51 protein-coding genes and 1 pseudogene (1 of these 52 running past the window's edge) are annotated in these 57,671 nt (G+C 34.8%); 11 read left to right on the top strand and 41 right to left on the bottom strand.

Annotated elements, in window-relative coordinates; all coding sequences use genetic code 11:
* Positions 1-72: 72 nt before the first annotated feature.
* A complete protein-coding gene (locus tag LZ578_RS00005; RefSeq protein ID WP_235145380.1) occupies positions 73-1,260 on the top strand; it encodes a sugar MFS transporter in 1,188 nt (395 codons plus the stop codon).
* Positions 1,261-1,329: 69 nt separating this feature from the next.
* Here the strand turns inward: LZ578_RS00005 and LZ578_RS00010 are convergent, their stop codons facing one another.
* Positions 1,330-1,938, bottom strand: coding sequence for a nucleoside triphosphate pyrophosphatase (locus LZ578_RS00010; RefSeq protein WP_235145381.1), 609 nt, complete (start codon positions 1,936-1,938; stop codon positions 1,330-1,332).
* A gap of 14 nt (positions 1,939-1,952) precedes the next feature.
* Complete coding sequence (locus LZ578_RS00015; RefSeq protein WP_235145382.1) at positions 1,953-2,219, bottom strand: DUF6718 family protein; 267 nt, start codon at positions 2,217-2,219, stop codon at positions 1,953-1,955.
* A gap of 143 nt (positions 2,220-2,362) precedes the next feature.
* Here LZ578_RS00015 and LZ578_RS00020 point away from each other — a divergent pair, with 143 nt between their 5' ends.
* On the top strand, positions 2,363-2,821 hold the full coding sequence (locus LZ578_RS00020) for a VanZ family protein (protein WP_235145383.1): 459 nt from the start codon (positions 2,363-2,365) through the stop codon (positions 2,819-2,821).
* A gap of 113 nt (positions 2,822-2,934) precedes the next feature.
* Here the strand turns inward: LZ578_RS00020 and LZ578_RS12355 are convergent, their stop codons facing one another.
* From LZ578_RS12355 to LZ578_RS00065, 9 genes are all read right to left on the bottom strand, one after another.
* Positions 2,935-4,470, bottom strand: coding sequence for a heparinase II/III family protein (locus LZ578_RS12355; RefSeq protein WP_255763890.1), 1,536 nt, complete (start codon positions 4,468-4,470; stop codon positions 2,935-2,937).
* Positions 4,467-4,838: a heparinase II/III family protein gene (locus LZ578_RS12360; protein ID WP_255763987.1), complete on the bottom strand. Its 372-nt coding sequence runs from the start codon at positions 4,836-4,838 to the stop codon at positions 4,467-4,469. The genes LZ578_RS12355 and LZ578_RS12360 overlap by 4 nt, the downstream gene beginning before the upstream one ends.
* 208 nt (positions 4,839-5,046) lie before the next feature.
* A complete protein-coding gene (gene fghA / locus LZ578_RS00035) occupies positions 5,047-5,889 on the bottom strand; it encodes an S-formylglutathione hydrolase (protein WP_235145384.1) in 843 nt (280 codons plus the stop codon).
* 33 nt (positions 5,890-5,922) lie between these two features.
* Positions 5,923-7,035 carry an S-(hydroxymethyl)glutathione dehydrogenase/class III alcohol dehydrogenase gene (locus LZ578_RS00040; RefSeq protein WP_235145385.1) on the bottom strand — a complete coding sequence of 371 codons (1,113 nt, stop codon included), beginning with the start codon at positions 7,033-7,035 and terminating at the stop codon, positions 5,923-5,925.
* Positions 7,036-7,226: 191 nt separating this feature from the next.
* Positions 7,227-8,201: an ABC transporter ATP-binding protein gene (locus tag LZ578_RS00045; protein WP_311198580.1), complete on the bottom strand. Its 975-nt coding sequence runs from the start codon at positions 8,199-8,201 to the stop codon at positions 7,227-7,229.
* Positions 8,185-9,270 carry an ABC transporter ATP-binding protein gene (locus LZ578_RS00050; RefSeq protein WP_311198581.1) on the bottom strand — a complete coding sequence of 362 codons (1,086 nt, stop codon included), beginning with the start codon at positions 9,268-9,270 and terminating at the stop codon, positions 8,185-8,187. Before LZ578_RS00050 ends, LZ578_RS00045 begins: the two co-directional genes overlap by 17 nt.
* Positions 9,271-9,273: 3 nt before the next feature.
* Positions 9,274-10,311, bottom strand: a complete 1,038-nt coding sequence (locus LZ578_RS00055) for an ABC transporter permease (protein ID WP_235145386.1) — start codon at positions 10,309-10,311, stop codon at positions 9,274-9,276.
* Complete coding sequence (locus LZ578_RS00060; protein ID WP_235145387.1) at positions 10,304-11,245, bottom strand: ABC transporter permease; 942 nt, start codon at positions 11,243-11,245, stop codon at positions 10,304-10,306. The genes LZ578_RS00055 and LZ578_RS00060 overlap by 8 nt, the downstream gene beginning before the upstream one ends.
* Positions 11,246-11,367: 122 nt before the next feature.
* Complete coding sequence (locus LZ578_RS00065; protein WP_235145388.1) at positions 11,368-13,038, bottom strand: peptide ABC transporter substrate-binding protein; 1,671 nt, start codon at positions 13,036-13,038, stop codon at positions 11,368-11,370.
* 301 nt (positions 13,039-13,339) lie between these two features.
* Between LZ578_RS00065 and LZ578_RS00070 the strand changes: the two genes are divergently transcribed.
* The gene (locus tag LZ578_RS00070) at positions 13,340-13,660 is read left to right on the top strand and encodes a DUF898 domain-containing protein (protein WP_235145389.1); all 321 of its coding nucleotides are present in this window, start codon (positions 13,340-13,342) and stop codon (positions 13,658-13,660) included.
* Between the two features lie 97 nt (positions 13,661-13,757).
* Here the strand turns inward: LZ578_RS00070 and LZ578_RS00075 are convergent, their stop codons facing one another.
* A complete protein-coding gene (locus tag LZ578_RS00075; protein WP_235145390.1) occupies positions 13,758-14,444 on the bottom strand; it encodes a class A sortase in 687 nt (228 codons plus the stop codon).
* A 46-nt stretch (positions 14,445-14,490) separates the two neighbouring features.
* Positions 14,491-14,967 carry an S-ribosylhomocysteine lyase gene (locus tag LZ578_RS00080; RefSeq protein ID WP_235145391.1) on the bottom strand — a complete coding sequence of 159 codons (477 nt, stop codon included), beginning with the start codon at positions 14,965-14,967 and terminating at the stop codon, positions 14,491-14,493.
* 159 nt (positions 14,968-15,126) lie between these two features.
* Here LZ578_RS00080 and LZ578_RS00085 point away from each other — a divergent pair, with 159 nt between their 5' ends.
* Complete coding sequence (locus LZ578_RS00085) at positions 15,127-15,810, top strand: YjjG family noncanonical pyrimidine nucleotidase (protein ID WP_235145392.1); 684 nt, start codon at positions 15,127-15,129, stop codon at positions 15,808-15,810.
* Between the two features lie 224 nt (positions 15,811-16,034).
* Here the strand turns inward: LZ578_RS00085 and LZ578_RS00090 are convergent, their stop codons facing one another.
* Positions 16,035-17,264, bottom strand: coding sequence for an IS110 family transposase (locus tag LZ578_RS00090; RefSeq protein ID WP_235145393.1), 1,230 nt, complete (start codon positions 17,262-17,264; stop codon positions 16,035-16,037).
* Between the two features lie 283 nt (positions 17,265-17,547).
* Positions 17,548-22,380: a bacterial Ig-like domain-containing protein gene (locus tag LZ578_RS00095; RefSeq protein WP_235145394.1), complete on the bottom strand. Its 4,833-nt coding sequence runs from the start codon at positions 22,378-22,380 to the stop codon at positions 17,548-17,550.
* A gap of 298 nt (positions 22,381-22,678) precedes the next feature.
* Between LZ578_RS00095 and LZ578_RS00100 the strand changes: the two genes are divergently transcribed.
* Positions 22,679-23,161, top strand: a complete 483-nt coding sequence (locus LZ578_RS00100) for an LURP-one-related/scramblase family protein (protein WP_235145395.1) — start codon at positions 22,679-22,681, stop codon at positions 23,159-23,161.
* A gap of 69 nt (positions 23,162-23,230) precedes the next feature.
* On the opposite strand, the gene LZ578_RS00105 is transcribed toward LZ578_RS00100, so the two are convergent.
* From LZ578_RS00105 to LZ578_RS00165, 14 genes and pseudogenes are all read right to left on the bottom strand, one after another.
* Positions 23,231-24,340 (bottom strand): glycoside hydrolase family 105 protein, encoded by a 1,110-nt coding sequence (locus LZ578_RS00105; RefSeq protein WP_235145396.1) that lies wholly within the window; start codon positions 24,338-24,340, stop codon positions 23,231-23,233.
* Between the two features lie 114 nt (positions 24,341-24,454).
* A complete protein-coding gene (locus LZ578_RS00110) occupies positions 24,455-25,828 on the bottom strand; it encodes a sugar ABC transporter substrate-binding protein (protein WP_235145397.1) in 1,374 nt (457 codons plus the stop codon).
* A gap of 20 nt (positions 25,829-25,848) precedes the next feature.
* Positions 25,849-26,685, bottom strand: a complete 837-nt coding sequence (locus LZ578_RS00115) for a carbohydrate ABC transporter permease (RefSeq protein WP_235145398.1) — start codon at positions 26,683-26,685, stop codon at positions 25,849-25,851.
* 3 nt (positions 26,686-26,688) lie between these two features.
* Positions 26,689-27,618: a carbohydrate ABC transporter permease gene (locus tag LZ578_RS00120; protein WP_235145399.1), complete on the bottom strand. Its 930-nt coding sequence runs from the start codon at positions 27,616-27,618 to the stop codon at positions 26,689-26,691.
* A gap of 152 nt (positions 27,619-27,770) precedes the next feature.
* Positions 27,771-28,055: a helix-turn-helix transcriptional regulator gene (locus LZ578_RS00125; protein ID WP_235145400.1), complete on the bottom strand. Its 285-nt coding sequence runs from the start codon at positions 28,053-28,055 to the stop codon at positions 27,771-27,773.
* Positions 28,056-28,144: 89 nt separating this feature from the next.
* Positions 28,145-29,278, bottom strand: coding sequence for a response regulator (locus LZ578_RS00130; RefSeq protein WP_235145401.1), 1,134 nt, complete (start codon positions 29,276-29,278; stop codon positions 28,145-28,147).
* Positions 29,271-31,049, bottom strand: coding sequence for a sensor histidine kinase (locus LZ578_RS00135; protein ID WP_235145402.1), 1,779 nt, complete (start codon positions 31,047-31,049; stop codon positions 29,271-29,273). Before LZ578_RS00135 ends, LZ578_RS00130 begins: the two co-directional genes overlap by 8 nt.
* A 74-nt stretch (positions 31,050-31,123) precedes the next feature.
* Complete coding sequence (locus LZ578_RS12645; RefSeq protein WP_396326685.1) at positions 31,124-31,306, bottom strand: MATE family efflux transporter; 183 nt, start codon at positions 31,304-31,306, stop codon at positions 31,124-31,126.
* 107 nt (positions 31,307-31,413) lie between these two features.
* Complete coding sequence (gene uxaC, locus LZ578_RS00140) at positions 31,414-32,820, bottom strand: glucuronate isomerase (protein WP_235145403.1); 1,407 nt, start codon at positions 32,818-32,820, stop codon at positions 31,414-31,416.
* 31 nt (positions 32,821-32,851) lie between these two features.
* Entirely contained in the window at positions 32,852-34,366 is a 1,515-nt protein-coding gene (locus tag LZ578_RS00145; RefSeq protein ID WP_311198627.1) for a tagaturonate epimerase family protein, read from the bottom strand.
* An 18-nt stretch (positions 34,367-34,384) separates the two neighbouring features.
* A pseudogene (locus LZ578_RS00150) lies at positions 34,385-35,958 on the bottom strand (glycoside hydrolase family 43 protein); the annotation flags it as partial.
* Positions 35,959-35,962: 4 nt separating this feature from the next.
* Positions 35,963-36,961 (bottom strand): pectinesterase family protein, encoded by a 999-nt coding sequence (locus LZ578_RS00155; protein WP_235145404.1) that lies wholly within the window; start codon positions 36,959-36,961, stop codon positions 35,963-35,965.
* Complete coding sequence (locus LZ578_RS00160) at positions 36,958-37,848, bottom strand: dienelactone hydrolase family protein (RefSeq protein ID WP_235145405.1); 891 nt, start codon at positions 37,846-37,848, stop codon at positions 36,958-36,960. The genes LZ578_RS00155 and LZ578_RS00160 overlap by 4 nt, the downstream gene beginning before the upstream one ends.
* Positions 37,849-37,879: 31 nt before the next feature.
* Entirely contained in the window at positions 37,880-39,217 is a 1,338-nt protein-coding gene (locus LZ578_RS00165; RefSeq protein ID WP_235146468.1) for a glycoside hydrolase family 28 protein, read from the bottom strand.
* A 357-nt stretch (positions 39,218-39,574) separates the two neighbouring features.
* Here LZ578_RS00165 and LZ578_RS00170 point away from each other — a divergent pair, with 357 nt between their 5' ends.
* Entirely contained in the window at positions 39,575-40,303 is a 729-nt protein-coding gene (locus tag LZ578_RS00170; protein ID WP_235145406.1) for a cache domain-containing protein, read from the top strand.
* 350 nt (positions 40,304-40,653) lie between these two features.
* A complete protein-coding gene (locus tag LZ578_RS00175) occupies positions 40,654-41,832 on the top strand; it encodes a helix-turn-helix transcriptional regulator (protein ID WP_235145407.1) in 1,179 nt (392 codons plus the stop codon).
* A gap of 65 nt (positions 41,833-41,897) precedes the next feature.
* On the opposite strand, the gene LZ578_RS00180 is transcribed toward LZ578_RS00175, so the two are convergent.
* From LZ578_RS00180 to LZ578_RS00200, 5 genes are all read right to left on the bottom strand, one after another.
* Positions 41,898-42,311: a hypothetical protein gene (locus LZ578_RS00180; protein WP_235145408.1), complete on the bottom strand. Its 414-nt coding sequence runs from the start codon at positions 42,309-42,311 to the stop codon at positions 41,898-41,900.
* A 55-nt stretch (positions 42,312-42,366) separates the two neighbouring features.
* Entirely contained in the window at positions 42,367-43,485 is a 1,119-nt protein-coding gene (locus LZ578_RS00185; protein ID WP_235145409.1) for a glycoside hydrolase family 105 protein, read from the bottom strand.
* 158 nt (positions 43,486-43,643) lie between these two features.
* Positions 43,644-45,203, bottom strand: a complete 1,560-nt coding sequence (locus tag LZ578_RS00190) for an extracellular solute-binding protein (protein ID WP_235145410.1) — start codon at positions 45,201-45,203, stop codon at positions 43,644-43,646.
* Positions 45,200-45,850, bottom strand: a complete 651-nt coding sequence (locus tag LZ578_RS00195; RefSeq protein WP_235145411.1) for a YesL family protein — start codon at positions 45,848-45,850, stop codon at positions 45,200-45,202. Before LZ578_RS00195 ends, LZ578_RS00190 begins: the two co-directional genes overlap by 4 nt.
* Positions 45,851-45,874: 24 nt before the next feature.
* On the bottom strand, positions 45,875-46,843 hold the full coding sequence (locus tag LZ578_RS00200; protein WP_396326771.1) for an ABC transporter permease: 969 nt from the start codon (positions 46,841-46,843) through the stop codon (positions 45,875-45,877).
* A gap of 498 nt (positions 46,844-47,341) precedes the next feature.
* On the opposite strand from LZ578_RS00200, the gene LZ578_RS00205 reads away from it, so the two are divergent.
* Complete coding sequence (locus tag LZ578_RS00205; RefSeq protein WP_235146470.1) at positions 47,342-48,229, top strand: carbohydrate ABC transporter permease; 888 nt, start codon at positions 47,342-47,344, stop codon at positions 48,227-48,229.
* 54 nt (positions 48,230-48,283) lie between these two features.
* Here LZ578_RS00205 and LZ578_RS00210 read toward each other — a convergent pair whose 3' ends face one another.
* Genes LZ578_RS00210 through LZ578_RS00220 form a run of 3 tightly spaced genes read right to left on the bottom strand, consistent with a single transcriptional unit; the run spans position 48,284 to position 50,589 of the window.
* The gene (locus LZ578_RS00210; protein ID WP_235145412.1) at positions 48,284-49,126 is read right to left on the bottom strand and encodes a sugar phosphate isomerase/epimerase; all 843 of its coding nucleotides are present in this window, start codon (positions 49,124-49,126) and stop codon (positions 48,284-48,286) included.
* A 16-nt stretch (positions 49,127-49,142) separates the two neighbouring features.
* Complete coding sequence (locus LZ578_RS00215) at positions 49,143-49,829, bottom strand: rhamnogalacturonan acetylesterase (RefSeq protein ID WP_235145413.1); 687 nt, start codon at positions 49,827-49,829, stop codon at positions 49,143-49,145.
* Positions 49,822-50,589 (bottom strand): alpha/beta hydrolase, encoded by a 768-nt coding sequence (locus LZ578_RS00220; protein ID WP_235145414.1) that lies wholly within the window; start codon positions 50,587-50,589, stop codon positions 49,822-49,824. Before LZ578_RS00220 ends, LZ578_RS00215 begins: the two co-directional genes overlap by 8 nt.
* Before the next feature lie 247 nt (positions 50,590-50,836).
* Here LZ578_RS00220 and LZ578_RS00225 point away from each other — a divergent pair, with 247 nt between their 5' ends.
* Positions 50,837-51,748 carry an exonuclease domain-containing protein gene (locus LZ578_RS00225; protein WP_235145415.1) on the top strand — a complete coding sequence of 304 codons (912 nt, stop codon included), beginning with the start codon at positions 50,837-50,839 and terminating at the stop codon, positions 51,746-51,748.
* Between the two features lie 78 nt (positions 51,749-51,826).
* Here LZ578_RS00225 and LZ578_RS00230 read toward each other — a convergent pair whose 3' ends face one another.
* Both LZ578_RS00230 and LZ578_RS00235 read right to left on the bottom strand, forming a co-directional pair.
* Positions 51,827-52,645: an undecaprenyl-diphosphate phosphatase gene (locus tag LZ578_RS00230; protein ID WP_235145416.1), complete on the bottom strand. Its 819-nt coding sequence runs from the start codon at positions 52,643-52,645 to the stop codon at positions 51,827-51,829.
* 166 nt (positions 52,646-52,811) lie between these two features.
* Positions 52,812-54,599 carry a DUF4153 domain-containing protein gene (locus LZ578_RS00235; RefSeq protein WP_235145417.1) on the bottom strand — a complete coding sequence of 596 codons (1,788 nt, stop codon included), beginning with the start codon at positions 54,597-54,599 and terminating at the stop codon, positions 52,812-52,814.
* A 741-nt stretch (positions 54,600-55,340) separates the two neighbouring features.
* Between LZ578_RS00235 and LZ578_RS00240 the strand changes: the two genes are divergently transcribed.
* Positions 55,341-56,174 carry a helix-turn-helix transcriptional regulator gene (locus LZ578_RS00240; RefSeq protein WP_235145418.1) on the top strand — a complete coding sequence of 278 codons (834 nt, stop codon included), beginning with the start codon at positions 55,341-55,343 and terminating at the stop codon, positions 56,172-56,174.
* A 40-nt stretch (positions 56,175-56,214) separates the two neighbouring features.
* Here LZ578_RS00240 and LZ578_RS00245 read toward each other — a convergent pair whose 3' ends face one another.
* Positions 56,215-56,502 carry a DUF488 domain-containing protein gene (locus LZ578_RS00245; RefSeq protein WP_396326773.1) on the bottom strand — a complete coding sequence of 96 codons (288 nt, stop codon included), beginning with the start codon at positions 56,500-56,502 and terminating at the stop codon, positions 56,215-56,217.
* A gap of 113 nt (positions 56,503-56,615) precedes the next feature.
* A complete protein-coding gene (locus LZ578_RS00250) occupies positions 56,616-57,404 on the bottom strand; it encodes an alpha/beta hydrolase family protein (RefSeq protein WP_235145419.1) in 789 nt (262 codons plus the stop codon).
* Between the two features lie 131 nt (positions 57,405-57,535).
* Here LZ578_RS00250 and LZ578_RS00255 point away from each other — a divergent pair, with 131 nt between their 5' ends.
* On the top strand, positions 57,536-57,671 hold the 5' portion of the coding sequence (locus LZ578_RS00255) for a GNAT family N-acetyltransferase (protein ID WP_235145420.1). Its footprint extends 311 nt past the window's final position; 136 of the gene's 447 nt are visible here — the first part of the coding sequence; it begins with the start codon at positions 57,536-57,538; its stop codon lies off the right edge, out of view.

A 57,671-nucleotide genomic window follows, 5' to 3' on the forward strand; every position in this document is an offset into this window, starting at 1 on the left:
TAATGATTGTTGTTTCTTATTTAGAAAACACATTTCTTATCTATCAAATTTAAATGGAGGATTTTATAATTGATGACTGAAAATTTCTTTACACGTTTACAAAAAGATGAAAAATATATTATGAAGTGTTGCTATTATGTATTTGCCGTCAATGGACTTTATGGAATGATTATGGGAAGTTTACTTCCATATATTAGTGATGCTTACAACTTGAGTGATACGATCAGTGGATCTTTAATCTCTTCTCATTACGTTGGAAATCTTCTAGCAAGCTTTATTGCCGGAATCCTTCCTCTTTACTTAGGTCGAAAACGATCTATTATTTTTCTTTCTAGTTTTGTAACTATCGGATTTGCGATGATGATTGTAACTGGAAATCCTCTTCTCCTATTGCTATCCTTTTTCTTCACGGGAGTCAGTCGTGGAAGTATCTCGAACTTTAATAATACAATTGTAAATGAGATTTCTGATAGTAGTCCTGCTGCAATGAGTTTTTTACATAGTGTTTTTGCTATCGGAGCTCTTCTAGCACCTTATTTAGTTATTGTTTCTTCAAACTTCTTTGGCTTAAACGGGTGGCGCGTTGCTGCAGGTGTCATTATCGTATTAACAGCTATTTCTATTCCTCTTTTCTCTCGTATGAAAATGAAAGATCGAGTAGTCGAAAAAGGCTCCGCTACTTCTTATGAATTTATGAAACAAAGTTCATTTTGGATTTCAGCTGGAATTTTATTCTTTTACTTGTGTGGCGAATCAACCATTAACGGTTGGCTTGTAAAATATTTTGTGGATTCAAATATTTTAACAATCGGTTATTCTCAATTTCTAGCTAGTCTATTATGGATGGGAGTACTAATCGGACGCTTGAGTGTTTCTGCAATTGGAGATCGCTTTGCTCGCAGAAAGATTCTATATGTTTTGAGTATCTCTACCACTATTTTCTTCATTATTTTACTTTCTTCAAGAAATCAAACGGTTATTACCATTACTATTCTAGGTTTAGGGTTGTCAATGGCAGGTATTTATCCTACTACCGTGGCAGCTACTGGTAAATTTATAAAAGAATATCCAATGGCTATGGGTGTGCTTTTAGTATTAGGTGGAATTGGTTCTATTGTGATGCCAACTCTAACCGGAGCATTATCCGATCGCTTTGGACTCTTTTATGGAATGGCCGCAATTGGTGTAGCCTTAGGAATGATGATTCTATGCGTATTTCTATATGGGTATAAAGACAAGAATTATACTGAAAAGGTATAAAAAAGAATATTTACAGAAAACCAAAAAAGCTCTACCTATTATAAAAATAGGTAGAGCTTTTTTGGATTTTTATTTATAGAAATTCTGTAAAGTTTGGTTTACATAAGCTACTGGTAACCCTACTACATTCAGATAATCGCCTTCTATTCCTGAAATCCATAAACTAGGCATTTCTTGAATTCCATAACCACCTGCCTTGTCAAAAGGACTCCCACTAGCAATGTAATTTCTTATTTCTTTTTCCATTTGTGGATTCCAATCAAAGAAATGTACCTTTGTTTCCACTGAAAAGTTTTCTTTTTGCTGATCGGTTTGAATACTAACTCCTGTTATCACAGAGTGACTTTTCCCTGCATAAGAACGTAACATTTCAAAAGCTTCTTCTGGGTTATTGGGCTTACCTAAAACTCTATTTTCATGGACCACAATTGTATCCGCTCCGATGATGATCGCATCTTCATTTTTTTGAAGGATAACTTTTGCTTTCTCATTGGCAAGGGTCTTTACTAAACTAGTAGCTTGTTCCAAAAAAGTTTCGTGGGTGGTTTTTTCCATGACCTGACTTTCGATCGCACGTTCTTCTATATCAGCCACTTGAATCGAAAATTCTTTTACACACAAATGGAGAAGTTCTTTTCTTCGAGGTGACTGACTTGCTAAAATTATTCTCTTCGTCATCTGAGTGCCACCTTTTAGCTAATCTTTTCTTCGGTTGTTTTTTTAAATGTATCCTTATCTTCTGTAATTAAAATAGGGGCATATTCTGGCCAGGCTTCTTCTAATTCCATCTCGGCACTGCTACTGACAATTAAAAATTCAGCTTTTCTTTTAAAAATACTTTCTAATTCCGGAATAAAACTTAAAAAATCAGGTACCTGTTCTAAAAGAATAGCCGCACTACCTTTCTTTTTAAATGTTTTTGCAATCAAATACTTTTTTGTTCGTTGGGATTCGATCATACTTCCTCCTTATAATTTTGAATCGTTTAGATTTTTATCTGCTTTCTCTTTTTTCTAGTATATCAGGTTTTAATAGCCTTCGACTAATTGATTGCTGAATGCTATACTTTTAGACAGAATTCTTTTAAGGAGTGTAGCAAACATTGCGAAAAAAACAATTATGGAGTTGGGGAATGGTAGGAATCTGGATGACTATCATTTTTTTATTCTCAGCACAACAGGGAAGTTCCTCTGGTTCACTAAGTACTTCTGTTTTAAATATGGTTTCTTCAACATGGGCCTTTATTTTTCCTAGTCTTCCCTTTGATGAACAATACCTTCATTTATTTATTCGAAAAGGCGCTCACTTTTCTGTCTATTTCATTTTAGGTGGACTCGTTTCTAATGCTTTCCGTACGAGTGGGGTCTCTTTCAAAAAACAAATAGGCTATGCATTTATTTTTAGTACACTTTATGCAGCAAGTGATGAATTTCATCAAAGTTTTGTTCCAGGTAGAGGGCCTAGCATCGTTGATGTCGGAATAGATAGCGTAGGAGCTGCAGTAGGTATTTTCTTTTATCATGGAACCAGAAAAATAATCCTCCCTCTATTAAAAAAATAAAACTTTCTTTTTGAGTGCTCCTTTGTATTTTTTGTTTCTGCACAATAAGCGAATCGAAAATTTAATGTAATAAAACCAGGAAAAATGATATCAAAATCATCTTTCCTGGTTTTTTATTTTATTTTTAAAATATTAATATCTTTTTCATTTATTTGGACTTGATAAATTATTTTATTATCCTCAGTAATTCGGTACATTCCTATTTCTATTTCTTCAATCTGTATATTCGGAGCCGATAAATCTGATCGATAAGGATAAAGAACCGTAATATAATTTTGAGCAATTGAAGCAGAACTGGTGTAAATTATTTTTCGACTTTCTCGATATAAATCATTTATATCAGATAGTTTTCCAATTTCCACCGTTATCTCTTGAAATGGATAGTTAAAAATCTTTACATGTACTTCTTGATCTAGCCCTTCTACCTCCTGTCCCTGTTGTCGGATTTCTTTATAATCTAAGTGAAACGTTCTCGCTAACGTATCCGATTCGTTTCTATTACTTAGCGAATCAATAACCAGTAGGAATTTATGATCCACTAAAGATAAATATCTTTCTACTACAGTAGGCTTATAAGATTCATGATAACCATGGGACGTTATGGAATGTTTTCCTTCTTTTAAAAAATCAAGCTCTCCTTTTTGTTGAGGCCCATATCCCCAGGTACTCCTATACTCAAAGTGGTCTTGATGATTCAACATAACGGTACTATGAGAAGCTGTTGATTTAAATTCTCGTCTTTTTTCTGACTCTTTGTAGCTATATAAACCTGGATCACAAATAATATTTTTATTAAGAGCAATATATTCAAAAGATAATAAATCAATGTGAGCATGTTGATTTTGAATGGGACTTCTGCACGTATGCACAAAACTATGAGCATCTTTCGTCCAATCACTTCTAACAAATGATTGTCCTAATTCTGAATTAAATAGGTGCAGAGGCAAAGCTTCACTTGCAGGTAAAGGCTCTAGAGAATTAAGGTCTTCCATATATTTTTCTATGTTATTTGTATCCCAAATATAACTGAAAGATTTTTCTTTTATTTTTTCAGTAGTCATAAACATATTAAGATGTTTCAGCCAATACAAGTCATCCAATGCTAAATATCCATAAGTAGCTGCCATAATAGATAAATCATTTGCATGGGAATCTCCTATTGGAAAGGACTTACCGGTTGGACGCATAGAATAAAGAGAATAATTTAAATTTTGAATGAAACGTTCTTTATAATCTTCACTAACCGGAATGGAATACTTGTTAGCGAGAATGAGTACCAACCCAAACCAATACATGCAACCATTATGATAAGAAGGACACCCTTCTATCTGCCCTCCTTGATCAGTTAATTGATTTTTACTACATCTCATCAATTCGTCATAGGAAAAAACTTTCCATTCCTCACTTTTATTTATCTCCGGAAATAATAAAGCCGTTTCGAATAATCCTAAGCACTCCATCAAATAATGATTATGATCTGCATTGGGCCATAGTTGAGGAGCAACCTCCCTTATAATCTCTGCTTGTTTGTAGATACTTACTAAATATAATTCCAGAATTTCTTCAGTAAATAAATCTGATGAACTTAAATGTTCAATAAGGAGGGGCCACGTTTTATACAAGCGAATTCCACATTCCAAGACTCTCATCGGATGAATGCTGGAGAAAAATTAATTTCTTTTTTACTATAATCTTCTTCTAGAATTCCAGTCACTTCTATCCAGTTTACTAACTCTTCCAATACTTTTACAGCATATTTCTCTTCTCCTGTGTAAGAAAAAGCCTCTAATAAAGGCTGCCAATGGTCCATTCGGTTTAACTGCCAAAGAAATTCATCATATCCATTCATCACTTGAAACCAATCAGGTGGATTCCCAATAAATTTAGGAACGCCCTCCGTTCCAGGCAACAAAAGGTTTCCTTCTAGAATCTCTTCTGCTTTTGATATTGTTTTAGAAACTAGTTCTGGAAGGTGTTCTTGGATTAAATGTGCTTTTTTGTAGTATTTGAATAGAATTTTAAGCGCTTTCTAACATCAGAAACAGTAACATTTTTTTTAAGGATTTCTTCCATTCTTTTCATAATTTTTCCTTTCTTATGCTTAAATAGATATGATTTATATCCTATTATACTAGAATGAGTATTTTAATAGTAGAATGAAAAACTCCCAGTAGATAGACATTTGTCTAACTACTGGGAGAAATAAGAAAAGATATTTTTCTTTTTTATTTTTTAAGCTGTGCTAAATGGAACTCTAAGTGTTCCTCAATGAATGTCGCAATTGTATAGTAGCTGTGATCATGACCGCTTTGCATTCGAAGCATCAGTGGAACATTTTTTTCTTTCGCAGCTGCGACTAATGTATCTGGTTGTAACTCTTTTTTATAAAATGGATCTGCATCCCCTTGATCAATCAAAATCGGAATTTTTCTACCAGAATACTTTCTCATTAATTCTAGCGCATCCCATTCTGCCCATTTTTCTTTCTGATCACCTAAATAATTTTCAAACGCCTTGATTCCCCAAGGAACTTGGCTTGGATTTACAATAGGCGCAAATGCGGTAATGGAGTTGAATCGTTCTGGATTTCGCAATCCTAAAATTAAAGCACCATGTCCTCCCATGGAATGACCTGAAATAAATTCTGGTCCATTCAAAAGGAATTCTGCTCGAATCAATTCAGTCAATTCTTTTGTAAGATAGTCATACATTTGATAGTGACTAGCCCAAGGTTCTTTAGTAGCATTCAAATAGAATCCTGCTCCTTGACCTAAATCATAATCTTCTGAGTTCGCTACTTCTTCTCCTCGTGGGCTTGTATCCGGCATGACCATTGCAATCCCTAATCGTGAAGCAGCTTGTTGGGCACCTGCTTTGTGGGTAAAGTTATCATCATTACAAGTTAATCCTGACAACCACCATAGTACGGGCATTTCAGAGGCATTTCCTTTATTTGGTAAAAACAAACTAAACGTCATTGGACAACCTAGTATTTCAGAGTTATGACGATATTTATACTGTACTCCATCAAAACTACGATGTTCTTCAAGTAATTCTACTTTTGACATTGCAATTCCTCCTTGTTCCATTTATAAACCTGATTACTTATAAGAAAGAACAGTACGAATTGATTCACCTCTATGTAGTAAATCAAAAGCTTCATTAATCTGTTCAAATGGTAAGTTATGTGTGATGAATGGATCTAGTTGAATCTCCCCACGCATCGCTTGTTGTACCATTCCTGGAAGTTCTGAGCGACCTTTTACTCCACCAAAGGCAGAACCGCGCCAAACTCGACCCGTAACTAATTGGAATGGACGAGTAGAAATTTCTTCTCCTGCTCCCGCTACTCCGATAATAACACTTTCGCCCCAGCCTTTGTGACAGCATTCTAAAGCAGAACGCATTACATTTACATTTCCGATACATTCAAAACTGTAGTCGACGCCTCCGTTTGTCAGCTCCACAATCACTTCTTGAACAGGTCGATCATAATCTTTTGGATTTACAAAATCAGTAGCACCCATTTCACGAGCCATTTCAAATTTGTCTGGGTTCGTATCAACTGCAATAATTCTTCCTGCTTTTTGTTGGACAGCTCCTTGAATAACAGCTAAACCAATCGCACCTAGACCGAATACCGCTATTGTGTCACCTTCTACAACTTTTGCTGCATTCGTAACTGCTCCAATTCCTGTTGTAACACCACAACCTAATAGACAAACTTTATCCAAAGGTGCCTCTTTATCAATTTTTGCTAACGAAATTTCTGCAATCACTGTATATTCGCTAAATGTGCTCGTTCCCATGTAATGATAAATAGGCTCTCCTTTATAAGAAAAACGAGTAGTACCGTCCGGCATTAATCCTTTTCCTTGTGTCTCACGAATCGCTTGGCACAAGTTTGTTTTTCCTGATAAACAATATTCACATTCGCCACATTCTGCTGTATATAGTGGGATGACATGGTCTCCTGGTTCTACGGAAGTAACACCTTCGCCTACTTCCACAACAACGCCACCACCTTCATGTCCTAATACACATGGGAAAATCCCCTCTGGATCTGCACCAGACAAGGTATACGCATCGGTATGACAAAGGGCAGTATCAATAATTTTAACTAATACTTCTCCCTTTTTTGGACCTTCTACATCAATTTCTACTATTTCTAGAGGTTTCCCTGGTTCAAAAGCTACTGCTGCACGTGATTTCATATTATAAACCCCTTTATTTTTTTATTTATTTATCTTTTTTTAAGGATACAATCATTTAAATACTATCACTTTTAAAGAATTCATTCAATTTAATGCACTTTATTATGATAAAGAGGTATTTTATAAAGAAAATAAGCATCGAGCATCCTTTCTGTTTAAAGAAAGACTCGACACTTATTTCTATTAGGCGATTACTTACTAGCGACTTCTAATCCTAGCACATCTTCTTTACTATCATGACTTAACCATTCTTCAATTTCTGCATCTGTTCCAAGAACAGAATGGGTTCCTCCAATTAAATGGGGGGTGCCTTTGTCGTAATCAATCGAATTGGTTTCATAGTCATACGTTAGGGCCGTTCGCTTTTTCTCTAGAACTGGATTTGGGTGAGGAATAGCAGAAATTAATGATTTAGTATAAGGATGAACCGGATTCGAAAAAATTTCTTCTGTTGTTCCAGTTTCAATCATGTGCCCCAAGTGAAGAACCCCAATTCGATCAGATATATAGCGTACCATGGACAAGTCATGAGCAATAAATAGATACGCAATATTAGTTTCTTCTTGAATTTCTTTCATCAAATTGACAATTTGTGCTTGAATAGATACATCCAAAGCACTGATTGCTTCATCTGCGATGATCAAATCCGGATTCATAATAAGCGCACGTGCTATCCCCAGACGCTGTCTTTGTCCACCTGAGAATTGACTTGGAAAACGACCTGCAAATTCACGAGATAATCCTACACGTTCCAAAATTTCCATTACACGCTCTGCACGTTCTTGCTTAGTTCCAGCTTTCCCATGAATATCCAATCCATGAGCGACAATGTCCATCACATTTTTACGTGGATTTAAACTAGCCATTGGATCCTGAAATATCATTTGCATTTTTGTACGTAGCATAGAAGAAGTCGTTTGATCCATTTTTCCTGATATATCTTTACCATTAAATTGAATAGTACCATCTGTGAGATCATGCAAGCGAATAACAGAGCGACCAATGGTAGACTTTCCGCTTCCAGATTCTCCAACGAGTCCGTACGTTTCACCAGGATAAATATCAAAGGAAACGCCATCTACCGCTTTTACGGTGTAGTGACGGTTCATTTTAAAATGCTGTTTCAGATTACTTACAGAGAGGAGTGGTTCATTCTGTAATTCCATACATCTGTTCCTCCTTTCGCATACGTTCAATTCGATCTGTTAACTCTATTGGCAATTGATAATCAGGCGATTCATCTTTTAAAAGCCATGTCGCCGCAGAATGTGTGTCTGACACTTTAAACATGGGCGGTTCTTTTACTTTGTCTATTTGTAAGGCGTAAGCATTTCTTGGATAAAACGGATCTCCCATAACTTCTTTGGTCATATTAGGTGGATTTCCTGGAATAGAATACAACTTACTAGTTTTGGTTTCTAAATCAGGCATGGCTAACAGCAATCCCCATGTATAAGGATGTTGTGGATTATAGAAGATATCATCTGTCGTACCTTTTTCTACAATTTTCCCTGCATACATAACATTGACATAGTCAGCTACTTTAGCAACAACACCCAAATCATGAGTAATGTAGATAACAGCTATATTTGTTTTCCTTTGAATATCTTGAATTAATTCTAATATTTTTGCTTGAATGGTTACGTCTAACGCTGTTGTTGGCTCATCACAAATGAGAACATCTGGATCACATGCTAGCGCTGTTGCGATTACAATCCGTTGGCGCATCCCTCCTGATAAATGATGGGGATAACTTTTCATCCGTTCTTCTGGATTCGTGATTCCAACTAGTTCTAAAAGACGAACTGCTTTTTCATGTGCTTCTTCTTTAGGTGTATTGTAATGCGTGCGCATCCCTTCCATAATTTGATTTCCTATACTCATTGTCGGATCTAATGACGTCATAGGATCTTGGAAGACCATCGCAATTTGTTTTCCATTAATGGTTGTTCGCATTTGTTTTTTCGAAAGGTCTAGCAGGTTTTGACTGATTTCTTTATCTTTTTCTTTGTAATCGTATTGAATAGAGCCACTTTCAATAGTCCCATTTTTACTTAAGATTCCCATAATCGCTTTTACGGTTACAGATTTCCCACTACCGGACTCTCCTACAATTGCTACTGTTTCTCCACGATAAACATCAAGATCTACACCACGAACGGCTCTCAATTTGCCACCTGATGTTTTAAAACTGATTGCTAAATCTCTAATTTTAAGTACTTTATCACGTGACATCTTTTACACCTCTTTCAATGTTGGATCCAATGCATCTCGTAGTCCATCTGCCAATAAGTTAAAACTTAGCATCAATAAGCCAAGGATTAAAACTGGTGGGATAATCATATAAAAATGCGTAGTCAACGATTTAAAATTTTCAGAAATAAGTGAGCCTAATGAAGCCATCGGAACGGGAATCCCTATCCCAACAAAAGCTAAAAATGCTTCTGTAAAGATTGCATTCGGAATAGAAAACATCGACATGATCAGTAATTGTGAGAAAATGTTTGGCAATACTTCTTTAAACATAATGGTGATATCTTTTGCTCCCATTGTACGAGCAGCTAAGACGTACTCACTATCTTTTAATTTCAACATCGAAGCTCTTGCGATTCGACTCATTCCAATCCAACCGGTTATAGCAATAGCTAATGTAATACTTAAAAGTCCTGGTTTTAGGATAATAATCAATAACGTTACAACTACTAAGCTTGGAATTCCATTAATAATTTCCAATACCCGTTGCATAACGGTATCAATCGCACCACCATAATAACCAGAAACCATTCCATAGGTCATCCCAAAAAGAACATCTACAATCACCGCTACTAAAGCAATATATAGGGAGATACGTGTCCCCATCCAAGTACGAGTAAATAAATCTCTTCCTAAAACATCAGTACCAAACCAATGATAGACGTCTTCACCGTCTGCTAATGTTTCATATTTATTAACTACTAATTCGCCTGTTGATGTCTTTAGTGTCTCTGATCCATCAAAAATACCTAGATTTTCTATCAAAGGAATCCGTGGTGCCATACTTTCATGGCCACTTATTTGTTGGTCAAATTCATAGCCAGAAAACAATGGACCTGCGAGCGCCATAAAGGAGATAAAAATAATCATCATAAAACCAAAAACAGAACCTTTATTACGAGCAACACGTTTTAGCATTTGTTTCCAATGAGATTCTTCATGAAAGCTTTCTACTTCAAAGGTTGTACTTACTTCTCCGATAAATGTAAAATCTTTTGGTGTTTCTTGCATTGTATTATCCATTTATATCCTCCTTTGCCAAACGGATTCTTGGGTCAAGGACACCGTACATAATATCCACTACAAGCATGATTCCAACATACATGGCACTATAAACAAATGCTAAAGCCAAAATTACGTTGTAATCATTCGATTGAATCGCTTGGATCATTAACTGACCAATCCCTGGAATAGAAAATATTTTTTCAACAACAAGACTACCTGTCATTAAACTGACTACTAAGGGCCCTAAAATCGTAATGATCGAAATAGATGCATTTCTCAAAGAGTGTTTAAATATTAATTGTAAACCGGATACCCCTTTACTCTCTACAAACTGGATGTAATCCGAATTCATTACTTCGATCATCTCTGTCCTAGTAAATCGAGCTACGGTAGCTGTTACGGTCATACTCAAGGCTATCGCTGGAAGTGCATAGGCCATAAAACCATGATCTTGGTTAAAAAGCATCGGAAACCAACCTAATTTAAAACCAAAATAATAAGAAAGCCCCAAAGCAAAGACATACGAAGGAATCGATACTCCAATTACGGAAAAGACAGTTGCTCCCGTATCCCAAATTGAATTATGCTTCAAAGCAGCAAAGATACCTAAAGCTAGTCCTAAAATCGTTCCTAATAAAATGGAAATCCCTCCAAGAAGTAAAGAGATTGGTAAACGGTTTTTCAATAAAATTGATACCGGTGTATTTTTGGAGATAGTATAGGAATCACCAAAATCACCTGTTAGCATATTTTTTATATAACGAAAGAATTGTACAAAAACAGAATCATTCAAGCCGTATTTCTCTCTCAAAACCATTTGTTGATCAATTGATAGCTTCTCATCATTAAAGGGAGAGCCTGGCATCCATTGCATTAGAATGAATAGGACGAGAATGATTACAAATAAAGTCAAAAAAGATAGAAGGACTCGTTTTCCAATATATTTTTTCATCTAATTTACCCTCTCTAAAAATAATAAATAAAGAAAAAGGCCGCTGATTGCGGCTCCCTATCGGACAGATCCGATATTTTGCCATATCACATGCGTGCCTTTTTCATTATTGGAAGTTTGTCTTATTCAACAGTTGCATTCTTAAATACACGCGGTACTCCAACAGAGTGGAAATCTACTCCGGAGACATTACTCTTAATCATAACGGCACTACCTTTTTGGTAAACAGGCAGAACTGCAGCGTCATCAAGTAAAATTCCTTCCGCTTCTTTTAGTGCTTCCCAACGTGCTTCTTTGTCCAATGACAATTCGCCATTTTGAGAAGAGAAGACAAGTTCATCATATTCAGCATTTGTCCAACTACCATCATTATTAGAGCCACCTGTTACCCACAAGTCTAAGTATGTCATTGGGTCAGCATAGTCTGGTCCCCATCTTGTAAGTCCCATATCATAATCTTTGCTCTTCATACGATCTAATCGTGTTTTCTTAGGCATTTGTTCAATCTCGATTGTGACACCTGGAAGATTTTCTTCGATTTGTGATTTCAACATTTGTGAAACATTGATTGCACTTTCTGTATCTTCTACTAATATGCTAAAAGTAAATTCTTCAGCATCTAGCTCTTCTTTTGCTTCTTCAAACAAAGCAGCAGCGGCTTCTTTATCAAATTCAAGGAACGTTCCTGTAGTTGCACGGAAATCTTTTTCATCTGGTCCATTTGCTAAATCAATCGGTACAACAAAATCAGCTGGTACCGAGCCATCTTTTAGTGCTGTATTCACAATAGCATCTTTATTAATTGATTTTGCCATCGCTTCTCTTAGCTTCGCGTTATCCAAACCATCAACTAACGTATTTGGAGAAACGTACCAAACATAACCATCCTGTGTATTGATAAATTCAGGATCATCTTTAAATAAATCAACTTGTTCTCCTGCTAAAGCAACAACATCTAAATCACCATTTTGGTAAGAAAGCATTGCTTGTTGTGAATCTTTGATAACTTGGAAATTCAATGCATCCAGAGTGACGTTATCAGCATCGTGGTAATCTTCATTTTTAACTAATTTTACAGTTGTAGCAAGTGGCTCATAAGAGTCCATTTTAAAAGCACCATTTGCAATCAACGTTTCTGGAGATGTTCCATAGTCATCGCCCACTTCATCCATAAATGCTTCATTCATCGGGAAGAAAGAAGGGAAAGCCATTAGACTTTCAAAGAAAGGAACTGGATTGGCTAAAGTAACTTCAAGTGTTGTATCATCCACTGCTACTACACCTAATTGATCAGGATCAACCGTTCCATCTAAAACTTCAGATGCATTAACTAGACCGGCAATTCCCATGATATATCCATATTCACTGGCTGTATCTGGATCAGCAAGTCGACGCCAAGCATAAACAAAATCATTTGCCGTTACAGGTTCACCATTTGACCACATTGCTTCTTTTAATTTAAAAGTATACGTTAACCCATCTTCACTAACATCTGTGGATTCAGCAATTGCAGGAACTGGATTTCCATCCGCATCCAGTTGGTATAGTCCATCTAGAATACTTGCAATTACTTGGAAAGATGCACCGTCTGTTGCAAGTTGTGGATCCATAGAAGCAACTTCTACGTCAAATTGGACGTTTAATACTTTTTTATCAGTTGATCCTTGCGTTGTTGAAGACACGTCTGAATTAGTTCCTTCAGTATTTGTATCCGTATCTCCACCACATGCAGCCAAAAGTGTCATAGCTACTAAACTCGTTGCATACAGTTTGATTCTTTTTGTATTTCTCATCTTTTTCCTCCAATTTCTATTCCGTCATTAAGTAACGGTTAGAATTTCATGATGTAAATTAATGAAATTATAACCTTATGTTTTTGTTTCGTCAAGGTGTTTCAAAGAAACTCTTGTCCAATATGACTTTTGTTTATTAATTAAAAATGATAAAACGTTTACAAATCTCATCCTATTGTTATTTACCTAAATTTAATTTTTATATTCTTTTTTCAAAGAAAATAAACAGTAGTTGAATAATCCTAATTCATCCCTTATATTATAAGTAGTTATGGTATGTTTTTAAAAAAGGAGAATGAAAATGGGATCTATTCAAAGAAGAGAGTCATATTTTGATGGTGGATTAGCCAGTTTAATCGTTTGGAGTATTTTAGGAATGATCATCACAACGATTACTTTCGGAATTGCTTATCCATGGGCATTATGTATGGTTTACGGATGGAAAATTAATCACACAGTAGTAGAAGGAAAAAGAATGAAATTCAGAGGTTCTGCGATAGGATTATTTGGTAATTGGATTAAATGGTTATTTTTAACCATTATTACTTTTGGAATCTATGGTTTTTGGGTTTCTATCAAATTAGAGGAGTGGAAAGTACGGAACACTATTTTTGAAGAATAACTATTTTCCTATTATTCTTGCTCTATTTCTTTAAAAAAAGGCCATTAGAAACGTTTTTTCTCAACGTCTCTAACAGCCTTTTTTTATTTCTCCAAATTTATTTATCAAGTTCTAATGCTACAACCATTTCTTCGGTCGCATCTTCTAAAGCAACTGTCTCCACTAGTTCTCCTTGGCAAACCCACCGCATTAAAACATCGTTACTACAGGTTACTAAAGTAATCAGACTTTTATCAGGTACTTCTTCAACCAAATCTACTCGGCTAGGGCTTACACGTTCTAAATAACTAACCTTATAAATAGAAATTTTTTCTAAATCGGTTACGTAAATATAATCTCCAATTTCCATATACTGTACATCGCTAAAAAGCATACCTGGTTGAAGGATATTATGACTAGCTAAAGAATAATTACCTTCTCCAATTTGTTGATCAGCAGTCATCGTTCCTGCTCCTGCATATAAGTTATCATTAGAAAGTCCTTTTAACACTGGTAACCGCAAATCAATAGAAGGAATAGATATTCCACCAATTACAGGTAGATACGTGCGATTACGATATCCTTCCATCACACCATCCCAATCTACTTGTACGGCCTGATCGAAATCAAAGATAGCTGGTTCTTCATTATTTTCACGAATTTCCTCTTTCGTAAAACTAGTCACCTGATTATCTTTTATCGTGTTTTTAATAAGGTAATTTTGAAATGGCTCTTTTAGAAGTAAGAGAATTCCTGCTACAATCATAATGATTGCAATTAAGTTTAGTATTGTTTTCCGTTTCACAGTCCAAACTCCTTTTTATCTATCTATCTGGAGAATGTAGTATGTCTTAAGCTTTTTGGTCACCTAATTCTCTTTCAAATGGATCACGGCTGATTCCTTTTTCCAAAACTTCTCGTACATATTCTTTAGCAGAAAACAAACTATGATCTCGATAATTCCCACATTCTTTAGCAGTGACTGCTGGTACCACTTCTGTTTTTAGAACTTGTTCTAATGTTTTTTCCAAAGCCTGAGCAATCTCTTCTGGTGTAGACTCTTCCCACTTAATACAGTAAAACCCTGTCCGACAACCCATTGGTGAAATATCAATAATTCCCGGTAAATAATCACGCATGTAGGTAGCTAGTAAATGTTCGAGTGTATGCAACGCTCCTGTAGGAAAGGCTTCTTGATTCGGTTGTAAAAACCGCAAATCAATTTTTTGAATGATACTACCCTTTTCATCGTGCTCTACACCTGCAACTCGTACATATGGTGCTTTTACCGCGTTATGATCTAATTGAAAACTTTCTACTTTTGCCATTTTATATAAACCCCTTGTCTTTTTGTACTTGTCTTTCGCATTTTAACAAAAAATAAGGAGAAAAGCCATCACTCTAAACTATAGATGGTAAGTCTTATTTGACAAATCAAAATAGAAAAGAGAAAATGCTACCAGATGAAAAGAGATAGGGGAATAACTATGGGTTATCAAACATTATTATTTGACTTGGATGATACATTACTTGATTTTAAAGCGGCAGAAAAAAATGCACTGACCATTCTTTTAGAAGAAACCGGTGTGGAACCCGTTACAGAAAATATTCAGCAGTACTCTAAAATTAATCAACGCTTTTGGAATCTATATGAAAAAGGAAAAATTGATCGAGATAGATTATTATCCCAGCGTTTTGAAGACTTCTTTGGAATTCACGGACAAAACGTTGATGGTGCTGAAATGGATCGTCGTTTTCGCTCCCATCTAGAAGAAGGACATTTCTTAATAGATGGCTGCGTAGAACTATTAGATGAATTAAAACAATCTTTTGAACTATATGCAGTCACAAATGGCGTTTCTAAGACTCAATACCGTCGCTTAACAGATTCAGGTTTACTACCATACTTTAAAAATATTTTTGTTTCAGAAGATACCGGATATCAAAAACCGATGCCAGAATACTTTGATTATGTTTTCCACCGAATCCCTGCCTTTTCTCACTCAAACGCTTTAATTATCGGAGATTCTTTAACTTCTGATATTACAGGTGGTAATAAAGCAGGAATTGATTCTTGTTGGTTCAATCCAGAGAAACAAGAAAACTTATTAAATATTGAACCTACTTATCAAATTCAACGATTATCTGAATTACATCATATTTTAGGGTAATTTTAAAAATAGACCTATCATCTATTATATATTTTTAAAAAAGGGTTGGGACAAAAGTCCCAGCCCTTTTCCTACGTTTAGTCAAGTGATATCTGCCTAATAATTATCTATCCGTATGAATTTCTTAAACTCTCCCTTGGAGAGTAGGTTTAGGGTTACGCTTGATAGGAAGATAGGCATGCCAAATAAACATCCCTTTTTCTATTTTTTTGTGGGGTGTTGTGTTATATTAAAACTGTTGATGGGCCCTTAGAGGCCGTGTACGCATAGTCGTACTTCGTATGGTTCCTAACCATGGAATGCATACATTTTAGTAGTTTGTTCATGCAGGCTACGACTGCAACCTTATCCTTTTTGGGGATGGGTTGCTTTTTTAATTTGTAGTAATAATCTACGATATGGTTCGGGGCAGCTCTCTGTTGGCGAACCATGTTTCGTACGCAAAAAAACAGTATTTTCCTTCCTTTCGGATTGCCGCGTTTATTGATGTGGTCCTTGCCAATATAGTTTCCTGATTGGTACCTACGGATATCAATGCCCACAAAAGCATTCAGTTGATTGGATGTTTCGAATCGTCGAATGTCCCCCAGTTCTCCAATCAATAAGGCTGAGGACAATTCACCGATTCCTGGGATTGTGATGTATAAATCGTGTTCCGGTAGTTCCCTCGCCATTGCGATCATCTGGCTTTTGAGTGCCTCCTTTTGGAGGAGCAGGTCTTGGAGCTTTTCCGCATAGTAGCTCGTCTTTTGACAGTGAACACTGTTTTCAGCAACGGCTGGATAAGCCTCCTGTGCCAGAACGGTTAATTCTTCCGCCTTCTTGCGGGCCCGGTTTTCGGAGATGTTCTTCCTGGTTGATTTGATGAGCAAGTTTTTGATTTTAGTCGGTGTGGACCGCAAGACCAGATCGGGGTGTGGGAACTGACTGATCACGGTGAGGGCGTAGAGGTTGATTTGGTTCGAAAAGAACTGTTCCAACTCCGGAAATACCAGCTGGAGACAGTTGTGCAAGTGCATACGCGTGCGCTTGATTTCTTCCTCCACCTCTTGGTAGAAGCGGGATAAATCGCGCAGGTCTTGATAGACATCTTCCTGGACCACCTTCGGTGTCCGTCTTTTCCCGGCATGGGTTTGCGCCAACTTATGGGCGTCTTGTTTGTCGGTCTTCCAGCTCCTTAACGTGTCTTCCTCCATCTGTTTCTTGGCTTGGAGTGGGTTTAGTAGGGTATAGGAGAGGTCATTCTTTTGGCAGAAGGCTTCCACTGGTCGGGAATAAACGCCTGTCGCTTCAAAAACCATATCAGGGACTCGCGGCAGGTTCCGGATTTCATTCAGTAAGATGCCAAAACCTGTTCTTGTATGAGCAATGATGCCTTCCCACAAGCAGGTATTGCCTTCATAGATGACAGCGTAACTTTTCTTCATGGAAACATCTAGTGCGACTACAAACATTTTTTTCTCCTCGCTTTCTCGTTTAATTTAAAAGACCTTCACTGATTCATTCCGATTCCCATTTCCTTTACACGGACTCTTGGTCCCACATACTTAAACCTGATTCTGAAATGACAGTGAAGGAGCTCGGTTTTTAATTCGGACTCGGGGTCCTTAGGGCTACGGTCGAGCTTCCTTTCACCACAACTATATCCGAAAAAAAGAAAATAGTAGGCAGGAACCCCCGTCGGGGTTTCTACCTACTAATCTTAGTATGTTTCTTATTTCTTAATCATTCCTTTTATTATTTTTCTACTTCTTTTCTCTTTGAAAAGAATAAAGCCAAAGCACCACCAACTAATAAAAGAGTACCTGCTATTTTTGCAAAAGAAGTAACGATACCGGTATCTGGTAAATGTTCTTCTTTCTTCTCCTTTTCTTCTTTATCTTCTTCTTTGCTCATTCCATTTTCTGATGACTCTTCATTTTTATCATCTGAGCTAGAGGGAGCTTCCTCTGGTTTCTGTTCCTCAGAAGGAGTTTCTCCTGGCTTCTCGCTTCCTTCTGCCTCACTTGGAAGGTCATTACCTTTATCAGGTACTTCTTCTCCTTCTGGGGCTTCAGGGTCAATTGGATCTTTAGGTTCTTCCGGCTTTTCTGGTTTTTCCGGTTTTTCCGGTCCAACTGGCTCTTCCAATTCTGGAGCAATAAAAGCTAAGAATGGTCCCCAAATAATATTCCCTTCTTTATCTCGTTCAAATGGAATATATTCTAAACTTTCAAAGTTTTTATCCGAAAGTTCAATTCCAGTTTGATTTACTGACTTCTCTCCATCAAAGAAATAATTATTATTGGCTATGAGATGAGTAGGATAAGAATCTTTTCCATCATAATCTTTCTGGTACGAAACAAATCCGTCTATTGTAAAATCAACAGGAATGTGTGGATAAGTAGTAAAGCTTAGATTACGTCCTAAGTTATTAAAGGAAATGTTATCGTATGCTTCCACACCTGGATTACTATTACTAGTGAACCCATCTGCTAAGTTTCCAAAAGCCATACTATTACGGATTACATGAGGTACATGAATCCCTTCTCCACCTAGTTTAAATCCATTTCCATCTCCACGACCATCATAGTCATAAGAAACGAAACCATTATCAAAAGCGATACTATCTTCAATTAAAACCGCTCCAATTTTACCGCTTCCTGCTTTTGTATATAAATCCCAGCCATCATCGATATTATTATAAGCCATACATCCACGGAAAACATTTCCTACTCCTGAAGTTAATTTTGCAGCAAATCCATCTGCATTATTATCGGAAGGGTCACGGTTATCAAATGAGTTACAGTTCAGAATTAAATTATGTGAGGGCCAATCTTCAATATTAGCTGATTGGTCCGTTCGACTAATCTGTAGTCCTGTATCTCCATTCTCATAAAAATTTGCCTGTTCAATTACGTTATGACTTCCTCCAACGATAAAGCCACGTGTATTAGGAGCACTTCGACGGAAATCAATCCCTTTTATGTGCCAATAGTCTCCACTTAAGATAACCCCTTCTGTTTTTCGATCAAAATCTAATACGGGGTTAGCTTCTTCAGCTGCTATTAAATATTTCATAGCTTCTTTCGTTCCATCATTATACTTTTCAATATTTAGATGAGAACTACGAAGATAGACACCATCATGAACAATTATTTTTTGACCTGGAAGAACGAATTCCACTGCTGTATCCAGGCTTAATGGATCTTCAATCGTTCCAGTTGAACCATATTTCCCCTCTGGTGAAACATGAATATCTCCTTGATACGTTCTATTTTCAACTGTGAAATTTTTGACTACCTTGTCATAAGAAGTTAGAAATTGGGTATCCTCTGGTAAGAAAGATATACTAAAATTCGTAAAGCCTTTCTGAATTTCTACGGGGATATTTACCTCATTGCCAGCTAAGACTTCTAAGTCAGCTTTTAGAACCTCTTGACTTTTTTTGACTGTAACCGTTCCGTCAACATTTGCTAAGAAACGTAGCTGATAATCATTTAAAGGCGTTTTATCTAAAGAGGTTATCGTTACATTAGGCTCTACTGCTATAGCAGGAGGATTTACTTTTGGAGCATCTGTTGCTGCCTTTGTTACTGTAAAATTAATATCACTAACCTCGATTGTAGCTAATCGAGCAGTATAAAAACCAACATATAGTTTAGAATCTTGTGTTTGTAAAATTTCTGGTTCAAAAATTATTTCTTCTTCCCCATTATTCAAGCTTCCTACATAACCACTATTGGTTTTCTTTAATGTTAAACGGTGCATACCAGTTGGTTTACTTTCTTCCAACATTATATTTTTAATTCCTTGGCTTCCAGCTCCATCTGGAGTATCCACACCTGTCCGAGCAAACAACTGAATCCCATTCGGATTACGAGTGGAACCGCTAAATCCACCTATTGCAGCAATATTTGAAGCAAAAACACTAGAATCATTTGCATTGCCAATAGCATCCCGAGCCATAATCCCAAAGGATTCCTGTCCATCGTGGGGGTCTTTGGCATAATTTTTAACATCAATATTTGCTGAGAGTACAAAATTATCTTCTTTTGCATCTATCTCCGTGTAATAGAAGGAAATTCCATCGTGATCTCCAGTAATTTTCCCACCGCCTTCTAAAGCTACCACTTTAATTGTTCCGTTATTTTGAACTTCTACATAATTTTTTTCCTGATTGGATGACTGTCCAAATCGAATCGTTTTCCATTCAAGGGTAACAGGATCAATAACAGAAACTTGTAATTCTATTGGTTTAATATACTTATCTTTTGCATGTATCTTAATAGCATACGTTCCTTTTTTATCTAACGTAGGTACCTCTAAAGAATACTCTGATTCTGGAAGTTCTTCTGTATCTCCATTATCATATTCTTTTGCAAGCACTAGCCCCTCTTTATCAAAAGACTCTCCTACTGTGTAGGTAGTTTTTGGATAGCTTGTTACTGTAATTCCAATCATTTCCTTTTCTTTGACTGTCAATTCAAGTTGGACCTCTTTTCCTTTATACATGAAAGAAATTGTTTTATTTCCAGCCGTTGTTGTATCTAATTCCGAAGTGGTAAAGTCTCCTTTCATTAGGCGTACTTTTGTCCCATCACTATAATGAGCATAAATTACCAATCCATCTAAATCTATTTCATCGCCCAAATAATAAACAGTAATTTCTGGCTTTTGAGTAATTTCTAATTTTGTTAAAGAAGCATCATGTACTTCTATTGAAAAAGAAATCTTTGCTTCTGGAGTTTCTGTAGAAGTAATCACTACATTTTGTTTTCCTGCTTTTGTAAAAAATTCTTCTACTTCAAATTTATATAATTCTCTTTCCAAAATAGCAGTTTCCCCATTATTATAAGTTGCCTCTACGACTAGTCCATCTTCTTCAAATTGATCTCCTAAATAATAATTAGTCCGAGCAGGAAGATAGACGATATTCATGTCCACAACAGTAAGTGCATCGATTGTAATGGGTACTTGTCTCGTTTTTCCACCATAATGAACGGTGATCACATTTTCACCAGCTTGACTGCTATTGAATCCGGTAATAATGATATCAGATACATCCACATTTTCAATGGTTCCATCAGAATAATGAGCTGTTACATTGAATCCCTCTATATCTAGTTTTTCATTCACTAAATAAGTTGTTTTCATTTGATCTGTATTTACTTCTAGAGAAGAAATGGTTCGAGTGTCTACTTGAATACTAAAATCTTGGAAAGTAACTTCTGCATCGCGAGCTACAAAAAGGCCGGCGTGCACGTTACCAGAAAATAATTCATCCATAGATACTGTTTCTTCTACTCCATTTACGTTTAATACATATACTTCCCCGAGCTTTTTAATGGAAAGGTCATATTCTTCTCCAGTACTAGGCATATTGATTCCATCTATCGCATCCAATTTTGTTTGTCCATCTGCTTGTTTGTAGAACCCTTTCATAACCGTATCCAAAGCACCAACTGCTATATAATTTGAACTGGATGTCATTGAATCACCATGCTCAGCAACTTCATCGCGAAGCATAATCCCAAAAGATTTTTGATTAGGAGTACTGATTCCAGCCGTCTGATTAAATTGTTTAACAATGGCTTTAGCCTTTACTTCAAAGTTAGCTTCAGCGGGAAGGGTATCGAAATAATAGGAGATTCCTTCATCACTTGAAGATATTTTCCCACCAGTAGCAACCATTGTAATGGATCCGTCTTCATGAAAAACGGGTGGTTCATTCTTGTTAGAAGAAGTATTGCTTCCAAAAGCACTAAATTGCCAATCGCCTATTTCTGGAATAATCTCTTCTTCGATTTCTAATGAAATATTACTGTAAACGACTTCTGTGTTTCTGGAAGTAAATAATCCTGCATAATGAATTTCTCCAGTATAATCTTCTATCATAATCTGTTCATCATCAATCTCTAATATAATAAGAGAACCCATTTTTTTCATTTTTAATTCATAGGTACTACCATTTTCTGGCATATTAAACATTTGACTTAATTCAATTTTTTCTAATGCAGTTCCTTGCCTGGCAAAGGCTTTCAATGTTTTATCTAATGCACCTATTGATAGATGATTGCCGTTTGCATACTCTGTTCCATGCAAATCTTCATAAACCTCATCACGAAGCATCATTCCAAAAGAAACTTGATTATTGGAATCAAAGGAAACTACAGATGCCGTTACAGAGAATTCAAAGTTGGCATCTTCTGGAATATCTTGAAAATAATAAGCAATACCATCTGTTGAACTTGATATCTTTCCCCGATTATTAGAACTACGCATCCTTACTGATCCATCTTCATTTTCAGTAATTTCAAAGTTTTCAGAATTAATTTTATCTTGACCACCTACGTCCCCAAAAATATTCCCGTTCCAATTACTAGAAATAGAAGTTATTGGACCTTCTTTATCATCCATCAAAGCCTCAATGGTATCGGTTACATTTTCTTCTGAAATAATTTCTTCTGTGTTTATTTCATCTGTACTTTCTGTTTCTGTTGCGAGAACTGTAAGAGGTAATACAGGCTGTAAGAGTAGTAAGGTCGATAAAAAAATTTTACTCTGTTTCACAAAATGTTTTCTTGTCAAATCCGTTCCTCCTTATAATTTTTCATATAGTCCATCTAAACATAGCCAGTCCTTCTATCTCCCTTCTCCAGTAAAATAAGTTTAGATGAAGAAGAAAGTCTCATAAAAGTTAATCATGTAAACCCTTACGAAGTCCTTTCTTACTAATCTTAAGCTACCTCTCGCATTCCAAACATAATCACTTCCTTAGATAAGATTGAAATAAAGATTACAAGCGATATTTTAAAGAATAATTTACATTTTATAACGAAAAAAGTTATGATAGAGAAGATAGCAATTTAGTAGAGGAGGAAGCTTCATGCAATATTATATTAAGCAACAAATTTTTTCTTGGAATGATCGATTTACAGTAAAAGATCATTTTGGCAATGATATTTATTTTGTAGAAGGTGCATTTTTTTCATGGGGAAAAAAGCTTAGTATGTCCGATTCTTTTGGAAATGAAGTTCTTTATATAAAACAAAATATTTGGAATTTCCTTCCAAATTATTCTTTATTTATAGGGGATGAAGAAATTGCAACTGTGAGAAAAGAATTATCTTTTTTCCGTCCCAACTACTCTATTCAAGGTCCTAATTGGGATGTTGATGGTTCTGTATGGGCTCATGATTACCAAATTTTGAATAACAACGAATTAATTGCTACCGTAAGTAAAGAATGGTTTACTTGGGGTGACTCCTATTCCCTTGATATTCATGATGAAAATCATTCTTTATTAGCTCTTGGAATCATTATTGTCATTGACTGTGTAATGGCAGCACAACAATCGTCTAGCACTTAGTATTTTTTATAAAAGAATACAAAAAACAAACCTTCCAAAAGAATCTTTGGAAAGTTTGTTTTTTTAAAATTAAACTTCTAAGTAGTCATACAAAGACATAGCTGCAAAAAGAAAAGCACCTACACCATGTAAATCATCAATCGAAGTCGGGCGATTTACATAGTAATCATATAATCCTGCAGATGTACCAATACAAATCCCTTTCACGTGAAGTTTATCTCCATTTTCTTCAGTCATATGTTCCAATAAACCTTCAAACCCTTTAAACAGATTTTCTTCATATTTTTCATCTATATAACCATGTTGTAACGCCTTCGCCATCGTATATAAATACAGGGAAGAACTAGATGATTCTAGCCAATTATCTTCCTGATCTCCTTTGTCTACCATCTGATACCAAAGACCACTCTCTTCATCCTGGAATCGGACTACATTTTCAATATATTTTGCAATCTCACCTGGTAATTCTTCTTGGCCTTGATACGTATCACCAATTGCTTCCAAAATATCAATTAAAGCAGTTCCATACCAACCAACTGATCTCCCCCAAAACTCAGGAGAACAACCTGTTTCTGGATTTGCCCAAGGCTGAATTTTTTTCTCATCCCAAGCATGGTACAACAATCCCGTTTCTAGATCAGTCATATGTTTACGCATCAATTTTTCTTGATAAAGCACTAAAGAGATTAAATCTTTTTCATGAAATTGGTTTGCATATTTTACTAGGAAAGGTCCTGCCATATATAATCCATCCAACCACATTTGATATGGGTATTTATCTTTATGCCAGAAGCCATTTTCAGAAGTGCGATTCACAGTGTCAATAATACTACGTAGTTTTCGAGCAGCAATCATATATTTCTCATGACCGGTTTCTTCATACAGTTTGAATAGTAAGATTCCTACTTGAATAGAGTCCAATTGATCTCTTTCATAAACGAAATTTCCTTCATTATCAATTAATTCATCATAGTATCCTTTTATATAATCAAAGTATTCAGCATTGCCTGTAGCTTCCCAAACTTGTAGCATTCCCATTAAAAATACACTTTGGTGATAGTGAAATCTCATTGCTGGCGGTAACTCTGCAGGAGTATATTTCTCCATCAACGTTCGACAAGATTTCTCTGCAACCTCTAGTACTTTTTCTTTTGTCAAGTGTGTTGTATGATTCATCATTGGCATTTTCTCCTCTAATTTTTCATTTTTTATTTATTTCTTTAAAAACAGATTGGGGTTGGGACAAATGTCCCAGCCCCTTTTCTGTATATTTTATAATGATTAAGTACTTTCTTATTCAAAAGCATCCTTGTATTTTGCTGCAGAGGCTTCAATTGATTCTGCCCATTCGGCTAAGAATTCTTCTACAGTCATGTCACCAGCCATTACAGACTGAATACCTGCATCTACTTGGTTATCCAAGATAGAACGATAGTCTGGTAGGTAGAATGGCGGCTCATATAATTCAGTAGTTGGATCGTCATAAACAGAGAACGCAACTTTCAAGTGTTGTGCATCTTGAATCCAGGCTTGATCCATTACATCACTATTAGTAGGAATTTGGCCTACTTTTTCATTCCAGTAACTTTGACTTTCAGCATTATTCAAAAATTCAGCTAGTTTGAAAGCTTCTTCGGGGTGTTCCGTACCAGCAAATAGAGAAATACCAATTGTATTTCCACCTTCTACTACATAGTTCCCTTTTTCAGATTTTGGAAGTGGAATAGCTTCAAATTGATCTGGCTCCAACGCCTTGCTATGTTCACCAAATGAACCAATATTGTGGTGTACCATCGCTGCTTTTCCAGTATCAAAAGTTGCTACCATTTCTTTATAGCCATTCGTAATATCACTTTGTGGTGTGTTCTTTTGATATAATTCAAAGTATTTTTTCAAAAAATCTACGTGCATTGGATCGTCAATCGTCGCTTGACCATCTTCTTTTACATAGTCTGTAATTCCTGAATACGCATACATCAGACGTTGCAACTGTAATGATCCACCAGCTCCACCGCGAATCGTGTATCCATATACGTCATCGGTCGTCATTTCATCTACATCTTTAAAGAATTCATCCCATGTTTCTGGAGCTTCAATTCCAGCTTCTTTGAATAGGTCCTCACGAATCCAGATAATATCTAGATTTTGTGTATACGGAATTCCATACAATCCGCCATCACGAACGATTTCTTTATTGAAGTCGATTGCTCCTTGGTTAATTTTTCCATTTAGATCAGAATCTTTAAACAAATCATCTAGCGGATACAATGCTTCTCGAATGGAATATTCTGGTAACCAACTTGTTTGAATAGAAGCTACATCCGGAGTATCTTTAGCTGCAATTGCTGCATCAATTTTTGATTTTGCATCATTTTTTGGTAAACCAAAGTATTCTACTGTAATATTTTCATTTTCATCTTCAAAACGAGAAATCAGTTCTTCCCATATAGGTGTTCGATCCGGACCAGCATTTTCATCCCAGAATGAAAGTTTTACTTTTTCAGTACTAACTGTCTCTTTACTGGATGATATCGCTGTATCTGTACTAGGTGCTTCACTCGTACTTCCACTATCAGCCGTTCCTCCTGTATTTCCGCCTCCACATGCAGCTAGCAACATTGCACTTGCAAGTGTAATCCCAAATACTTTTCTTTTTCCTGTGAACATTTCTTTACCCCCTATTTTTTTTAGCCTTTTACAGCTCCGCCCATTCCATTTACTAAATGTTTTTGAGCAATTGAAAACAGAATAATGGATGGGATTAAAGCAATAATACTACCTGCTGCAAGAGCACCGTAGTTTACATTAAATTCTCCCATCATGAAACTTAATCCAACTGGCAAAGTAAATTTCCCTTGATTGTTTGTAAGCATCAACGCCAGTAAGAATTCGTTCCATGCATATACAAATATATTTACGCTGGTAGCAACAATTCCCGGAATCAAAAGAGGTAGAATAACTTTTGATAATGTTTGCATTCTGGTCGCTCCATCTATAGAAGCAGCTTCTTCTAATTCTTTTGGAATATTAGCAATAAATCCACTCATTAGAATAGCATTGAAAGGAACTTGTACCGCCGAATAAATTAATATCAAAGATAGTGGATTACTAATTAACCCTAAATTACTAAAGATGATAAACAAAGGAATAATTAACATAGAACGAGGAATGAACTGAGTCATCAAAAGTAAAAGCATGAATGCTCGTTTGCCTTTAAACTCATATCGTCCTAAAGCATATCCTGCCAAGATGGACATCAGAACTGTAAAAATTACGGTGCTGACTGCTACTAAAAAGCTATTGCCAAAATACGTATCAAAACCTACATCCGTCCAAGCATTAACAAAGTTATCTGTCGTAATACTACTAGGGAAGTATTGAACGGGTGTGCGAATAATATCGCCTTCTGGTTTAAATGCTGTGTTTAATGTCCAATAAATTGGAAAAACAGTCCAGACTAACATAAGTGTCATGGGAAGTTGAAACGTTAGAAACCGATCTACTTTCCTATTTTTTGTAAACATATTCTACTCCTCCTCAAATCCTGAAATCTTCAGATACACCGCTGCTACAATGGTTAAAATAATGAAGGCAACTACCGTTAAGGCAGAACCATAACCAAAGTTGGTTCCATGTACTGCTGTATTAGCAATGTACATAGCATACGTAGTCGTTGAATGGGCAGGACCACCACCTGTTAAGTTGTACAACAGGTCGACATTATTAAATTCCCAAACTGTACGTAAAAGCGTTGTCAAAACAATCGTCCGTTTCAGTTGAGGTAAAGTGATATAAACAAGTTGCTGGAAACGTGATGCTCCATCTACTCTTGCTGCTTCATACAAATCTACCGGGATATTTTGTAAAGAAGCAAGTAAGGTAACAGCAAAGAAAGGAAGTCCGCGCCACAGTTCTGCAATAACAACTGCTACAAAAGCGCTGCCTGTGCTTGCTAGAAACGCAAGTGGTCGATCAATGATTCCTAATCTCATAAGAATGTCATTAAATACACCCATATGCTCGTTATACATTAACATCCACATTACTGAAGTTAAAACTCCTGAAATTGCCCATGGAATAAATGCAACGGCTCTAATTAATCCTCTTAATCTAAATGTTTGATTTAAAAGTAGTGCAATACCTAATCCAAAAGTTAACTGCAAAATTACTTGAGACAGAACCCATTTCGCACTATTCCATAAGCTAGGAAGAAACAGCTTGTCTTGGGTAAATATTCTAATATAATTATCTAACCCTGCAAACCCATCGTAGAATGGTGCTGAGATATCATAATTTTGAAAACTGTAGTAAAAAACAGTTGCCATTGGATAAAATAGAAAAGCAACGACCATTATTAAAGCAGGCGCTAAAAGTAAGTACGGAACCCAGTTCACTTTTGGCTTGATTGTTTTTTTAGAATTAAATGTTACATTTGTTTTACTGATTGTATTTTCCATTGTCTTCCCTCCTATAAAAAGGATAACAGAAAGCGCTTTCTATAAAAATCCAATATCTTTTGATGATTGTATAATTCCTTACGATATTCGTGAAAAAAAGTACAATCAGTGTTTTTATGCACATTATTTTCTTTTTTAGTAAGGGTAGTTCCTTATTCTTTACGAAAAGATAATGCTGTTTGTCCTGTATATTTTTTAAAACAGCTACTAAAGTAATGTGAATTTAAAAATCCTATTTCTTCAGCAATTTCATATGTCTTTTTTTCTGTATTTTTTAAGAGTTTTTTGGCTTGCTCCATTCGTAGTTGTAATAAGTACTCCGTAAAGTTAACATTCTTCTCAACTTTAAAAAGATTACTTAAATACGGTGCAGACACATGAATTTCTTGAGCTAGCTTTACTAATGATAAATCAGAATCACAATAATGTTCTTGCATGTATATAATTGCACGATTTACCAAGGGATTAGTAGATGACTGTTCTTTTTGTGATTCTTTTAGAGTTAACCATTGTATAAATAATGGTTCTAAGATTTTTTTAAATTTTCGTGATTATTTGCCTTAAAAATATGTTGAGTGACTGGGTAGATATCCATTAACTGTCCTTCATCTTTTGTTCTTGCATTGATTTCACTCGCAAGAAATAGAACCATCTGTAAGGCTACTCGCTTCGCTTCTTCGAGATGCAAGGTATGAGAAGATACCAATTGATAGATCGTATGCATTCTTACTTTTTCAGAAGAACGATTCGCGTTATTTTCCTTATCCTGTTCTGACTCAAAAGGGAAATAAGATAGTAATGGAGAGGGACGTATTTCTATATCATTTTCTATCTTCATTTTTTCCATTCTTATTTTTGCTTCCATCACTGCAGTCTCTAAGTCTTGCATTTCTGGATAAATAGAAGAATGTGAAAAGTAAGCGGACAAATGATAATCCTCTTCCAATGCTAATGATATTCCTTGTTCTAAGTTTGATAATAATTGACCATCATCTGTTTCCAATGATAAAAAAATAAATACCTCTTGATGTCTAAATGACAGAACTTCAATTTCTCCAGACAAGTTCCATTTACGAGCTAATTGATAAAGGGACATCTCTCCTTTATATGAAGGTATGTTTATATTTATAACTGCAAAAGCTGGTCCCGTTAAAAATATTTGGAGACGAAAAAGTTCATTTTGAATATCCGTAGCTTGTGTAGTTCTACTTGAATAAAGTAGTTGAGATAAAAATTTTTCATGAAGAAGTGGTAGAGATTCTTCTAATTGTTCCCTTTTTTGATGATTCTCACTCCATACTTCTAAAGCTTTTTTAGCTGTTTGAAGTAAATCTGGCATTTGAATAGGTTTTAGAAGATAATCATCTGATTTTACTAGGATTGCTCCATGTAAATAACGAAAATCATCGTAACCAGTCAAAAACACAATTCGAGTATCTATTTTTTCTTTACGGATTTGATTAGCTAACTCGATTCCATCCATAAATGGCATATTAATATCCGTAATGACTAATTGAGGCTTCGTTTCACGAATAACTTCTAACGCTTGTTGTCCATCTGCTGCTTCTCCTACTATTTCTGCATTAATTTCTGCCCAGTTCGATTGAATAATCGTCTTCCGAATAATTCGATCATCTTCTACTACTACAATCCTAAACATTCTTTTCACCTCTTGTTTTAGGTATGCTTATGAAGACTTCTGTATATTCTCCATGTATACTTTCAATTCTAATTCCATACTTATTTCCATATCGGTTTTTAATACGAATATTGACACTTCTTAACCCTACTCCTGTTTCTTCACGAGTATGATCTACTAAAGGTGTATGAACTTCTCTATTTATTTTTTCTAATATTATATCCTCTATACCAGCACCATTATCTCTTACACAAAACAGTAAACTATTTTCTAGTTCCGTTGCTTCAATTATTAACAATCCTTTTTGACGGTTTTGCATTACTCCATGATAGATTGCATTTTCAACAATTGGTTGAAGGGATAACTTTACAATCTCATAAGAATATAATTCTTTAGAGACATTTATTTCATAAGAAAAGAAGTCTCCATATCTCATTTCCATGATATATAAATAGCTTTTAATATTCTTGATTTCTTCTTCAATTGTAATTATTTCTTCTCCTTTACTTAAGCTTGTTCGGAAAAAATCGGAGAGTTTGCTAATCATTTCACTGGCTTCTTCATTTTCTCCCATCTCACATAATCCCTTTATAGAATATAAAGTATTATAAAGAAAGTGAGGGTTAATCTGAGCATGAAGTAAAGCAACTTCTAAGTCTTTTTTCTCTTCTTGTTGAGCAGTCATTTGCTCAATCAAATGTATATTACGATCTGTTAAGGTATTATAGCTTTCATATAAAACGGCTAGTTCCTCTGGTACATCTTTTGACCATTTAAGTTTCTCATGATACGTCTCTGTCGTAAGCATACTTTCTGCTAAGTTTTTTATAGGAGCCGAAATATATCGTCGTACAATTTGTAAAAAGAAAGTAGCTGAAACGGAAAGAATTAAGGAAATTAACAAAAATATCAAAAAGATAACGGACGTGGATTGTAAAAGTGACGTTTTAGGAGAAACGAATACTAATTCCCATTTATTTGTACCTACTGTTCCATTACGCAGCCAATATTTTTCCTTACTATTTAAAGAGATTTCTTGATTTTGTTCATTTAAAGAGTCCTCTTTAAAAAGGTTAAATATTCTTTGATTTAACTCTTGGTTTTCTTCCACTTCTTCAGGCACTAAGTATCCTTTTGGATCTACTAACATCATGTATCCGCCATCCATAGAAGTATCTTGAAGAATATTTTGAATAAAACTAGTCTTTAAATTAACTACCATTAATCCATTCAATGAATTTTGATTTCCATTAAGCAGATATACGATGGATTGAACATCTTGGCTTTGGTCAAAAATTGGATCTTCGTGATTATTTAACCAGAAATAACCCTCATTCGTCTCGTTTTCAAAAGAATAATAAAGTTCTTTCTGAAAGGAAGGACTCACTTCTTGTTGGGTTGATTCAGTAATCAAATAGGCGTCATTTCCTAAATTAATATAGATAGAATCAATAAAATTACTATTTCGGTTATAAAAAAATTCTACTTCCTCTGTCAAACTCAAATAACTTTGTGGTGAGGATTGAATAGAATCATTTAATTTTTCAACGGCAATATTTTGGGTTAGAAAGTAGAATTGTTCAAAAATATCTCGATATAAAAAGGAAAGGTATTCTAGTTTTTGATCTAAAGTCTGTTGCATGTTTGTTTCTGTATTTTTATAAATTTGGTTGTTTGCAACAAAATATAAAATAGAGCCTGTTAATACAACAAACAAAACAATTAACAAAATATAAAAGGCATTTATAGTTGAGCTAAGTGATGAAAATAATCCCTTTTTCTTTAGTTTCATGGACTTTACTCCTTTCCTTTCTATTTTGTATGTTTCTTTTGAATACTCTAATACTTTATTCTTTTTCCATATTCCTAATAAATAAAAGACATACAGCACGACCGTGGCAAGAGCATTGCTCCAAAAGAAGTAGTTATTTGTTGGAGTGGAGTGACAATTGTGATTGCTGCCAACTCATTTGGTCCAATTTTCCCTAACCAAAATGTATCGACAAGATTATATAACGTGTTGACTAAACTACTGAGAATAATGGGCACTGAAAACTGAAGAATGGTAGGAAGAAGTTCTCCCTAACTTTCACTTTAATTAATAAGAAAGAGACTATCCCGGAAAATGCGATAATCTCTCTTCCAATCTTCTTTAATTATTTTTTAAAGTAGCTTACTGCATTGTTGTAACATACATTTTCTACTAATTTTTTTAATAATTCTTCATTTTGAGGGAATTTGCCCAATTCAACTTGTTCACCTATATAGTTACAAAGAATTCTACGGAAATATTCATGACGCGGATAAGAAACAAAACTTCTCGAATCAGTTAACATCCCCACGAAATTCATCAATAAACCATGGTCAGCCAAGGTTTCCATCTGACGTAACATTCCTTGTTCCGTATCATTAAACCACCAGCCGGCTCCAAACTGAACTTTGTTTTTAATACCTTCATCATTCACTTGGAAGTTTGCAACAGCACTTGCGACAATATGATTTTGAGTTGGATTTAAGTTATAAATAATCATTTTTGGCAGTTTTTTGTTTTTTGCCATTGCATTTAAAAGTTGGTTCAAATGACGACCATCTTCCACAGAGTCATGGAGGGAATCAAACCCAACATCTGGACCCAATTTGTTATACCAGTATTCATTGTTATTACGCAATGCTCCAAAATGAATTTGCATAGCCCAACCTTTTTCTTCATACATTTCACCTAAATCGACTAAAATACGAGTTAAATATTGCTCTTTTTCTTTTTTCGTAATAGTCTCTTGATTCAATGCCTTTTGAAAAATAGTTTCTATTTCTTCCTTTGTAGCTTCTTGATAAACCATATTTTCTAATGCGTGATCAGAAGCAAGCGTTCCTCGCTCATCAAAATAATTAACTCGCTGTTGCAGTTGTTCTTTTAATTGTCGATAGGAAGTGAGACGTGTTCCAAAAATAGTCTCCATTCGGTCTAAAAATCCTACAAATCGTTCATCATCAATATGGAAGGCCTCGTCTGGACGGAATGATGGAGCCACTTTCACATGAAAAGAATCATCTTTACTGATCTGATCATGATACTCCAAAGAATCTGTTGGATTATCTGTTGTTCCAATAAAGGTCACATTCGACATCTCAATCAATTTGCGAGCCGTAAGTTTTTTGTCTTTCAAAATTTGATTGGCTTTATCATAAATTTCTTTCCAATTATCTTTAGAAAGAAGGTCATCAATATCAAAGTAGCGTTTTAATTCTAATTGAGTCCAATGAAATAATGGATTTCCAATTGTATTTTCAGCTGTTTCTGCCCATGCTTCGAATTTTTCTTCTGAGGATGCATCTCCAGTAATTTTACGTTCAGGTACTCCATTCGCACGCATCGCACGCCATTTATAATGGTCTCCTGATAGCCAAAGTTCTGTAATATCTTTAAACTCATGATCTTTAGCAATCCATTCTGGAATCAAATGACAGTGATAATCAAAAATCGGCATTTTTTCTGCATAACGATGATATAAATGCTTTCCTGTTTCATTATTCAACATAAAATCTGCATTAATAAATCCCATTCTATCCTTCCTTTCTATTTCATTATTTTTATTAATGAGTAGCTTTTGGTATTTGTAAGGTTTCTAAGTGTTTTCCAATGTGGCTAGCTAAAGAGCCTTTATACTCTTCTTCAAACTCATCCATATTTTCAAAAAATTCTGGCTTAAACAAACGATTTCCTTCTTCATCAGTAGCTGTTAACAGCACACCGTACGTAACATGCCATACTTGACGTGCATTACGATCGTTCATATATTCTGGTAAATCTTCATCCGAGACTTCATCCAAAGGCTTGATTGCATCTAGGTCTGGAGTAATATGATAATACGCTTGTGCTTCTGGGAAATGTTCAAATGCATAACGATGCATTCTACGGAATAAATCTGTATTATGTTTTGCTAAGACACGAACGGCTTCTAACCAGTTTGTTCCCGCTGTTTTTAAATGGAATAATCCATTCGTATGCTTGGCAATAATTGGGAATGCGGAGAACTTATCACTTCCAGAATGGATACTTAGTTTATAATCGAAGTGTCTCGCAATCAAAGCATGCTTTTTCAAGTCTGCTTCAAAATCAACTAAGTCACCCATATAGTCGACCCCTTTTTGGAATTCTCCAATAAAGCGAGGTGCTAGACTATTTACCTTTACTCCTTCACTAATCAGCTCTTCTGCCACAAAGAAATGAGATTCTGGTTTCGTTACTGTCTCTGTTTCATCAATGGAGATTTCAAAATCAATCTCATGATCAGCTTTTTGAATATATTCTTTATAGATATGCTCCATATAATTCAAAGCATCTAAATATAGCAAGACATTGTAAACTAATTCTTCTTTATCAAAAGCAATATCCATTCCTTCTACATCAAAGGTTTTATCTAAATATTTTGACTCATAATGATCTCGTACGTCAGATGATAGTTTATTATATTCTGTTTCTTGCTCTTCAACAGTCATAGATGGAACTTCGTTGCGGATGTAATCGGAACAATCTAGTGTGAGCATAGACATTCCTGAATCTAGTGCCAACTTTATATCTTCTTCTAGTTTTAAATGGTCACCATCTGCGCCAAATCCACCTGTATATCCTTCTTGTAAGGTTGCATAAGCAGCAGAATCTAAAACATCATTAATATCACGTTCCGTTAGACTTAATTCACGGATACTTTGTTGTGCAAGAACTGGTTTCACTTTATATTGACGCATAATTTCAATATGTCCTGGTGAAGCTAATCCTAAGCGATCTCCTACACCCATTGTCGTAACTTTATTACCAAATGCACGAGGCTTTGTATATTCAAAAAATTTATTTAATACTAAACGATTTGCATGATTAGCTGGTACTATTTTTGTTTGCTCTGATATTTCTTTCCCTTCTAATTCATCAAATAATGGACCGTTCCCTTTTACAAATAAGAACTTTTCGCCCTCTTTTTTAAACATCAACAACTCCGTTTGACCTTCTTCTGCAAAAGACTTAGGGTAAACTTTATATGTTTTCCCTTCTTCTGTTTGGAAAAATTCGTCTTTTTTCAAATTGCTCATTTTATCTGCTTCGTTTATCATTTTATCTTCTCCTTTTTTTAAATAATCTTTTCCTTCATAACAAAAATACTCAAAATCAGCATGGCTACCTTTATATTGATTCATATCATGACAAGCAATTCCAATAAAATTACCGGTGAATCCACCCGATAAGAATGTAATATCTTTTTCTTCATGAACTAGTTTCCATTGTTCTTGATTTGAAAAGCGATAATAAAATTCAGATTTTTCATGATTTACATTCACTGCAAGCTGGATCGGTAGTCCTTTTTCAACTGGAATATCTATCTTGACATCTGTCAATGAGTGCGTTCCATTCTTACAATTCATAACTCGCAACACACGACTATTTTCTTCAAAAGTAATATAAACGTATATATAATTTTCTGGGTTTAAGAATAATAGTAAACCTGCCATCTGTAAGAAATTGGTCGGTGTGAATTCAATAGCTGTTTCTGCTCGGAAATGAAAGTCAGTTTGACGAATTCAATGAGGTGATGACGAAACAGACTATGTGGGGATTCACCACCATAGAGTCTCAAATATCCTTTTCTATCTTTTAAGGAGCACCACTGTTCATCCACCATCATCCGCAAACTATTCCAATTTGATTTTAGTGTTGCAGAATTAAAATCGTCATGGAAATCTGTTTGTTTGTTTTTTATTTCTCCTATAAACCCTTTCGGAACAGGAACTTCCATTGCAGGAACAGTCCCTTTGTGATCTAATCGCAACCATCCTTGTTCATCCCAGTAGACTTTTTGTAAAGCCGTTTCTCTGCCTAAGATAGCAAATTGATCTTTCAAAGGACGAGTTGCTAAATGAACGATATACCATTCTCCTTCAGGAGTTTCCAACAAGCTGGCATGTCCAGCACATTGTAGCCCTGCTTCTGGATTTTGACTAGAAGTCATCATTGGATAATGAGGATCTACTTCATAAGGTCCAAGCACGTTTTTGGAGCGTGCCATTGTTACGGAATGACCAGAACCTGTTCCCCCTTCTGCCAACATTAGATAATAGAAACCATCCTTTTGGTATAGATGAGGAGCTTCTGTTTTACCTAAATCCGTGCAATCAAAAATTTTCTTTGGTTCTCCAATCAAACGTTTTTCAGTTGGTGAATATTCTTGAATCACAATCCCTGAAGATTTGTTAGGCGTATCCATTCGATAATCCCATAATGCATTTGATATCCATTTTCTGCCATCTTTATCATGAAAAAGAGAAGGGTCAAAGCCACTACTGTTTAAATAAATCGGTTCAGACCAAGGCCCTTTTATACTAGAAGAGGAAATCAAATAATTGTGACAATCTTTAAATGGTCGCTGAGAACTTTTCACATCGGTATACAGAAGATGAAATTCTCCATCGGAATAACTTAATTGTGGAGCCCAAATACTGCAGTTAATAGGATTACCTTGTAGGTGAACTTGGTTAGTTAAAATATCAGTACAGTAGTCCCAATTCACTAAGTCCGTTGACTCATAAACACGTACTCCCGGGAGCCATTCAAAAGAAGATACAGCGATATAATAAGTATCTTCTACTCTCAATATGCACGGGTCAGGATTAAAACCAGGTAAGATAGGATTTTTTATTTTCTTTTGCATTCATCTATCCCTCATTTCTACTCGCATTTTTGAAAAATTGATTTTCAAAGATAGCAAACCATTCTTTTGAATCTGCTTCTTGTATAAACTGTTTACTCCAAGAAGCGCGTTCACTACCTTCACTATAACCGTTTTCATTTCTAAAATATTCGCGATAATCAACTGTTTGTCTATTCTTTTCATTGGACCAGTCGTTCCATCCTTCTGGATGAATATGTTGACCATACTCACAATCTACAAAGTAGGTTTTTGCATATGGTCGCCAAGGTCTACCTAAGTAAACTTGCTCTACACCTTCCTCGGCTGTCAACCAACAATGTTGGAAGATAAAGCCAATTTTACTTTCTTTTGGTGTACTTGCTGCCGTAATATAACCACCACTTCGGATTTTTTCTTTTCGACTGCGAATCTCACAACGTTGAAAAATTGCTGTAGCTCCTCCAAAAATAAAATCAATTGAACCAGCAATTACACAATCTACATAATATTGACGATATTTATTTTTAAGGTTTTTATGTTCCGGTGAAAAGAAATCGGTCCCATCTTTTTGTTTAGGAGGAAGAGGTCCCGTAAAGAGTGTATCTTGATACCCTAGGAATCGGCATTTTTTGAATACGCTCTCATCACAATCCGCATAAACAGCAAGAGCTTGCCCTGCTATTTCTCCACACCCAGCTGTATTCTCAACAGTAAGATTCTCTATCATATTTTGAATCCCACCTACAAAAAGCGTAGCCGTCCGAAATGTTCCCAATTCTAAACCATTTTCATCTTTTTCTCTTGCACCTAGAGCATTTGTCAATACAACATTGCCCATTCCTTTTAGAGTCAAATTCGAACGTTTGATAACGACTCGTTCCTCATATACTCCTTCCAAAATAGTAATGGTACATGGAACTTGCTTTTCTTGTTTCTCCGAAAAATCAACTGCTTCTTTTATTGTAGAAAAATCACAATAGGGAAAATTACCGACTAGTAGTTTCTCTTGTTTAATATTATTCATAAGTGCTCTGCTAGGAAATTAGTCCAATGCCAGCGCATTTCTGAGTTTTCCAAATGTCCACAACCACTAATAACTGTTTTCCAGTTTTCTGGAACGCCAGCTTCATCATACACCTTTTTTAATTTCTCATCCAACAACTGGACACCTTCCAAAGGACAATTTCCATCGTGATCTCCAACCAAGGTTAAACGTTTTCTTGGAGAAATTCGTTTTTGAACATCAAACGTACTAAAATATTTTAAAAAACCCGGAACATAAGAATAAAATCCATGTTTATCTAAACGTCCATTCTTCATAAGTGTCTCAGCATCTACTTGTCCACCTATATCAACAATTACTTTTATCCGTTGATCCAATGCTGCTAGCCACCAAGATTGCATCGCACCCATTGACATACCAATCGTAGCAACTCGTTTAGGATCGACATCTTCTCGTTCCAATAAAATATCTAAAAAGCGCATATTATCAAAGAGCATCATTCCCCAAACAACTTGTCCTTTCCACAACATTCCTTTAACAAGTTCACTTTCTTTACGACCAGAGCGTTCCCCAAAACTCCACATATCAATACAGGCAGCCACATATCCCATATCTGTTAATGTTTTTGCATAAGAGGGAGACTGAAGATAATGAGAAGGATCAATCATTTCTGTCTTTCCACGATCGTACATTCCACCATGAGAATGATTCACCAACACAAGTGGAAAAGGACCTTTTCCTTTTAACGGCTTAGCAAAATATGCTGGAACACGCTCTTCACCATTTAAGTCTAATGACCACGTTTCAAGTAAATATCCATCATGAACTACTTCTGAAAGTTTTATTGCATCCAGGGATGGATTTAGGGGTAAATCTCCCAGAAGCGACCATAGTTGATCCTTCACCATATTTCCGTCTCCTCTTCCCATATTTATTTTATTAAGCGAAGTTAATTTCTTTTTCTTCTACTAATAATTCAGTTTTCTTTGTACCTTTTGATACACATTTCTCTGTGACTACATTTCGACAGTTTTCTAAATAAATCATTGGACCTTCATGATTTTCTACAGAAACATGATTCAAGAGAATATTTTCGCCATTTCCGATATAGAAACCACGATTGTTCATATGCTCTAATCCAGTCATCATCGCAACTTCTCCTGGTTCAGCTCCCTCAGCCATATGAATATCGATATTGTTAAAGGTAATATCACTTATATAATTTTCAGCCAAACCATAAATGAAACCAGCAGCTCCCTGTACATTTCGAGCTGTAATATTATTAAAATGAATTCTGCGGAATCCTGGAGTTTCTTTTGTAACTGGGTACGGATTCTTATCCCAAACGTATTTTTCTTTTCCACGTGGTCCACAGAAATAGTAGAGATTAAGGATGAATGGACAAATCACTTCATCCATCACAATATTATCAATACGTATATCTTCAACTACTCCGCCTCTTCCACGACGAGTTTTCAGTCTAATACCTCGATCTGTTTGCTTGAATACGCAATTGGAAATAGTCACGTTGCGAATGTCTCCACTCATTTCACTTCCAATAACTACTCCACCATGTCCATGAATCATGGTACAATTAGTAATCGTGATGTTTTCGCAAGGAACTAATTCTCTAGCATCTTCTGTTCCAGCTTTTATCGCGATACAATCATCACCAACGTCAAGGTTACAATTTGAAATTCGAACATTTGAACACGATTCAGGATTGATTCCGTCTGTGTTTGGAGAATCTGCTGGATTTAAAATAGACACATTGTCTACAGTGATGTCATAACTGAGAATCGGATTAATCGTCCAGCTTGGAGAGTTACGTAGTTGAACATCTTTGATAGTAATCCGTTTAGAATTTTGGAAGCTAATTAATTTTGGACGTGGATATTTCAAATCTTCACGGTGATTGCGGAATAAATCCCACCAATCTTGACCATTTCCATCTAGCACTCCGCCTCCACTCACAATAATATTCTCAGCATCTTCCGCATACAAACAGGATTGATAAACATCTTGTGTCCATCCTTCCCAGCGGGAGAATACAACGGGATAAGATTCTTGTTCGGTTATAAAGGATAAAGTAGCTCCCGGGCTCACATGAAGTTCCATGTTACTTTCTAATCGTAGAGAACTAACACGAAAAATTCCTGATGGAACATAGACCGTTCCGCCACCTGCTTGTTTCACTGCTGCAATCGCTTCATTAAATTGATCCGTTACAATGGTCTTTCCATCACCAACAGCACCATAATCAACCACATTGAATATAGCCATAAATAAACATTCTCCTTATTGTTTTATTAATCAGTTGCCTGACTCATTAATGTTGTTACCCCTTTCATAGTAGGCAAATAAAAGGGTTCCGTATATAATCCTTTGTTGATAGCATACTCTTTAAGATGCCTAATTAGGCTTATTCTACATATGCAAAGATAATGATTACTTCTAAGCTAATGATTATAAAAAGAATAAAAAACACCTATATAACTACATAAATAAAATTCACATAAAGCAAACATTAAAACGCTATCATTGCTGCTCTTTCAATTTTTATGTATCATCGTTATAATAATAAAGAAAAGTGTTAACCACTGAACTAATTTATTCGAAGGAGGTCTGAAAAAATTGAAAAAAAGACACGGTAGTTCTTTTACAAATATTTTTGTAACATTTTCACTTGTGAGTATTTTTTTAATTATTTCTTTCATCTCTTATATTTTTCTTTCTACAAAAGATTCTGTCATGGAAAACATTACAAATAGTAAAATCACTTCAACAAACCAAATAAAAAATACTTTTGAAAGAGAAATCCAAACGATTGAAAAATCGTTTAATGCATATAGTACAACTCCTTCTTTTTTAGAAATGGTAAAAAAACCCTTACAAACCAGAGATTTCAAACAATATAGAGAAATTAATTCACAGTTAAATTATTTTTCGATTTTCAGTCTACCAGGAACAAACTACTCCATGACCAGTCTAGATGGACAATGGCGAATACGTGAAGGCTCACTCCAACAATTGACCGAAGAAGAAGTAGAGCAGTTTAAAGACTACTACGTGGAGGAAAGGACAGAAAACCTTTATTGGGTAAAAGGTGAAGATAGTATTGTATCTGTTAGCTTACTACCTATTTTCTCAACCCATAAATCAGCAATAGGAATGGCTGAAATACCAAATCAAAGTATTTATTCTTTACTAGAAGTAAGTAGTGCCACTACTCCTTTTTATATCATTAATAGAAATGATGAAATAATTTATTCAGCGAATATCAGCAATGAAGTCCCTCATATGAACGAAGAGTTTATATCAGAACTTAAAATACAAGCAGAAAAAAAAATACAGGGATCATAAAAAATATAGATAATCAAAATAAAGAATCTAATTTTATTTTTACAAAATCTGACTATAATCAATGGATTTATGTCACTTTTTTAGACCATCAGGAGATTGACTCTGCTTTATCTATATCTAAATATGGACTTTCTTTACTAGCTATTATTTTAATTTTTACCTCTGTAGGAGGTTCTTACTTCTTAGCATCTCGATTTACAAAGCCAATTGAAAAACTAAAAAACAGTTTAAATTATAATCCTTCCAAAGATAAAAAAGAAAATGACTGGGAATTTATTTCTGAAAGTATCAACACCATTGTTACAGAGAAAAAATCCTTAGAAAATCTTTATGAACGCGATGAACCAGAATTGAAAAAACAATTTATGCTCAATCTGTACCGTAATCGTATTATTAAATCAGAATTAGAAAATAAAATGAAGTTATACCAATATCCTTTAGAGAATAAACAAACCTATGCTCTTATGCTTATTCAGCTTGATGACTATGGTGATCGAGAAATAAAAAATAAAGATATCTTTCTTTTTGGAATAAATGAAATGGTAAAGGAGTTAATTCCAACTGAATTACGACTTACCCCCATTGTTCTAAACGATGAAATACAAGTAACGATGCTTATTTTTAAAGAAGATACTTTTGAACAAAGTAAAAAGGTAGCTTCAGAATATGCTCGTACCATTATTAAAACGTTAAAAGATTATATGAAAATATCTGTAAGTATTTCTTTTTCTCCCTTTTATGATCAATTATTAGAATCTAAAGAAAATCTAGATAAAGGAAAAGAAGCCTTAACCTATCACCTTATTTTAGGAAAGCAGGCTGTTATTTTTTATCATGAAGTAGAAGAACTTTTGGCAGTACCAGAAATTTCACAATATCCAGAAGAATTAGAAAATAATCTATTCCAATCTATACGCCTGGGCGAGGTAGATAAAGCTAATGACATTGCACCAATATTCTTAGAAAAAATTTTTATGTCTAGCAATAATCCCATTAACGTTCAAGTAGCACTCTTACGTTTTGTTTTGAACTTGATTCAATTATCACAGTCCATGAAATCAGAATTCTTAACGGAAGAACAAGGTGTAGAGTTATACGGAATTATATTGAACACACATAATCCTAGTGAATTGGAATTTACACTTATTAAAGATTTGATTCTTCCCTTAGTTGAAGAGATGAGCGAGAAAACTTCTCAACAGTTTAAAGGTTTATCAGAACAAATCATCGAGATTATTGAAAGTGAATATATGGAAGATATTTCCTTAGAATTAATTGGAGATCGTTTACACTATAATCCCAACTATTTAAGCAATATCTTTAAAAAAGAAGCTGGAATAACCTTTAGTGATTATCTGACTGGTTTTCGATTTGATATCGCAAAGAAATGGTTGAGAGAAACAGATGTAACTATCAAAGTCATTTCCCAAAAACTCCAATATCGCAATCCACAAAACTTTATTCGTTCCTTTAAAAAGAAGGAAAACATGACTCCTGGAGAATATCGAAAAATGCATACTCCTCTTTAATTTTAAAATAGGACAAAGAGACTCTATAAACGAGACTCTTTGTCCTATTTTTATTAGAAAAGGAACTATTCCATTTGCTGTCCGGGTTGTCTCCACATACATAAACCTGCAACAACAAAGAAAATGAATGCAAGAGGAAAGGCAATTAGTTGACTCCCAATAAGAACTACCAACCCAGCTAATCCATAAAAAATTGCGGCTCTCTTCGGATATTTATTTCTAGTTACAAATAAAGTTCCTAGTGCTACCATAATTATAGTTAAAAAAACAGTCACACTAAACCAAGCACCCAATGTCTTCATACTCTCCAGACCTTCAGCCGTTTCTATATTAGGAATAACATCTTTAAATATAGGAACAATCGTATCTTGAAAATCAGCCATATTTATTTGATTAATGGTTACTGCAAAGCCTCCTAGGAAAATAACTACTAAAAGTGCACCCGTAATTCCTATTCCTTTTTCCCATTTGCGATTCATTGTATTCCCTCTTTTCAAAATCGTCTTCTGTAGCTACATCCTAATACTATAGAGTTTATTTAACTTTTTTTATTTGTTCTACTTGTAAAGCGGCCTGTAAAAACGAACCATACCCTTTAAAATCATTTGTACAAATCGGCTCACTTATGTAGTATACAAAAGTTCCATCTCGATTATCATCTCCGCCTAATCCTGCTACTTCGCAGTTACGAACAAGATTTACCCAATCTTCTTTTGTGTAAAAAACAAATTCTTCTAGGACTCCTTCATAACTTTCCAATACGAAAGTTTTCCATGACTCATCCAAGACTCCTAGTCGATAAGCTTTTGCAGCTGCATAAACAATCATACTCGAAGCGGACGCCTCTAGATAATTTCCTCGTTCAGTTCCTTTATCAAGGACTTGATACCAAACTTTTGATTCGGAATCTTGTACTTTTTTCAAAGCTTCCATACAGTGACGTAGTTGTTCAACTAATTCTGTTCGATATTCATGTTTATCAGACAGTAAGCCAATTACATCAGCTAATGCCATCACATACCAGCCCATTGATCTGCCCCAGAAGTTCTTAGAAAGTCCTGTTTCTGGATCACACCAATCTTGTTCTTTCTTCTCATCCCAAGCATGGTATAAAAGACCTGTTTCTTCATCTGAGGTTTGTTTGAAACAGATTTTAAATTGTTGGATAACATCTTCCAATCCTTCTCCATCTTTGAATGTTAGTAAATATTCTGCATAAAATGGTGACCCCATATATAATCCATCTAACCACATTTGATTGGGATAAATATTTTTGTGCCAGAAGCCTCCTTCAGAGGTTCTTGGCATATTTTCTATTTGATTATATAGTTGATCTAACGCTTTTTTATATTTTACTTCTCCTGATTTTTTGAATAAAAGAAATAATAATTTTCCGTTATTCACGTAATCAATATTCATGGCTTCAAAATGATAATTCTTAATCGAACCATCTTCTCCAATATAGAAATCTAGATGTTTTTTGATATAGTCGTAGTAACGTTCATCACCGGTTTGAATATATGCTTCTTTGACTCCCATTAGCACCACACCAAAGTCATAAGACCATTTACCATGATATTTCTTCAAATCAGGCATCAAAGGATATCTATCTAATAAAGTTGTCAGTACTTTTTCTGAAATAGTATTTGTCATAATAGCCTCCATCCACGTTATAATTCCTATCATATAACATTTTTCTTATTCCATATATAATCATTTTCGTTGAAAAGAAAGCGGAATCAATTTCCATTTGGATATAAAAAATCCCTTCCCAAGATTTCAGGAAAGGGATTTTTTTTAAACAAAATTCATTATTTGTTTTCTTTATAGCTTGCTGAATACTCATCAATAATATTTTGTCCGCCATTTTGCAGGAATTTTTCAACTGCTGCATCAAAACCGTCCATTTCAATTTCACCCATCATGTATTTGTAATACGCATCTTCAACTCCTTCAACAAGTGTACTCCAATCGGATGTATACGTTTCAGAATTTAAAGACTGCGCTGGGTTGATTACTGCAAACTCAGCATTTTCTGCAATTTTCTCATTGGAAAGGTTCGTCAATTCAGAAGCTGCTTTAAACGTTGTTACTAATTCAGAAGGACGAGAACCAGCAAATGGTTGTACTTCTTGTTGCCATAAAGTGTCATCTAGCTTATTATAAACGCCGTCATCAGAAATTTCATAGTGAACTCCTTCAACACCTTGAGTCATTAACGTGAATGGCTCTTCATCAATCAAATCATTGATAAATTGTAAAACAACTTTTAAATCTTCTTCTGTTTCAACGTTGGTTTTAGGTATTGCTAACCAACCACCCATACCACCATTTGTATCAGATAATACACGACGAGGAACATCTTTATAAGTCATATCATTAATGATTTCCCAATCCATAATGTCCTCTTGGTCTGTTCCAGCTGTTGCACTTAGATAGTTGTTAGCATCGTATGCACCACTGACTACAATTCCACCTTTACCAGTTGCAATATAATCTTTTTGATCATTTTTCGCCATAACTGCAAAGTCAGAGTTCATCCAATCATTTTTATAAATATCTCGATACCATTCCATTGCTTCCTTATATTCTGGTTGCATGAAGGATGGAATCACTTCTTCATCTTCGGTTACGTGGAAATAATTATCAGCTCCGAAGAATCCAGTCATCGTACGGAAACCAAGTACAACAGATTCAGCTCGATCAACAAATCCTACCGTATCATCTTGACCGTTTCCGTCTGGATCATCTTCCGTAAAGGCGCGAGCTACTTCTTTAAGTTCATCCATTGTATGAGGAACATCTAATCCTAGATTTTCTAACCAATCTTTACGCACTAAAGTAGCGTAACGAGCAATTGGTTTTTGGAAAGGAACACCATAGATATGACCATCAATACGAGAAGCATCTAGAGTAGCTTCAGAAATATTCGATAGGTTTTCAAATTCTGATAAGTACGGTTCTACATCCCAGAACATTCCAGAAGAAAGTGACTGTCGAACCGTTGTATTAGAAATTTGTGTAAGTGAAACAATATCAGCTAATGTATTAGATGCAAGTGCTGCATTAATACGTTCTTCTTTAGATGCATCTGGCACCCAGTTAAACTCAATGTCTACTCCTGTATACTCTTCTAGCTTACTTTCTACTTCCCCACTTGGAGGTGTTGGAGTATGTAGCATTGCCATCCAAGATACTGAGTCTTTTGTGCTTGTATTTTCTACAACGCTGGATGATGTATCCGAAGTGTTGTTATTTCCTTTTGAAACTGAGTCTGCTGTATCTCCTGCCCCGTCTCCACCACATGCAGCCAGTAAAATACTTGCAGTCAATACACTAGTAAACATACCAAATCTTTTGCTTCTTTTCATTTTGACTCTCCTTTTAATAATATATTTTTTGTTTCTTTATCCTCTGTGGATTCTTCAAATTCCATAACAATTCTTTTCCCTACAAATGAGATACAGAACCCTATGAATCCGATTCCAAAAAGGAATAAAAGACTAATGAAGTTGACAGATAGTAGGTAATACAAACTTATTACTACTGTCCATAAAATAATCGTATAGTGGAGATATCCGAGCCCCATCATAAAAGAGGCTCTAACCATCTCACGAATGGTTTGGAATTTCAATGCAGCCATGACATTATAAATATGAGTCATGCCTACTACCGTTAAAGCAAGCATCATTACATTTCCTACTTGCAAATACCATTCTATTACATTGAAAATATTAATCGTTAAGACAAAAATGATTCCCAATCCAATCCAACTAATCAGAACGGATTGCTTCCATCGTTCTTTATAAAACTTCCAAAAAGTTTTCGCTACCGGTAATGACTCTTCACATCTTAACCAACGATCATAATATTTCATCATCGCATAGGTAGCGGGTCCCACCCCGAAAATACCTAATCCGAGAAGGGAGAAGCCTATCCATAATACATTCAAATAGGCTACTTTCCAAATACCAATCATGAAATCGTTGATTTTAACAATTCTATCTAATGAAAGCATGATGAACCTCCTACTTCAAAAACCTTAGTAAACGCCATCTTCTCCAATTTTCTTCGCTAACTTATTCGCCATTACAACTAGAACAAGACCAATCAGACCTTTAAATAGCCCAACTGCAGTAGAATAACTTAACTGACCGTTTTTGATACCAGCAGTATAGACAAAGGTATCAAAAATTTGTGCAACTTCTTTATTCATAGAGTTCATCAATAGGAACATATGCTCGAAACCTAATTCTAAAACATCTCCTATTTTCAAAATCAATAAAGTAATGATGGTTGGTCGGATAGCTGGCAAAGTAATATGCCAAATTTTACGGAAGCGATTTGCACCATCCATATCAGCTGCTTCAAAAAGTTGTTCATCCACGTTCGTTATAGCAGCTAAGTAAACAATCGTTCCCCATCCGGCGCCTTTCCATATTTGTTGGAAAATATAAATAGGTCGTAACCAGTTTGGATCTGTAAGGAATGAAATTCGTTGACCACCATTAGCCATAATGATATTATTCACTACTCCATTTTCAGTAGTAAGCAATACATAGAATATAGAAACTACGATTACCCAAGACATGAAGTGAGGCAAGTAAATAATTGTCTGAATACTCTTCTTCAATTTTGCACTTCGTAACTCATTTAAGAACAGTGCTATTATTATCGGAAACGGAAAAGATAGGACGATGTTCAATCCGAAAATCACTAACGTATTCTTCATAAGAAGAACGAATGTATCTTCTGTGAATAATCGAATAAAGTGTTTCAAACCTACAAATGGACTACCTAATATTCCATTCCATGGTTGGTAATCTTGAAATGCAATTACCAAACCTCCCATAGGAAGATACTTGAATATAAGGAAGTAGATAACACCTGGTAATAACATCACATATAAATACTTATTTGTTTGGATCTGTGCCCATTTCTTTTTACGAGCACGTACTTTTATTTCTTTTGCAGTCCGCTGAATCGGAACAGAGTTCTCTGTAATATTCACGGAATTCGCTACATTATTTACCATTTTTCCCAATGCGGATTCCTCCTAATTTCTATTCATATAAAGTCATGAGTAAGTATAAATGTGAATCGTTTCTTTCATTTCGGCTACATTCATCTTACACATTATAGAAGATTACTTAAATAATCATTTTCCCACTATTGAAAGCGGAACCACTATAATGCTTGTACACCCTTACAAACGTGAGGTTTCACAGAAGCAATGATTGTTTTTTTAGGTTTTTAATTCTATTTTTTAAAAAAAATGATCACTCTTTTAAAATTTTTTTTTAAGGATTCTCTTATTGAAAATATATTTTAGCTCTTTTATCCTTCTACTGTAATGGTGATTATATACGTCCTCCTTCTTTCTTGTTAAGATTTATCTGTAAACGTTTTAAAGTTTTATTTCGGCTAACTTGTAGACGTAGTGTAGTATTTGAATATGGAGGTTAGTATTAATATGAGTAAAACGAACTCAGTAGGAAAAAAGGTTAGCATGAAAGATTCTAAAAAATGGAAATATTCATCAAAAGGTGAGAAAGCTTTTGATATTTTCAATCTAACTTTCTTAATTCTATTTTCTCTAATTTGTTTGATCCCGTTCATCAATATCCTTGCAACTTCTTTTGCAACACCTGGAGAAATCACAACCAGGACTTTTATTCTAATACCAAGAACTTTTACAACTGATGCCTATCGTTATATCTTATCAACTCCAACGATTTTTCGCAGTATTGGTATTTCTCTTTTTGTAACAGGAATTGGTACATTCATAAGTATGGTCTTAACTTCATTCATGGCATATGCTCTATCTAGACGTTATTTACATGGACGAGGATTCTTTAACTTCTTAGTCGTTTTCACGATGCTTTTTAGTGGAGGGATGATTCCTACATTCTTAGTTGTTAATAAACTAGGCTTAATTGATTCGGTATGGTCGTTGATTCTACCTGGAGCTATCAGTGCTTATAATATGATTATCATGCGGAATTTTTTCCAAGGAATTCCGGATAGTCTAGAAGAATCTGCAAAAATGGATGGTTGTACAGACTTCGGTGTATTCTTTAGAATTATTTTACCGCTTTCTTTACCATCGATTGCAACTATTTCTCTTTTCTACGCAGTTAACTATTGGAACACGTATCAATCAGCTATTCTATACATCAACGACTCTGCTAAATGGCCCGTACAAGTACTCTTACGTCAAATCGTATTAGTTTCTAGTGGACTGAATGCAGATGCTTCAGTAGTAGATGTAGTCCCTCCAGCACAATCTGTTAAGATGGCAGTTATTGTAATTGCTACTCTTCCGATGCTAATTGCTTATCCTTTTGTACAAAAGTACTTTGTTAAAGGGGCTATGGTTGGATCTGTTAAAGGTTAAAAAAATCCATCTAAATAAAAAGGAGAACCCTTCTGAGGGGTTCTCCTTTTTTTGTTAGACACGAGTATAAATTTCTTTGATAAGAGCAACACTTTTTTCTAAATAAGGTTCTGTAGTTGCTTCTAATGATGTATAGATATGTGGCTTTTCATATTTCGCATACTTCATAATAGGTTCATAATCCATCCAACCATGTCCTACTGGTACGATCTTCACTTTTCCATCTTCTACAATAAAGTCTTTTATGTGTAAAGCAATAATATCTTTATCCAATAAGTGGAACGCTTCTTCAATGACTTCTTTTTGGTTTTCATAATTGGATACCGACATTAAATTAGCACAATCTAAAATGATTTTTAAATTAGGAGAAGAAACTTCATCTATCAATCTCTTTGCTAGAGGCGCTGTATAAACTGGATGATTAATTCCAGATTCTATTGCTACGATTACACCAAAACGTTCTGCTTCAGCTACCATTTCTTTTACAGAAACAACCGCTCTTTGAAAAGCTTCCTCCGTGAAGTTTTCTTCTGTATATCCTTTTCCTACAGAACCTGTTTCAGTAGCAACCATGGATGCACCAAAATCTTTTGCCAAATGAATATGTTTTTTAAAGTCTTCAATGGCTGCTTTCCTTACCTCTAAGTCACTTGCCACGATATTCACATAACTTCCCAATATAGAAATTTTTATACCTTCTTTATTCAATTGAGATGAAAAATAATTCGCAGTTCCAGGTGTCATTTTTTGAATAGTATGGACACTATCCGGAAAAGATTTTTTCATAGCAAAGTGAGCATGATTAAAATCATATTTTTTCATTCTCTCTATTAATTCTTCTATTGGTACTTGTCCTAAATCATGCGCACGAATTCCTAACTGTAATGGTACTGTCATTTTAGTATTTTCCTTTCTATTTTATATATTTTTGTAAGCTTGTAGACTGTTCTTTTAATTCTTGTGCAACTAACTCTGCAATCATTTTTGCTCCTCTCTCATTAAAATGAGTATTATCCGCTACTCCTTCTGGATAATTTACATTTTTTTCTGGTTCGAGATGTAAAAAAAGCAATTGTGAATGCTCTTCTCCTAATTTATTCAGTAAGGAACAAGATTTTGAAAAAATATCAATTCCTTTTATATTCATTTTTTTAGCGAGTTCCAGAGCTGCTTGTGGATATTCCCCTAAATTGGTTTGATCTACCTGGGATTGTTCAAAAGCTCTTCTCGTAACGGAAGAGAAAATAAACGGTTCTACTTCTTTTTCACGTGCTGCTTGAACCATCCATTTCAAATTATCTTGATATTCAGAGAATGGTTGCGTGTAACGAGATGAATCCTCCAATTTCTGATCATTATGACCAAACTGTATAAATAAGTAATCGCCTCTTTGAAATTTTTTTTCTACTTCAGAAAAAAGACCTTCTTCTAAAAATGATTTTGTGCTTCTTCCATTCATTGCATCATTTTGAATAGTAATTTCCGAATTAAAATATTCATGAAGATATTCTCCCCATCCTGCTTCCGGCTTTTTTTCAGGAAGTTTTGTTGCTGCTGTAGAATCTCCTACAATAAAAATTACTGGCTTTCTTTCATTCATATTCAAACTCCTTTCCTATTATTTTTTCTAGCCATTTTTTTAATAATATCGTCCATTGAGCCACTATCGGTACTTCTCTCGCCAACCCTAACCCATGTCTTCCTTCTGGAAAAACATGGAATTCGAAAGGAATATTTTGTTTACTTAATTGCTGAGCAAAAAGCAATGAGTTTTCTACAGAAACACTTTTGTCATTTGCAGTATGCCAAAGAAAAACAGGTGGAGTTTCAAGAGAAACCCATTGATCAGGAGAATATTTTAGTCTATCTTGATCACTTGATAATTCACCTAATACTTTCGTTTGAGAACCTTCATGAGTAAATGGTTTTTCTAAAGTAACAACCGGATAACCTAGTATTAGAAAATCCGGCTTCCTTTTATTTTTTGTACTTGCTAATGCAGCTAAATGACCTCCTGCAGAAAATCCAATCATCCCTATTTGATCTATTTCTAAACCCATTAAATGAAATTGATCCTTTAAAGAGTTCATACAGTCGTTTAATTGATCAAGTAGAAGTTGTAAACAAACTGGTTGCAATTGATAATAAAAGACCGCTGCCTGTATGCCTTGAGTATTTAACCACTTCGCTATCCCTTCTCCTTCATGATTTGCTAAGTGATTATAACCTCCTCCAGGTATTACAAGTACAAGGGGACATTTTTCTTTACTATTAACAGAAACCGGGTACATTTCTATGAAACTTTTGCTCGGTACTCTTTTATTTTTTATCGTTTCTCCATACTTAAAAAAGTCTATCAAATATACCCCCTTTTTATACTCTCCTCTAACATAGCGTTTTTTTCCCATTCGGTACATAATCATTAAACAAGTTCTTTTAAAAAAAGTAGTTTTATATCTCTTTGTAATAATATCTACCTATTCATTTCTTATTAGGTTCTAACTACCCGATTATTTGTAGTTGATAATAATCTCTAATCCTATATAATCAAATAAATAGAAGAAATAACATAGTTTTAGTTTTCATGAAAAGAAAGAAGGATGGTAATTGGAATATATAGCCATTGACTTTGAAACAGCAAATAACCGTGGAGATAGTATCTGTTCCATCGGATTGAGTCGTTTTTCAGAGGGGAAAGAAGTCGACCGTTACTATAGTCTCATTAATCCCTTGCAATCTTTTAGTTCTTCTAATATCCGTGTACATGGTATTTACCCAGAAGATATACACGATGAGAAACGGTTTGATGAACTGTATCCAGAAATCCGTTCATTTATCAGAGATACACCACTCGTTGCACATTTTGCACAATTTGACATGAACTGCCTTCAGAAATCAATCGAAGCTTATCATCTTCCTAAAATGGATAATGAATATTTTTGCACATGCATGATGGCAAAACGCTTGTTAGATTTACGTAGCAATAGCCTAGTCAGTGTATTGGACTATTATCAACTATCTATTGAAAATCATCACAATGCAAGTGATGATGCAGTAGCTTGTGGTGAAATCGCCAGCAAACTATTGCGGCCCTTTGATTATGAAATAAAAGGCTTCCTTGAAGAACATGACTATCAAATGGGGCAATTGTTTTCACATAAATTTGGCCTAAAAAAGGGCAAGAAAAAAACGACCTCTACTAAGAAGTCGACCATTCTTACACCAAACTCTCTTGCTATTGATCCTACTCATCCTTTTTATAAAAAACATGTCAGCTTTACGGGAAGAATGAAAAAAATAAACAGAAATACTGCTGCACAAATGGTTGTGAATGCAGGTGGACATTTTGATTCACAGCTTTCTTATGAAACAACTTATCTAGTTGTCTCCGAAAGTGACTGGAAAAAGATTGGAACTCCTTCTGAAAGTCGTAAAATTATGCAAGTCAGAGAATTACAAGGTAGTGGACGCCCCCTTACGATGTTATCAGAATTAGATTTCTTAAGTCTATTCATTTAAAAAAGAGTAAAACTCTTATAGAGAGTTTTACTCTTTTTATCTATTTATACTTAAATTTTCAAGCTTCCTGCTCATTGTTTAGCTAAAGAAAACAAAATAGACGATTACTAATGCTCCAAGGATAATTCGATACCAACCAAACGGTTTGAAATCATTTTTTTGAATATATCCAATTAAGAATTTAATAGCTAAAACGGAAACTAGAAAAGCAACAATCATTCCTACTAAAAGAGTGAGAGCTTCCATACCTGTGAAGTCGAGTCCAAATTTCATTAACTTCAGGGCACTTGCACCAAACATCACTGGAATAGAAAGGAAAAAAGAATATTCTGCTGCAATAAAACGGGACGTTCCCATAATGATGGCACCAATAATTGTAGCACCAGAACGAGAAGTACCAGGAATAAGAGCTAAAACTTGAAAAACTCCAATTAGGAATGCCGTTCGATAAGACAACTCTTGAAACGTTCGAATGGTCCCTTCTTTTCCTTTATTACGATTCTCAATAACAATAAAGAGAATTCCATATACGATTAACATAATTGCTACAACCCAATAATTATAAAAGTGTTCATTTAACCAGTCATCAAGAAGTAACCCTAAAACCGCTGCAGGAAGTACTCCTATGACTACTTTATACCAAATTTCCATGGTTTCTTTTTTCTCTTCTTTTGTCTTCTTAGGAGAAAATGGATTCAGTTTATGAAAGTAAAGAACGACTACTGCCAAAATTGCACCCAATTGAATCACTACAAAAAACATTTCTTTAAAGGCTTCAGTTGCATCCAGTTGGATAAATTCTTCCACTAAAATCATATGTCCGGTACTAGATATTGGCAACCATTCCGTGATTCCTTCTACAATTCCTAAAATAATTACTTTTAGTATTTCTATCATTTTTTACTTTCCTCCTTATATCAATAATATTATTGTACTAGACCCTCTATTATTAAGAAACAATTTATTGGCTTTTTAGTATCTTTTTAATGATTCCAATAAAAACCCTTGAGTAGTCTATACCGAATGCTTTATCCAGTATAGATTACTCAAGGAAATATATCCTTTATTTTATATCGATAAAGATGTAAAGATCTGCATTTATTTGATCTGAATACTCATCCAGGCTCATGGCTATTATGGTTATTTTTACTACGTCATTTTCCTCTACCCAAGTCATATCCTTTTGTGCAACTTCTGACTTCCCTGAAGATTTTTCAAAAGCTTGTTCAAATAGTGGTTGTAAATCAACTACGATAAGCTCTTTTTTCTCAGTGTCTAGTAATCGAAGCGTGTAGTATGGTTCAGATAACTCAGTAGTTAACGTATACGTTTTTTCATTAGAATCTGATTGAATAAAAATGGGCTCTTTAAACTCATTATCTGATTTATAAATATACTTGCGAACCATATAATCTGTTCCGGTTAAGGGAATTACGTTTCCACTTTCCCACTCTAAATATACCGATTGGCCAAATTCCCCATTATCTTGTTCTGTTGAATACGTATACGGGAAACCAAATGTCGTTTCCATCTCTTGTCCATAGGGTTCAAAGGTATCTGGTAGATACGGAACACGATCCAACTCATCCATATCGTATAAAGAAGTAAGACTTTGAGAAATCAAAACTTTATCTGCTATCGGAAGATCTTTTTTTACGATCACTTGATTATTTTGTAACATCTCATTGTTTTGTAGAGTTTTGTTCAAAATACCCAACTGGCTATTGCGAGCTACTGTAAAAGCATCAATAGGTGGCATAATCGAGATTCCTGCTAACACCAACAAAGCAATTGCAATAAACCCGTTTTTTGATGGTGACAAGAAACTAAAGACCACTCCTGCCACTGTAGCAAACACTCCAAATAAAATCACATAATATCTCCCATACGTTATTCCCATTTCTTGAATCTTCAACACGCTAGAGACTGTTTGGAAAAGAACGATTGGAAGCATGATTTTAGGAAACACTTTCCGGAAAAATAGGGTCATCTTATTTTCTATATTACAAGAAAGCAAGTAGACGATTATTACAATTAATGCGTACGAAACAAGCATTGGTTCTAACAGGTTATCCGTCCAAAACTCTCCTCCAATATTCATAACCACGTAGACTAACAAAATAATTGTATAGATAGCTGTTAGCGGAATAACAATGTAACTCAATAACACTTCAAAGAAACGCGGTATATCAAAAGGATTTGCTACTGTTTTTATCTCTTCATTTGAGAAAGGCTTTCTTTTCCTATCAAAACTTCTAGGTAATAGAGTTAAAAAATACATGGTTGCAAACAATGTCCAAACGATATTTAAAATCTGCCATAAGAAGTTCCAGTCTACTGCAAAAAGCAAACGATCCACTGCTGCAATAATTGCGGACACTCCAATAGTGAGAACTCCCGCAAACAATACGGTAATAGCTCCGGCTTTTACTGTAGCTAAGAAGCTTTGATGAAAGAATACTTTTTGGTTCCGGATGGTAGGAATCCAAATAAAGGCAATCAGTAAAGAAAATAAAATTACAAAGGTGCGGATGGAATAAGCAATTTTTTCAAAATCCCCACTGGGTAATAGAAAACTGTATCCCAATGCTAAGAGAACAGAGCTTGCTAACAAAATCCAACGATGACTTTCTTTAATAAAAAAACGTTCATAGAGATGTTGTGCAACTACAGCTAGTAGAGCACCAACGAAACAAGTATACACAAAGCGTCCATAAGACTCGATATTATTTTCAATTTGAATAGCATTTATTACCGCCAAAACAATAAGCCAAATTGCTGTAATCGGAAAACGTCTGAAAGACTGACTGAACCCTACAAAGTTTACTTTTAGTTGATTCCAAAGTTTCATTTTGTCTCCTCCTTTTTTCCCTTCTTACTAATACAAGTATATACTGAATAGGAAGAGATTGCCTGTTTTACTATTTATAAAGAAGATATTTTGTGAATAAAAAATATCTTCTTTATTTTCCGCTTACTATATATAAGTTAAATAATTAAATCGATAAAAAAACAAATGTTTTGTTTTTCATATGTATGGTTCTTTTGTTTTATTTTTAATTTTTATTCCACTATTTTAGTTAAATATCATTTTATTCGTGACACTTATGGGGAACGATGTTATAATTACCTGCAAGTAGATATCTTTTTGTTAATATTTTTTGTCTATTTTTTTATTAATTTTCAAAAACTAATTTTATTCTACAATTTACAGAATAATGTTTGTTTTATATGAAGAAACCTTTATTATTATTGGTATTTATGATGAAATATATATAAACAAACAAAGTTTGTAACTTTATTTGTTTATACCAAAATATGCATCTTCCTATAATTTATAAGAATCATTGATTAAAAAGTTCTCTATAGAACAGTTTTCTTTTATAAGTAATCAACAATGTGTTGATTTTAAATTAAAATAAAAGCAATTTTTTTAAAACTATTTTTAATTTTTTACAGCAAATTACTGGACATTTTATTTATTTGTTATATTATAGTGATAGCTTGAGAATGTTGCTTTTTGCAATCAGTAATGTATCTTCTCTATCTAACTCGTATTAAAATATATTTTATATAAAAAGGAGGTTCCCATATGTATACTATGTCCAACATAAAAAACTTGTCATTGAAAATTGTTGCAGCAGAACGAAATGTTATTACTTCTCATCAACCTACGTCTTTTCAGAAATATCCCTATGTGAAATTAATGTACATCAATAATGGGGAAGCAACTCTCGCGTTGAAAGAGTCATCCGAAAAAGTTTCTAAAAACCAAATCTTACTTTTAAACCCAAACGTCGAATATAACTGGGAATTAAAGCCTGATAAACAATTAGAAATTATCGAAGTAGGAATTCATGGCCTTGAATTTTCTCCAATGGGAGAAACAGAAAATGAATTCACCTTCCATAAGCAAGACGATCCAGATAAAGATACCTCTTTATTTTTGGAATTGTTACTAAACGAAGCAGCTACAAAAAAAGCAGGAGCAGATGAAATTATCAAACGCTATATTGAAATCATTTTAATTCAATTACTGCGTAATGAAGAATTCTCTATTCGTAATTCCTTGAATAAAAAGAACCACAAAGAAATTCAAACTGTGAAAAACTTTATGAAAGTAAATTATCATAAAAATATCACTTTGGATGATTTAGTAGAATTGGTACACATTAATAAATTTTACTTGATTCGTATCTTTAAGCAAGAAGTAGGTATGTCTCCAATTGATTACTTAATTCATGTTCGAATCGATGAAGCTCAAAAAATGTTGCGCAATACGAATATAGCTATTGCAGATATCGCTCATTTAGTAGGCTTCCAGTCTCCTTCTCATTTTTCTAAAACATTCAGAGAGTTATCAAATTTAACTCCATCTCAGTATCGTCGTCAAGGCAATATGCCTCCAACACCACCTAAAGATTAATAACGAAGAGAGCCAAGACAAAAAGTCTTGGCTCTCTTTTTTATTTTTTCCTTCTGGCATCCTGTAAATAAGACTGCAGTACCACTGCATTATTATGTACTTCATCTTTAGCAGAATAAATCAGAGTGACTGTATCTTTTTCTAAAATTTTTAGAAGTTCTTCTACTACTTCGTGAACTTCTTTCTTCTTCAACTCTTTTTGGTACCTCTTCTTGAACTCCGAAAAATCTTTTTCTTGATGAAACCATTTTCGGAGCTCCTCTGAAGGAGCAATTTCTTTCAGCCATTGATCAATATGAGCATTTTCCTTTTTTATCCCTCTTGGCAGAGTCGATCAATTAGAATTCTAACTCCATCCGTTTTTTCGTAGGAATCATATGCTCTTTTCATTTTTAAAGCATGCATGGTAGATCATCCTTTCTGTAGCATGTACTCTTATGCCTAGGATTTACTAGTTTCATACCAATTTAAAAACTTAGGAAGAACTTGATTCCAAAATAACCAATCATGTTCTCCTGGTCCTTCAAAATAATAGTGGGATAGATTCTCTTTTTCTAGATATGTATGAAGATAGTTGTTTTCTCTATATAGATAATCTTCTGTTCCAACTGAAAGAAAAAGCTCTGGAGGTTTCTTTCTATTTTCTGTATCTTCGAGCAAATGTAGAAGGTCCAATCGAGGAGGTAAATCTTTCCATTCCCCACTCTCTACCAGCATTTGGAGGATCGGGATCGGAATCTTTACAACTCCTTCATTGACATCTGGTGAAGCCGAAAGAACAACTCCAGAAAAGCTCCCAACAAACCCAAAAGTATCTGCATGAAGAATTCCATTAAGCAAGGCACCATACCCACCCATAGAAAATCCTGCAAGCAACGTATCTTCTCTTTTGTGTGATAAAGGGAAGAGAGCTCGTGTTTTTTCTACTAATTCTTTTCCAATAAAAGTACTATATCGAGGTCCTATAGGGGGATCAAAATAAAAGCTGTTTTCTCCAGCAGGCATGATTACTGCGATTTCATACCGTTCTGCAAATTCACGGATTAGAGAATACTCTAGCCAATCATTTTGATCACCTGTATACCCGTGTAAAAGATATAGTGTAGGATAAAGTTCAAGTGAAGGTATCGTTTTTCCTTCTCCCCTTCTTTTTGTCTCTGGAATAATTGCTCGATACGTGACCTGTTTATTGAGTGCTCCTGATTGATAACTAACTGTTAAAATAGCCACTATCATTCCTCCATTTATTAAATTTATTTTTATAGCTTTATTTTACCATAATTAGGAAGGAGTCCAGAATTACAAATACAAAACGAAATACGCTATAATAGAATAGAGTTAATAAAGAGAGGATGGAACGAATGATTCGCGAAGCACAAAAAAAAGATTCTTCTATATTATATGATTTACTAAAAGAAATTTTAGAAGATATGGAATTAGCTATCTTCAAAGAACTCCCTTCAGAAGATTTAAAAGAGCTGGTTGTGGCAAGTATGG

The sequence above is a fragment of the Jeotgalibaca sp. MA1X17-3 genome (assembly GCF_021513155.1).
Classification (GTDB): Bacteria; Bacillota; Bacilli; order Lactobacillales; family Aerococcaceae; genus Jeotgalibaca.

Coding starts and splice junctions, on each gene's coding strand:
- LZ578_RS00045 (WP_311198580.1), bottom strand. CDS start 8,201: ATGGAATTACAGAATGAACCACTCCTCTCTGTAAGTAATCTGAAACAG.
- LZ578_RS00180 (WP_235145408.1), bottom strand. CDS start 42,311: ATGAATCGCAAATGGGAAAAAGGAATAGGAATTACGGGTGCACTTTTA.
- LZ578_RS00235 (WP_235145417.1), bottom strand. CDS start 54,599: ATGAAACTTTGGAATCAACTAAAAGTAAACTTTGTAGGGTTCAGTCAG.
- LZ578_RS00240 (WP_235145418.1), top strand. CDS start 55,341: ATGTATACTATGTCCAACATAAAAAACTTGTCATTGAAAATTGTTGCA.
- LZ578_RS00110 (WP_235145397.1), bottom strand. CDS start 25,828: ATGTTCACAGGAAAAAGAAAAGTATTTGGGATTACACTTGCAAGTGCA.
- LZ578_RS00085 (WP_235145392.1), top strand. CDS start 15,127: ATGGGTTATCAAACATTATTATTTGACTTGGATGATACATTACTTGAT.
- LZ578_RS00015 (WP_235145382.1), bottom strand. CDS start 2,219: ATGATCGAATCCCAACGAACAAAAAAGTATTTGATTGCAAAAACATTT.
- LZ578_RS00050 (WP_311198581.1), bottom strand. CDS start 9,270: ATGTCACGTGATAAAGTACTTAAAATTAGAGATTTAGCAATCAGTTTT.
- LZ578_RS00100 (WP_235145395.1), top strand. CDS start 22,679: ATGCAATATTATATTAAGCAACAAATTTTTTCTTGGAATGATCGATTT.
- LZ578_RS00155 (WP_235145404.1), bottom strand. CDS start 36,961: ATGAATAATATTAAACAAGAGAAACTACTAGTCGGTAATTTTCCCTAT.
- LZ578_RS00135 (WP_235145402.1), bottom strand. CDS start 31,049: ATGAAACTAAAGAAAAAGGGATTATTTTCATCACTTAGCTCAACTATA.
- LZ578_RS00130 (WP_235145401.1), bottom strand. CDS start 29,278: ATGTTTAGGATTGTAGTAGTAGAAGATGATCGAATTATTCGGAAGACG.
- LZ578_RS00195 (WP_235145411.1), bottom strand. CDS start 45,850: ATGCTTTCATTAGATAGAATTGTTAAAATCAACGATTTCATGATTGGT.
- LZ578_RS00210 (WP_235145412.1), bottom strand. CDS start 49,126: ATGACAGTACCATTACAGTTAGGAATTCGTGCGCATGATTTAGGACAA.
- LZ578_RS00185 (WP_235145409.1), bottom strand. CDS start 43,485: ATGACAAATACTATTTCAGAAAAAGTACTGACAACTTTATTAGATAGA.
- LZ578_RS12355 (WP_255763890.1), bottom strand. CDS start 4,470: ATGAGAGTCTTGGAATGTGGAATTCGCTTGTATAAAACGTGGCCCCTC.
- LZ578_RS00125 (WP_235145400.1), bottom strand. CDS start 28,055: ATGCAAGAACATTATTGTGATTCTGATTTATCATTAGTAAAGCTAGCT.
- LZ578_RS00060 (WP_235145387.1), bottom strand. CDS start 11,245: ATGAAAAAATATATTGGAAAACGAGTCCTTCTATCTTTTTTGACTTTA.
- LZ578_RS00120 (WP_235145399.1), bottom strand. CDS start 27,618: ATGGAAAATACAATCAGTAAAACAAATGTAACATTTAATTCTAAAAAA.
- LZ578_RS00215 (WP_235145413.1), bottom strand. CDS start 49,829: ATGAATGAAAGAAAGCCAGTAATTTTTATTGTAGGAGATTCTACAGCA.
- LZ578_RS00105 (WP_235145396.1), bottom strand. CDS start 24,340: ATGATGAATCATACAACACACTTGACAAAAGAAAAAGTACTAGAGGTT.
- uxaC (WP_235145403.1), bottom strand. CDS start 32,820: ATGGGATTTATTAATGCAGATTTTATGTTGAATAATGAAACAGGAAAG.
- LZ578_RS00010 (WP_235145381.1), bottom strand. CDS start 1,938: ATGACGAAGAGAATAATTTTAGCAAGTCAGTCACCTCGAAGAAAAGAA.
- LZ578_RS00230 (WP_235145416.1), bottom strand. CDS start 52,645: ATGATAGAAATACTAAAAGTAATTATTTTAGGAATTGTAGAAGGAATC.
- LZ578_RS00040 (WP_235145385.1), bottom strand. CDS start 7,035: ATGAAATCACGTGCAGCAGTAGCTTTTGAACCAGGGAAACCTCTAGAA.
- LZ578_RS00005 (WP_235145380.1), top strand. CDS start 73: ATGACTGAAAATTTCTTTACACGTTTACAAAAAGATGAAAAATATATT.
- LZ578_RS00160 (WP_235145405.1), bottom strand. CDS start 37,848: ATGGTGAAGGATCAACTATGGTCGCTTCTGGGAGATTTACCCCTAAAT.
- fghA (WP_235145384.1), bottom strand. CDS start 5,889: ATGTCAAAAGTAGAATTACTTGAAGAACATCGTAGTTTTGATGGAGTA.
- LZ578_RS00090 (WP_235145393.1), bottom strand. CDS start 17,264: ATGTTTGTAGTCGCACTAGATGTTTCCATGAAGAAAAGTTACGCTGTC.
- LZ578_RS00065 (WP_235145388.1), bottom strand. CDS start 13,038: ATGAGAAATACAAAAAGAATCAAACTGTATGCAACGAGTTTAGTAGCT.
- LZ578_RS00205 (WP_235146470.1), top strand. CDS start 47,342: ATGAAAGATTCTAAAAAATGGAAATATTCATCAAAAGGTGAGAAAGCT.
- LZ578_RS00070 (WP_235145389.1), top strand. CDS start 13,340: ATGGGATCTATTCAAAGAAGAGAGTCATATTTTGATGGTGGATTAGCC.
- LZ578_RS00190 (WP_235145410.1), bottom strand. CDS start 45,203: ATGAAAAGAAGCAAAAGATTTGGTATGTTTACTAGTGTATTGACTGCA.
- LZ578_RS00145 (WP_311198627.1), bottom strand. CDS start 34,366: ATGATAAACGAAGCAGATAAAATGAGCAATTTGAAAAAAGACGAATTT.
- LZ578_RS00055 (WP_235145386.1), bottom strand. CDS start 10,311: ATGGATAATACAATGCAAGAAACACCAAAAGATTTTACATTTATCGGA.
- LZ578_RS00115 (WP_235145398.1), bottom strand. CDS start 26,685: ATGTTTACAAAAAATAGGAAAGTAGATCGGTTTCTAACGTTTCAACTT.
- LZ578_RS00080 (WP_235145391.1), bottom strand. CDS start 14,967: ATGGCAAAAGTAGAAAGTTTTCAATTAGATCATAACGCGGTAAAAGCA.